This window comes from Flexivirga oryzae (genome assembly GCF_014190805.1).
GTDB classification, from domain to species: Bacteria; Actinomycetota; Actinomycetes; order Actinomycetales; family Dermatophilaceae; genus Flexivirga; species Flexivirga oryzae.
This window is the reverse complement of the sequence record NZ_JACHVQ010000001.1, coordinates 1,256,501-1,314,171: the sequence shown is the minus strand read 5'-3', so window position 1 is coordinate 1,314,171 and position 57,671 is coordinate 1,256,501. Positions and strand designations below refer to the sequence as shown.

General features: G+C 68.9%; 51 protein-coding genes, 1 tRNA gene and 1 other RNA gene. 10 read left to right on the top strand and 43 right to left on the bottom strand.

Annotated features, from left to right (window positions below; all coding sequences use genetic code 11):
* Positions 1-45 precede the first annotated feature (45 nt).
* From FHU39_RS06045 to FHU39_RS06025, 5 genes are all read right to left on the bottom strand, one after another.
* Positions 46-1,002 carry a hypothetical protein gene (locus FHU39_RS06045; protein ID WP_183319519.1) on the bottom strand — a complete coding sequence of 319 codons (957 nt, stop codon included), beginning with the start codon at positions 1,000-1,002 and terminating at the stop codon, positions 46-48.
* Between the two features lie 339 nt (positions 1,003-1,341).
* Complete coding sequence (locus tag FHU39_RS06040; RefSeq protein ID WP_183319518.1) at positions 1,342-2,829, bottom strand: mannitol dehydrogenase family protein; 1,488 nt, start codon at positions 2,827-2,829, stop codon at positions 1,342-1,344.
* Positions 2,830-2,834: 5 nt separating this feature from the next.
* A complete protein-coding gene (locus FHU39_RS06035) occupies positions 2,835-3,662 on the bottom strand; it encodes a carbohydrate ABC transporter permease (protein ID WP_425484782.1) in 828 nt (275 codons plus the stop codon).
* A 36-nt stretch (positions 3,663-3,698) separates the two neighbouring features.
* Complete coding sequence (locus FHU39_RS06030; RefSeq protein WP_246336380.1) at positions 3,699-4,619, bottom strand: carbohydrate ABC transporter permease; 921 nt, start codon at positions 4,617-4,619, stop codon at positions 3,699-3,701.
* A gap of 19 nt (positions 4,620-4,638) precedes the next feature.
* Complete coding sequence (locus FHU39_RS06025) at positions 4,639-6,015, bottom strand: ABC transporter substrate-binding protein (RefSeq protein ID WP_183319515.1); 1,377 nt, start codon at positions 6,013-6,015, stop codon at positions 4,639-4,641.
* Between the two features lie 113 nt (positions 6,016-6,128).
* Here FHU39_RS06025 and FHU39_RS06020 point away from each other — a divergent pair, with 113 nt between their 5' ends.
* On the top strand, positions 6,129-7,088 hold the full coding sequence (locus FHU39_RS06020; RefSeq protein WP_183319514.1) for a sugar-binding transcriptional regulator: 960 nt from the start codon (positions 6,129-6,131) through the stop codon (positions 7,086-7,088).
* Positions 7,089-7,103: 15 nt separating this feature from the next.
* The gene (lpdA, locus tag FHU39_RS06015; protein WP_183319513.1) at positions 7,104-8,507 is read left to right on the top strand and encodes a dihydrolipoyl dehydrogenase; all 1,404 of its coding nucleotides are present in this window, start codon (positions 7,104-7,106) and stop codon (positions 8,505-8,507) included.
* A gap of 164 nt (positions 8,508-8,671) precedes the next feature.
* Here lpdA and FHU39_RS06010 read toward each other — a convergent pair whose 3' ends face one another.
* The 7 genes from FHU39_RS06010 to hisD form a co-directional block, all read right to left on the bottom strand.
* The gene (locus FHU39_RS06010; protein WP_183319512.1) at positions 8,672-9,400 is read right to left on the bottom strand and encodes an SseB family protein; all 729 of its coding nucleotides are present in this window, start codon (positions 9,398-9,400) and stop codon (positions 8,672-8,674) included.
* Positions 9,397-10,146 carry a bifunctional 1-(5-phosphoribosyl)-5-((5-phosphoribosylamino)methylideneamino)imidazole-4-carboxamide isomerase/phosphoribosylanthranilate isomerase PriA gene (gene priA, locus FHU39_RS06005; RefSeq protein ID WP_183319511.1) on the bottom strand — a complete coding sequence of 250 codons (750 nt, stop codon included), beginning with the start codon at positions 10,144-10,146 and terminating at the stop codon, positions 9,397-9,399. The genes FHU39_RS06010 and priA overlap by 4 nt, the downstream gene beginning before the upstream one ends.
* Positions 10,147-10,284: 138 nt before the next feature.
* Entirely contained in the window at positions 10,285-10,917 is a 633-nt protein-coding gene (gene hisH, locus FHU39_RS24070; RefSeq protein ID WP_183319510.1) for an imidazole glycerol phosphate synthase subunit HisH, read from the bottom strand.
* A complete protein-coding gene (locus FHU39_RS24065; protein WP_183319509.1) occupies positions 10,914-11,537 on the bottom strand; it encodes a hypothetical protein in 624 nt (207 codons plus the stop codon). The genes hisH and FHU39_RS24065 overlap by 4 nt, the downstream gene beginning before the upstream one ends.
* 5 nt (positions 11,538-11,542) lie before the next feature.
* The gene (gene hisB, locus FHU39_RS05990) at positions 11,543-12,151 is read right to left on the bottom strand and encodes an imidazoleglycerol-phosphate dehydratase HisB (RefSeq protein ID WP_183319508.1); all 609 of its coding nucleotides are present in this window, start codon (positions 12,149-12,151) and stop codon (positions 11,543-11,545) included.
* The gene (locus FHU39_RS05985; protein WP_183319507.1) at positions 12,148-13,257 is read right to left on the bottom strand and encodes a histidinol-phosphate transaminase; all 1,110 of its coding nucleotides are present in this window, start codon (positions 13,255-13,257) and stop codon (positions 12,148-12,150) included. Before FHU39_RS05985 ends, hisB begins: the two co-directional genes overlap by 4 nt.
* Positions 13,254-14,600, bottom strand: coding sequence for a histidinol dehydrogenase (gene hisD / locus FHU39_RS05980; RefSeq protein ID WP_183319506.1), 1,347 nt, complete (start codon positions 14,598-14,600; stop codon positions 13,254-13,256). Before hisD ends, FHU39_RS05985 begins: the two co-directional genes overlap by 4 nt.
* A 110-nt stretch (positions 14,601-14,710) precedes the next feature.
* Here hisD and FHU39_RS05975 point away from each other — a divergent pair, with 110 nt between their 5' ends.
* Positions 14,711-15,508: an ABC transporter permease gene (locus FHU39_RS05975; protein ID WP_183319505.1), complete on the top strand. Its 798-nt coding sequence runs from the start codon at positions 14,711-14,713 to the stop codon at positions 15,506-15,508.
* Here the strand turns inward: FHU39_RS05975 and FHU39_RS05970 are convergent.
* The 3 genes from FHU39_RS05970 to FHU39_RS05960 all read right to left on the bottom strand — a co-directional run bounded on the left by FHU39_RS05970 (position 15,460) and on the right by FHU39_RS05960 (position 22,263).
* Positions 15,460-18,447: a bifunctional [glutamine synthetase] adenylyltransferase/[glutamine synthetase]-adenylyl-L-tyrosine phosphorylase gene (locus FHU39_RS05970; RefSeq protein ID WP_183319504.1), complete on the bottom strand. Its 2,988-nt coding sequence runs from the start codon at positions 18,445-18,447 to the stop codon at positions 15,460-15,462. The genes FHU39_RS05975 and FHU39_RS05970 overlap by 49 nt on opposite strands.
* Positions 18,444-19,781, bottom strand: a complete 1,338-nt coding sequence (locus FHU39_RS05965) for a glutamine synthetase family protein (protein ID WP_183319503.1) — start codon at positions 19,779-19,781, stop codon at positions 18,444-18,446. Before FHU39_RS05965 ends, FHU39_RS05970 begins: the two co-directional genes overlap by 4 nt.
* Before the next feature lie 160 nt (positions 19,782-19,941).
* Positions 19,942-22,263, bottom strand: a complete 2,322-nt coding sequence (locus FHU39_RS05960; protein WP_183319502.1) for an immune inhibitor A domain-containing protein — start codon at positions 22,261-22,263, stop codon at positions 19,942-19,944.
* 165 nt (positions 22,264-22,428) lie between these two features.
* On the opposite strand from FHU39_RS05960, the gene panB reads away from it, so the two are divergent.
* Entirely contained in the window at positions 22,429-23,289 is an 861-nt protein-coding gene (gene panB, locus FHU39_RS05955) for a 3-methyl-2-oxobutanoate hydroxymethyltransferase (protein WP_183319501.1), read from the top strand.
* Here panB and FHU39_RS05950 read toward each other — a convergent pair.
* From FHU39_RS05950 to FHU39_RS05920, 7 genes are all read right to left on the bottom strand, one after another.
* Entirely contained in the window at positions 23,229-24,479 is a 1,251-nt protein-coding gene (locus tag FHU39_RS05950; RefSeq protein WP_183319500.1) for an MFS transporter, read from the bottom strand. The genes panB and FHU39_RS05950 overlap by 61 nt on opposite strands.
* Positions 24,480-24,608: 129 nt before the next feature.
* Positions 24,609-26,852: a glycoside hydrolase family 3 C-terminal domain-containing protein gene (locus FHU39_RS05945; RefSeq protein WP_221185146.1), complete on the bottom strand. Its 2,244-nt coding sequence runs from the start codon at positions 26,850-26,852 to the stop codon at positions 24,609-24,611.
* A 9-nt stretch (positions 26,853-26,861) separates the two neighbouring features.
* Positions 26,862-28,043: a xylose isomerase gene (xylA, locus tag FHU39_RS05940; RefSeq protein ID WP_183319499.1), complete on the bottom strand. Its 1,182-nt coding sequence runs from the start codon at positions 28,041-28,043 to the stop codon at positions 26,862-26,864.
* A 54-nt stretch (positions 28,044-28,097) separates the two neighbouring features.
* A complete protein-coding gene (locus tag FHU39_RS05935) occupies positions 28,098-30,455 on the bottom strand; it encodes a beta-glucosidase (RefSeq protein WP_183319498.1) in 2,358 nt (785 codons plus the stop codon).
* A gap of 2 nt (positions 30,456-30,457) precedes the next feature.
* Positions 30,458-31,294: a carbohydrate ABC transporter permease gene (locus FHU39_RS05930; protein ID WP_183319497.1), complete on the bottom strand. Its 837-nt coding sequence runs from the start codon at positions 31,292-31,294 to the stop codon at positions 30,458-30,460.
* A complete protein-coding gene (locus tag FHU39_RS05925) occupies positions 31,294-32,214 on the bottom strand; it encodes a carbohydrate ABC transporter permease (protein ID WP_425484781.1) in 921 nt (306 codons plus the stop codon). Before FHU39_RS05925 ends, FHU39_RS05930 begins: the two co-directional genes overlap by 1 nt.
* A gap of 56 nt (positions 32,215-32,270) precedes the next feature.
* Positions 32,271-33,575 (bottom strand): extracellular solute-binding protein, encoded by a 1,305-nt coding sequence (locus tag FHU39_RS05920; RefSeq protein WP_183319496.1) that lies wholly within the window; start codon positions 33,573-33,575, stop codon positions 32,271-32,273.
* Positions 33,576-33,726: 151 nt separating this feature from the next.
* Here FHU39_RS05920 and FHU39_RS05915 point away from each other — a divergent pair, with 151 nt between their 5' ends.
* A complete protein-coding gene (locus FHU39_RS05915; RefSeq protein WP_183319495.1) occupies positions 33,727-34,761 on the top strand; it encodes a LacI family DNA-binding transcriptional regulator in 1,035 nt (344 codons plus the stop codon).
* Here FHU39_RS05915 and FHU39_RS05910 read toward each other — a convergent pair.
* The gene (locus FHU39_RS05910; RefSeq protein WP_183319494.1) at positions 34,731-35,939 is read right to left on the bottom strand and encodes an MFS transporter; all 1,209 of its coding nucleotides are present in this window, start codon (positions 35,937-35,939) and stop codon (positions 34,731-34,733) included. The genes FHU39_RS05915 and FHU39_RS05910 overlap by 31 nt on opposite strands.
* Before the next feature lie 40 nt (positions 35,940-35,979).
* On the opposite strand from FHU39_RS05910, the gene map reads away from it, so the two are divergent.
* Complete coding sequence (gene map, locus FHU39_RS05905) at positions 35,980-36,843, top strand: type I methionyl aminopeptidase (protein WP_183319493.1); 864 nt, start codon at positions 35,980-35,982, stop codon at positions 36,841-36,843.
* A 43-nt stretch (positions 36,844-36,886) separates the two neighbouring features.
* A complete protein-coding gene (gene ppgK / locus FHU39_RS05900) occupies positions 36,887-37,657 on the top strand; it encodes a polyphosphate--glucose phosphotransferase (protein WP_183319492.1) in 771 nt (256 codons plus the stop codon).
* Positions 37,658-37,752: 95 nt separating this feature from the next.
* Here the strand turns inward: ppgK and FHU39_RS05895 are convergent, their stop codons facing one another.
* From FHU39_RS05895 to FHU39_RS05885, 3 genes are read right to left on the bottom strand one after another with little or no spacing between them, the layout of a single operon-like run.
* Positions 37,753-38,895, bottom strand: coding sequence for a lipid II:glycine glycyltransferase FemX (locus FHU39_RS05895; protein WP_343065747.1), 1,143 nt, complete (start codon positions 38,893-38,895; stop codon positions 37,753-37,755).
* Positions 38,896-38,921: 26 nt separating this feature from the next.
* Positions 38,922-39,098 carry a hypothetical protein gene (locus FHU39_RS05890; protein ID WP_183321052.1) on the bottom strand — a complete coding sequence of 59 codons (177 nt, stop codon included), beginning with the start codon at positions 39,096-39,098 and terminating at the stop codon, positions 38,922-38,924.
* 55 nt (positions 39,099-39,153) lie between these two features.
* A complete protein-coding gene (locus FHU39_RS05885; RefSeq protein ID WP_183319491.1) occupies positions 39,154-39,807 on the bottom strand; it encodes an MBL fold metallo-hydrolase in 654 nt (217 codons plus the stop codon).
* A 69-nt stretch (positions 39,808-39,876) separates the two neighbouring features.
* On the opposite strand from FHU39_RS05885, the gene FHU39_RS05880 reads away from it, so the two are divergent.
* The gene (locus tag FHU39_RS05880; protein ID WP_183319490.1) at positions 39,877-41,337 is read left to right on the top strand and encodes a GuaB1 family IMP dehydrogenase-related protein; all 1,461 of its coding nucleotides are present in this window, start codon (positions 39,877-39,879) and stop codon (positions 41,335-41,337) included.
* A gap of 45 nt (positions 41,338-41,382) precedes the next feature.
* On the opposite strand, the gene FHU39_RS05875 is transcribed toward FHU39_RS05880, so the two are convergent.
* From FHU39_RS05875 to FHU39_RS05840, 8 genes are all read right to left on the bottom strand, one after another.
* Complete coding sequence (locus FHU39_RS05875) at positions 41,383-43,017, bottom strand: thiamine pyrophosphate-binding protein (RefSeq protein ID WP_183319489.1); 1,635 nt, start codon at positions 43,015-43,017, stop codon at positions 41,383-41,385.
* 10 nt (positions 43,018-43,027) lie between these two features.
* Positions 43,028-43,804: a cyclase family protein gene (locus tag FHU39_RS05870; RefSeq protein WP_183319488.1), complete on the bottom strand. Its 777-nt coding sequence runs from the start codon at positions 43,802-43,804 to the stop codon at positions 43,028-43,030.
* 85 nt (positions 43,805-43,889) lie between these two features.
* Complete coding sequence (locus FHU39_RS05865; RefSeq protein ID WP_425484761.1) at positions 43,890-45,032, bottom strand: HNH endonuclease family protein; 1,143 nt, start codon at positions 45,030-45,032, stop codon at positions 43,890-43,892.
* An 84-nt stretch (positions 45,033-45,116) separates the two neighbouring features.
* Positions 45,117-45,254: an Ltp family lipoprotein gene (locus FHU39_RS05860; RefSeq protein ID WP_343065865.1), complete on the bottom strand. Its 138-nt coding sequence runs from the start codon at positions 45,252-45,254 to the stop codon at positions 45,117-45,119.
* A gap of 315 nt (positions 45,255-45,569) precedes the next feature.
* Positions 45,570-45,821, bottom strand: coding sequence for a hypothetical protein (locus FHU39_RS05855; RefSeq protein WP_183319486.1), 252 nt, complete (start codon positions 45,819-45,821; stop codon positions 45,570-45,572).
* 21 nt (positions 45,822-45,842) lie between these two features.
* An RNA gene (gene rnpB, locus FHU39_RS05850) (RNase P RNA component class A) lies at positions 45,843-46,217 on the bottom strand.
* Between the two features lie 107 nt (positions 46,218-46,324).
* Positions 46,325-47,020, bottom strand: coding sequence for a YwaF family protein (locus FHU39_RS05845; protein WP_183319485.1), 696 nt, complete (start codon positions 47,018-47,020; stop codon positions 46,325-46,327).
* Between the two features lie 48 nt (positions 47,021-47,068).
* Complete coding sequence (locus FHU39_RS05840) at positions 47,069-48,505, bottom strand: RNB domain-containing ribonuclease (protein ID WP_183319484.1); 1,437 nt, start codon at positions 48,503-48,505, stop codon at positions 47,069-47,071.
* Positions 48,506-48,582: 77 nt separating this feature from the next.
* Between FHU39_RS05840 and FHU39_RS05835 the strand changes: the two genes are divergently transcribed.
* Both FHU39_RS05835 and FHU39_RS05830 read left to right on the top strand, forming a co-directional pair.
* Positions 48,583-49,329, top strand: a complete 747-nt coding sequence (locus FHU39_RS05835) for a peroxide stress protein YaaA (RefSeq protein ID WP_183319483.1) — start codon at positions 48,583-48,585, stop codon at positions 49,327-49,329.
* Positions 49,302-50,402 carry an SLC13 family permease gene (locus FHU39_RS05830; protein WP_343065746.1) on the top strand — a complete coding sequence of 367 codons (1,101 nt, stop codon included), beginning with the start codon at positions 49,302-49,304 and terminating at the stop codon, positions 50,400-50,402. The genes FHU39_RS05835 and FHU39_RS05830 overlap by 28 nt, the downstream gene beginning before the upstream one ends.
* On the opposite strand, the gene thiD is transcribed toward FHU39_RS05830, so the two are convergent.
* From thiD to FHU39_RS05785, 9 genes are all read right to left on the bottom strand, one after another.
* Positions 50,393-51,211, bottom strand: a complete 819-nt coding sequence (thiD, locus tag FHU39_RS05825; RefSeq protein WP_183319482.1) for a bifunctional hydroxymethylpyrimidine kinase/phosphomethylpyrimidine kinase — start codon at positions 51,209-51,211, stop codon at positions 50,393-50,395. The two genes, FHU39_RS05830 and thiD, sit on opposite strands and share 10 nt — an antisense overlap.
* Positions 51,208-51,855, bottom strand: coding sequence for a thiamine phosphate synthase (gene thiE / locus FHU39_RS05820; protein WP_183319481.1), 648 nt, complete (start codon positions 51,853-51,855; stop codon positions 51,208-51,210). The genes thiD and thiE overlap by 4 nt, the downstream gene beginning before the upstream one ends.
* On the bottom strand, positions 51,852-52,637 hold the full coding sequence (gene thiM, locus FHU39_RS05815) for a hydroxyethylthiazole kinase (RefSeq protein ID WP_343065745.1): 786 nt from the start codon (positions 52,635-52,637) through the stop codon (positions 51,852-51,854). The genes thiE and thiM overlap by 4 nt, the downstream gene beginning before the upstream one ends.
* Positions 52,631-53,308, bottom strand: coding sequence for a thiaminase II (tenA, locus tag FHU39_RS05810; protein ID WP_221185145.1), 678 nt, complete (start codon positions 53,306-53,308; stop codon positions 52,631-52,633). Before tenA ends, thiM begins: the two co-directional genes overlap by 7 nt.
* A gap of 211 nt (positions 53,309-53,519) precedes the next feature.
* Positions 53,520-54,701, bottom strand: a complete 1,182-nt coding sequence (locus FHU39_RS05805) for an O-succinylhomoserine sulfhydrylase (RefSeq protein WP_183319479.1) — start codon at positions 54,699-54,701, stop codon at positions 53,520-53,522.
* Between the two features lie 69 nt (positions 54,702-54,770).
* Positions 54,771-55,895 carry a bifunctional RNase H/acid phosphatase gene (locus FHU39_RS05800; RefSeq protein WP_183319478.1) on the bottom strand — a complete coding sequence of 375 codons (1,125 nt, stop codon included), beginning with the start codon at positions 55,893-55,895 and terminating at the stop codon, positions 54,771-54,773.
* A 4-nt stretch (positions 55,896-55,899) separates the two neighbouring features.
* Positions 55,900-56,640 carry a CT398-like coiled coil hairpin domain-containing protein gene (locus FHU39_RS05795; protein WP_183319477.1) on the bottom strand — a complete coding sequence of 247 codons (741 nt, stop codon included), beginning with the start codon at positions 56,638-56,640 and terminating at the stop codon, positions 55,900-55,902.
* 6 nt (positions 56,641-56,646) lie between these two features.
* Positions 56,647-57,507, bottom strand: coding sequence for a Nif3-like dinuclear metal center hexameric protein (locus tag FHU39_RS05790; RefSeq protein ID WP_183319476.1), 861 nt, complete (start codon positions 57,505-57,507; stop codon positions 56,647-56,649).
* A gap of 31 nt (positions 57,508-57,538) precedes the next feature.
* Positions 57,539-57,611, bottom strand: a tRNA-Val gene (locus FHU39_RS05785).
* Positions 57,612-57,671: the final 60 nt, after the last annotated feature.

Sequence of the window (57,671 nt, the reverse complement as noted above, 5' to 3'; positions counted from 1 at the left end):
CCTCCTCAGGCCCCGATAAGGGCGTATTGCTGAGCCCCTCGATCCTTAGGTGAGCCTGTCAGTTGGGAAGAACGCCCGTTTGGGGAGCGGGCCATCCGGCACGGGCCAACCACCGTCGAGCACCGCGCGCAGTCCGTATGCCGCAAGCACGGTGTGCAGCTTGCCGGGAGGCAGTGCTTCACCCCAGTCCCACCGCGCAACGTCATCGATCTCCGGGTGGCGGCGCAGGCGTTGCTCTCGCCTTTTCTCCGCGAGCAGGGCATCGACAGCACGTTGACCCGGATCTCCTTCTGCCACTCCGTATTTCAGGTCACCGTCGCTCTCGCCAACCAGCCCCAGCTGCGGCCAGTAGAAGTCGGTGCGGCCGACCTGGCCGTCGGTGTCGTCGAACCACTGCTGCAACTCCGGCATCGGCAGACTCGCTTGGAACATGCGGGTCCGGCTCAGGGACTCCAGTGGGGACTCCGCCCGGGCATCGGCCAGATGTATGGCGAGGTTCGCCATACTCCGGCCCCGTGCGCCCCTGGGCACCCGCTCCAGTTCGGCGAGAAGAGCCTCGCGTGTGGTGAGGCCCAGATGCAGTGCGCTGTCACACGCCGCAACGCCCGACTCGAGCCGTGCGTGCCGGGCGTGGTCGACGATCGTCCGCTCGTACGGCGTCACGCGCAGCGCACCGATCCCGACAAAGGCACTCGCCAACCCGGTTCGACGGCGCCGTACATGCGGCGTCCGACCACGCGTGCCCGGCGGCACGATGTACTCGACACGTGCAGGCGGCCGACCGATGGCCGGCAGGCCCCAGATGATCCGCGCAGTCTCGTGGGAGAGCGTCGGCGGCGCGCCAGCTGCGTCACTCACCGCGCACGCCATCAGGATGTGCGCGTCGTCGTCGCTGAGCCCATCGCACTCCGACGTGCAATATGCGTTGCGTCGCAGCTTGGCCGGCCGGATCCGCCCGGTGCCGCCGAGGTCGTTCAGAGCTCGCAACCGAAGCTCCGGCATCGAGTGCACCATCAAGTGGAGGCGTTCGACGTGTGCAGTTCGATCTTCGATGTGCCGGCTCAGTGCGGATGCCACGTCCGGGACTTCCGATACCAGGTTCATGAGCACTGACCGTGGCACGTGGCGCTCCGGGGCTGCAGAAGTTATCCACAAGGTCAGCGGCGACGGCTGAGCCGAGCGGCCCAGCAACGCTCGACAGGCTCAGCAACACGGCGGTTGCCCGCCGGATTTGCTAGGCCTGTCGAGCGTTTTCTGAGCCTTTCGGCAATGGATGGCCGACTGGGTGCCGCGTGTCGTGTGTCGAAGAGGTCAGCGGCGGCCGGCCGCGGAGCGTGTCAGTCAGTCGCCGAGGCGGGTGATCGTGTCCCGCAGCGTCTGCGCCGCGCCCTGGGCGTGCAGCGACTCCAGCGCCGCGATGTATGGCGCGGTGAACTCCTCCCGTTGCGCCAGGTCCCCGAACAGGCTCGGGTCGCGGATGAACGCCAGCCGGTCGTCGTCCTGCTGCGCTGCCGCGGCCATCACCTGCTCCTTGCGGTGATCGACGATCTCGATGGGTTCGCCGCGCTCGTCGACGCCCTCGGCATACCTCGCCCAGGATGCGACGACCAGCGCCGATCTGTCCACCGGACGGCCGGCCTCCAGGTCGGCCCGGATCACCGGAACCAGCCACTTCGGGATGCGGTCGCTGCTCTCGGCACACAGCCGCGCGAGCGTGTCGCGGATCTCCGGGTTGGCGAACCGTTCGATCAGCTCGTGCTCGTATGCCGTGAGGTCGACGCCCGGCACCGGCGGCAGCGTCGGCTCGCCCTCGTTCTTCATGTAACCGAACAGGAACCGGGCGAAGACGTCGTCCTGGGCGACCTCGTGGGCGTAGCGATGACCTGCGAGATAGCCGAGGTAGCACAGCGCCTGGTGACTGGCGTTGAGCAGCCGCAGCTTCATCAGCTCGTAGGGCATCACGTCGGGCACCACCTGGACGCCGGCGTCCTCCAACGGCGGTCTGCCGGTGGGGAATTCGTCCTCCAGCACCCACTGGGTGAACGGTTCGGTCACCACCGGCCAGCCGTCCTCGATGCCGAACTCGTCGGCCAGCCGCGCGATGTCCTCATCGGTGGTGACCGGGGTGATCCGGTCCACCATCGAGTTGGGGAAGGACACGTTGGCGTCGATCCAGTCGCCGAGGTCGGCGTCCTTCAGCCGGGCGAACGCGGTGATGGTGCGGCGTGCGACGTCCCCGTTGCCCGGGAGGTTGTCGCAGGTCATCACCGTGAACGGTGCGACACCGGCGGCCCGACGGCGCCGCAGTGCCTCGACGATGAAGCCGAAAGCCGTTGACGGCACGGCGCCGTCGACCAGATCGGGCTGGATCGACGGATGCTTCGGGTCGAACTCCCCCGTCACCTGGTCGATCAAGTAGCTGCCCTCGGTGATCGTCAACGACACGATGCGGGTCGCCGGGTCGGTCATCACCGCCAGCACCGCCTCGGGGTCGCTCGGTGCGTGCAGCAGCCGTTGGATCGAGCCGATGACCCGGGGTTCGAGCCGCCCGTCGGGATGCTTGACGACCAGGGTGTAGAGGCCGTCCTGCGCGTTCAGGACCTCCACGATCCGGTCATCCTTGGGCAGCACCCCGACACCGGTGAACGCCCAGTCGCCGGCGGCCCCTCCCGCCATCAGGTTGTCGACATACATCGCCTGATGCGCCCGGTGGAACCCGCCGACGCCCAGGTGGACGATGCCGGTGGTCATCGACGATCGGTCGTATGACGGCACCACCACCCGGGGATCGAGCGAATCGACCGTTGCGGCAGAGAGTTTCGTCGGCATCGACGTCACCGTACCGCGCCCATGGACAGACCCTGGACGAGCTTGTCCTGGGCAGCGAACCCAGCCGCGAGCACCGGCAGCGACACGACGAACGACGCTGCGCACACCTGGGCGAGGAACAGGCCCTGACTGGTCACGAACCCGGTCAGGAAGACCGGTGCCGTCTCCGCCCGGGTGCCGGTCAGCACCCGCGCGAAGAGCAGCTCGTTCCAGCTGAAGATGAAGCAGATCAGCGCCGCGGAGGCGATGCCGGGCATCACGACGGGTGCGATGATCTCGCGCAGCGTGCGGATCAGCCCGGCACCGTCGACCTGTGCGGCTTCCAGCATCTCCGCCGGGATCTCGGCGAGGAACGATCGCAACATCCAGACCGCGATCGGCAGATTCATCGACGTGTAGAGGATGATCAGCAGCCAGATGTTGTCCAGGAAGTGCACCTTCTCGGCGAACAGGTAGACCGGCAGCAGCGCTGCCACGACCGGCATGAACTTCGTCGACAGGAAGAAGAAGAGCACGTCGCTCCACTTCTTCACCGGCCGGATCGACAAGGCGTATGCCGCCGGCAGTGCCAGGCACAGCACCAGGATCGTCGAAATGACGCTCGCGGTCAGCGAGTTCAGGATCGGCGGCCACGGGTTACTCCCGAAAAATGACCGGTAGCCCTGAACGCTGAACGCCGACAACACTTTCGGTGGGTTGGCCGCTGCGTCCGTCTCCGAGTGGAAGGAGGTCCAGATCATCCAGACGACCGGGAAGACGAACAGCACCGAGATGATCCAGGTTGCCCCGGTGAGGAGCACTCCGGTGCGCTTCTTGCCGCCGGCTACCCGCATTTGTGGCCCGGCCTGAGCTGCTTTGACGGTAGTCATTTAGCGAGTCTCCTCACGGAAGAGGCTGAGCACGGTGCGCAGCGCGAAGGTCGCGATGATGATCGAACCGATCACCACGATCACACCGGCAGCGGACGCGGTGCCGTAATTGTGTGCGGAATAGAAGGTTTCGTAGATGTAGTACGGGAGGTTGGCGGTACCCAGACCACCGGAGGTGATGGTGAAGACCGCGTCGAAGTTCTGCACGATGTAGATCGCGCCGAGCAGTCCGGACAGCTCGATGTACTGCCGCAGGTGCGGGAGCGTCATGTTGGTGAAGATCTGCCAGCCGGAGGCGCCGTCGATCTTCGCCGCCTCCACCACGTCCATCGGGCGACTCTGCAGCCCTGCCAGCAGGATCAGCATCATGAACGGCGTCCACTGCCAGACCAGCGCGACGATGATCGAGATCAGCGGATGATCGCTGATCCAGTCCGGTTGGGGCGCACCGTCGCCGAAGACCCATTTCAGCACGCCGTTCAGCAGGCCGTACTGCGCGTTGTACAGCGCGTGCTTCCACAGCAGTGCTGCCGCTACCGGCACGATGAGGAAGGGCGTGATCATCAGCGTGCGCGCGACACTGCGGCCGCGGAACTTCCGGTCCAGCAGCAGGGCGATCGCGAGCCCGAGCACGAGGCTGACGACGACCACACCGACGGTGAGCAGGATCGTGACGATGATCGCCTCACGCGCGTCGACGTCGGTGAGCACCGTCTTGAAGTTGTCGATGCCTGCGAACCCACGGTTGTTCGGGTAGTAGGCGTTCCAGTTCATGAAGGAGATCACGACTGTCGCGAGGAACGGGATCTGCGTGACGATGATCATGAAGATCAAGGCGGGAAGCAGCGGCGCCCTGCGGGCCCACGCGCCGGCCTTCGCCAGCGACGAATTGCTCTGTGCGACTGCAGGTTCCGATGTCATGGTGGTGTCGGCACTCATGTCAGTCCTCCCCCGCTCGCTTGCGGTATTGCTTGGCCACGTCATCGGCTCGCTGCTGCCCGCTGCTCAGGGCGCTCTTGACCGACATCTTCCCGGCGATCGCCGAGCTGATGTCCTGACTCACCTCGGTGCCGAGGTTGGTGAACTCGGGTATGTCGACGAACTGCACACCGGGCGCCGGGCGTGCCTGGACGCCTGGGTTGTTCGGATCGACCGAGGAGATCGCGTTGAGCGTCGGCTCGGCGAACGCCTTGGCCTGGGCGACATACTTCGGGTTGGAGTAGAGCGATTTCCGGTAACCGGACGGCACCTGGGTCCAGCCCAGCTTCTGACCGACCAGCTGCTCGTACTGCTTGCTGCTCGCCCAGGAGATGAACTTCCAGGCGGCATCCTTCTTGGTGCTGGCCTGCTCGATCGCCCACGCCCAGGTGTAGAGCCAGCCGGAGTTCTTGGTCTTCACGACCGGCGCGGCGACGTAGCCGATCTTGCCCTTCACCGGCGAACCGGTGGCCTCCAACGACCCGGCTGCCGAGGTCGCGTCGTACCACATGGCGACGCTGCCTTGTGTCAGATCGTTGAGGCACTCGGTGAATCCGGCCTGGGCAGCGCCCTTCTCGCCATACTTGCGGACCAGGTCGACGTAGAACTGGGTGGCGTCGGTGAAGCCCTTGCCGTCGACCTGCGCCTGCCAGTCCTTGGTGAACCAGGTGCCGCCGAAGGTGTTGACCACGGTGGTGAGCGGCGCCATCACCTGGCCCCAGCCGGGCTGACCGCGCAGGCAGATGCCCGCCATCCCCGGCTTGGCACCGTTGACCTTCTTGGCGATGTCGGCGACCTGCTGCCAGGTCGGGTGCTTCGGCATCGTGATGCCCTTGGCCTTCAGGATGTCCTTGCGGTACATCAGGAAGGACGACTCCCCGTAGAACGGCTCTGCGTAGACCTTGCCGTTGACAGTGAGTGCCTGGCGCATCGGTTTCAGGATGTCCTGCTGGTCGAAGCCGGGGTCCTTGGCGATGTAGCCCGACAGTGGTGCGACCCAACCGGTCTTGGCGTAGATCGGGATCTCGAAGTTGGACAGGCTCGCCACGTCGTACTGACCGGCCTGCGCCGAGAACTCCTGGCTCGCCTTGTCACGCAGGTCGTCCTCCGGCAGCACCGTGTAGTTGACCTTGATCCCGGTCTTCGCGGTGAAGTACTTGTCGGTCAGCTTCTGCAGATCGACCATCTGCGGGTTGTTGACCATCAGCACGTTGATGGTGTTACCGCCGCCGCCGCCGACGCCACCACCCCATCCCGCAGCCGCACCGCAGCCGGTCACCGTCGTCATGGCGACAGCGCCCGCAGCGAGCACGGCGATCCGTCTCCTACGAACAGTCATGCGTCCTCCTGGTTTGCTCATATGAGCGTTATGGTGCGCAGATGAGTACAGTGTGGCATAAGCCACACTGTCGTGGGGACAAACCGGAGGACCACGTTGACGGAGGAAGCAGGATGAGCGACGACCCACAGCCCGGCGGCAGCACCGCGGCATCGGGACGAGCGCTGCTCGTCGACGTCGCCCGGCGCTTCTACCTGCAGGACCAGTCGAAGGTCGAGATCGCGGGGCACCTCGGGCTGTCCAGGTTCAAGGTCGCGCGGCTGCTGGAGACCGCGCGCTCGACCGGCGTGGTGCGGATCGAGATCGTCGGAGAACCGACCATCGACTACGCCCTGTCGACCCGCCTGTCCGAGGCACTCGGCCTCGACGGAGCGCTCGTGGTGCGCAGCCACGAGGGCCAGACCGCTGCGGAGACGCGACGTGACATCGGCGCCGTCGCGGCCGGCGAACTGACCCGCCTGCTCGGTCCGTCGGACGTCCTGGGCCTGCCGTGGTCACGTAGCGTCGCGGCAACCGTCGGCGCGCTGCGCAGCCTGCCGCCGGTGCCGATCGTGCAACTGTCGGGCGCGCTGGCCATCCCCGACCTGCAGTCGCCGGTCGATCTTGTGCGCTCCGCCGCCAACCTGAGCGGCGGTGAGGCCCATCACTTCTACGCGCCCCTGGTGGCGACCGACCCGGCGAGTGCGGACATGCTGCGCCGGCAGCCGGGCACCAGCGAAGCACTCGCGCACGTCGCGGACGTCACGGTCGCGGTGGTGGGTGTCGGCGGCTGGGCGGCCGGTGAGTCCACCCTGTTCGACCTCGCCACGACCGACGAGCGCGTCGCCATGCGCAACGCCGGCGCCATCGGGGAGATCAGCGGTGTCTTCATCGACGACGCGGGAGATGCGGTCGACGGAGGGCTCGCGGACCGCATCATCACGCTGTCCGACGAGCAGCTGGTCGGCATACCGACCGTCATCGGCCTGGTGAGTGGCGCGCCGCGCGCACCGGTCGTGCGCGCTGCGATCGCCGGCGGCAAGGTCAACCGCCTGGTGATCGATGAGACGCTTGCGCAGGCGCTGCTGGGATAGCGATATCGTCATACCGTGGCACAACACTTTGACGTCGTCGTCCTCGGTGCAGGCCCTGGTGGGTATGTCGCAGCGATCCGCGCGAGCCAGCTCGGCCTCAAGACCGCCATCATCGAGAAGAAGTACTGGGGTGGTGTCTGTCTCAACGTCGGTTGCATCCCGTCCAAAGCGCTGCTGCGCAATGCGGAGATCTCGCACATCCTGACCAAGGAGGCCAAGACCTTCGGCATCTCCGGGGAGGTGTCGATGGACTTCGGTGCCGCCTGGAAGCGCAGCCGCGGCGTGGCCGACGCCAGCGCCAAGGGCGTGCACTACCTGATGAAGAAGAACTCCATCACCGAGCTCGAGGGCACCGGCACGTTCACCGACGCGCACACGATCCAGGTGCAGCTCACCTCGGGCAGCACCGAGACGGTGACCGCCGACAACGTCATCATCGCGACCGGCGCGACAACCCGCCTCATCCCGGGCACCGAGCTCTCCGACCGGGTCGTCACCTACGAGGAGCAGATCCTCACCGAGGAGCTCCCGGGGTCGATCATCATCGCCGGGTCGGGAGCCATCGGCGTCGAGTTCGCTTACGTCCTCTCCAATTACGGCGTCGACGTGACGATCGTGGAGTTCCTGGACCGCATGGTGCCGACCGAGGATGCGGACGTGTCCAAGGAGCTGCTGCGGCACTACAAGAAGCTCGGCGTCAAGGTGATGCTCTCGACCAAGGTCGAGAAGATCGAGGACTCCGGCTCCGGTCCGGTCAAGGTCACCGTCTCCCCTGCCGGCGGTGGCGACTCCACCGTGTTGGAGGCCGACAAGGTGCTGCAGGCCATCGGGTTCGCGCCGCGACTGGACGGCTACGGTCTGGAGGCGACCGGTGTCGGCACGAGCGACCGGGGTGCGATCGCCGTCGACGAGCGCGGCCGCACCAACGTCGCCGGCGTCTACGCGATCGGTGACGTGACCGGCAAGCTGATGCTGGCGCACACGGCCGAGGCGATGGGTGTCGTCGCGGCCGAGACGATCGGCAACGCCGAGACCGTCGAGATCGACTTCGACATGATCCCGCGGGCGACGTTCTGCCAGCCGCAGATCGCGTCCTTCGGCTACTCCGAGCAGCAGGCGAAGGACAAGGGGTATGACGTCAAGACCGCGTCGTTCCCCTTCTCGGCCAACGGCAAGGCCCGCGGTATGGCGGAGACGGCCGGCTTCGTGAAGATCGTGGCGGACGCCAAGCACAACGAGCTGCTCGGCGCCCACCTGATCGGCCCGGAGGCCACCGAGCTGCTGCCTGCGCTGACCCTGGCCCAGAAGTGGGACCTGACCGCCGACGAGATCGCGCGCAACGTCTTCGCCCACCCGACGCTGTCCGAGGCGATGAAGGAAGCCGTCGAGGGCATCGTCGGCCACATGATCAACCTCTGACGCGCAAGCGGGGTCTCGCGGACGGGAGGCCCCCCCACCTGCCGAAAGGCTCAGAATCACCCCGAAAGGCCCAGCAAACCGCCACGATCTGCGGCGGTTTGCTGGGCCTTTCGGCAGTTTGTGGGCCTGTCGGTAGTCTGTTTGGGGCCGGTCGTCGAAGTGGGTCAGCCTGCCGAGACGACGGAGAACGCGAGGCCGTCGATGCGGGCGCGGGTCTCGCCGTCGGTCGCGATCTGCTCGCCCACCCGCTGTGCCAGCGCCTGCAGCTCCTGCTGGGTGAGTCCGGGCCGCACCGCGAGCACGACGCGCAGCTCCCCGGGGGCGCTGCCGGCCTCGCACCTGGCCTCGGCAATGTCGGGTTCGTCGGCAACGGCCTTCGAAACCGCCTGTCGGACATGGTCATCCAGGTGTGGCGGCCGCCAGCTGGCTCGCTGGGCCAGTGCCCACACCATGCTCGGCCGCAACACCAGCGACCGGGTGGCGACATCCAGCACCATCACGTCGCACTGCTCGGCGATCGCGGCCTGAGCCGCCAGCTCGGCTCGCACCGGCGATGGGCGAGCTTCTGGATCCCAGGCTGCGAGCGATGCCGTGTCGGTGAAGACCGGCAGCGCCCGCTCGCCCGACGGCGCGGTCAGCGTGACCACCGCCATGTCGGTGCTCTTCTCGACGACGTGCTCCCCCGACTCGTCCGCCTCCGCCAGCGTGGCGACGATCGGCACGAGCAACCGTGCCTGCGCCAGCGCGGCCATCAGACCCCCCTCGTCGCCCGCATCCTGCAGCGCGATGGCGAGCTGGGGGTCGATCGACCCGTCGTCGTTGTCGAACCCGGTGCCGGTCACCGCCCTCCCGGAGAAGGTCTGACCCGCGGAGTCGAAATGCTCGTGCGTCATGCGGTCGCCGGACGGCCGGCGAGGTCGAGGGCGTCCCCGAGCTCGAAGGCTCCCTTGTAGAGCGCCGAGCCGATGATCGCGCCCTCGACGCCGACCGGCACGAGCTCACGCAACGCGCGGATGTCGTCCAGGGTGGACACCCCGCCGGAGGCGACGACCGGTCGATCGGTGCGCGCGCAAACGTCTTGCAGGAGCGTGACATTGGGCCCCTGCAGCATGCCGTCCTTGGCGACGTCCGTGACGACGTAGCGGGCACAGCCCTCTCCGTCGAGACGCTCGAGGGTCTCCCACAGGTCACCACCCTCCCTGGTCCAGCCGCGCGCCGCGAGGGTAGTGCCGCGCACGTCGAGACCGACCGCGATGCGATCCCCGTGGGTCGCGATGGCCCGCGCCGTCCACTCCGGGTCCTCCAGCGCAGCGGTGCCGAGGTTCACGCGCCGGCACCCCGTCGCCAGTGCCGCGGTCAAGGACGCCTCGTCGCGTATGCCGCCCGACAGCTCGACCTTCAGGTCCAGCCGGCCGATGATGCTCGCCAGGAGCTCGGCGTTGCTGCCCCGACCGAACGCCGCGTCGAGGTCGACCAGGTGCAGCCACTCGGCCCCCGCGTCCTGCCACGCCGTGGCGGCCGCGAGAGGGTCTCCGAACTGGCCCCCGGTGCCGGCGACACCCTGGACGAGCTGGACGGCCTGGCCGTCGGCCACGTCCACGGCGGGCAAGAGCTCGAGTCTCGGCGCCTCGTCAACCATCGAAATCTCCTTGTGTTGTGACGTTTTCGATTGTGCAGGTGGTGGTCTCGATACGCCCTCCGCTAGCGCTCCGGGCTACTCGACCCGCGTGGGGGAACCCGCCGCTAGCGCTCCGGGCTACTCGACGGGCTCGGGCGATCACAGTGTGCGCAGCCAGTTCTGCACCAGGTGGGCGCCGGCATCGCCCGACTTCTCCGGGTGGAACTGGGTGCCCGTCAGCGGCCCGTCCTCGACCGCCGCGACGAAGCTCGCACCGTGCTGCGCGGTCGTCACCAGCGGGTTCCCCGCAACCCGGCTGTCGAGCAGCTGCGCGGCGGCATACGAGTGGACGAAGTAGAAACGTTGGTCCTCGACCCCCGCGAGCAGGCGCGAACCGGCGGCGGGCGAGAGCAGACTCCACCCCATGTGCGGCACGACGGGTGCGTCGAGGCGTTCGACGGTCCCAGAGAAGTACCCGAGGCCACTGGTTACGGGCCGGATGGACGTGGGTTCGGTCGACCCGTCGAAGAGCACCTGGAAACCGACACACACCCCGAGGACCGGTCTCCCGACTCGCAGCCGCTCGGCGATGATCTGCGGTCCACCGGCGTCCCGCAGCCCGACCATGCACGCGTGGAACGCACCGACACCCGGCACGTAGAGGCCGTCGGCATCCAGCGCGGCCTGCCGATCGGCGGTCAGCGTGACGTCCGCGCCGACCCGCTCGAGCATGCGGACCACGGAGCGGACGTTGCCGCTGCCGTAGTCGAAAACGACGATCCGACTGCTCACAGCTGCTCCAACTCGGTGCGGATTTCTTTGTCTTCCTTGGTGACTCGGGAGAATCGCTCGACGGCGCGCGCCGCTGGTTCGACCAGCACAGCACCCTCGGCGTCCTTGACCTGCCCATTGATGAGGCGTTCCCCCGGCAGCGCGAGCACCCCCATCAGGTCGGCGAGCACGTCGTCGATCAGTGCGGTGGGGTCGGTGAGGATCTCCCGGATCGCTCGCACGGACTCGGGTACGACTCCGGCAGCCATCGCCATGTCGCCTGGCCGGGCGGCCGGATGGCCCGGCAGCCCGGAGACCCCGTCGCCGCGCTCCCAGACCAGCCACCGCGGTAGCGCACGCCAGCCGCGCGGGTGTACGACCACGACACCCCTGTCGTCCAGCCGGAACAGTCCGAGCGCCGCGCGCATCCGGCTCGGCACGCGGCGGGCGAGCAGCAGGTGCACCGCATCGTCGTACGGCTTGCCGGCCTGCGACGGGCCGCCGGGCACGACGGCGGTCCAACCCGCCAGGGGTACGACGTAGGAAGGGACGACCCCCTGGCGCACCCATGCGGACACGGTCTTGACGTCGCCGTGCAACAGGAGCACGCCGGATCGTCGGGAGCGGACGGCGCGGGGCATGCGACCTACAGTGCACCCTTGGCGCTCGGGATGCCGACGACACGCGGATCCCGCGCGATCGCGGCGCGCAACGCCCTGGCGACCGCCTTGAACTGTGCCTCGACGATGTGGTGCGGGTCGCGGCCGGACAGGACACGCACGTGCAACGCGATCGCAGCGTGATGGCCGAAGCTCTCCAGCACGTGCTGGGTCAGCGAACCCGCATAGTTGCCACCGATGACCGCGTAGATCTGGCCTTCGGGCTCCCCGGTGTGCACGACATACGGACGCCCCGCGACATCGACGACAGCGTGCACCAGCGCCTCGTCCAACGGCACTGTGGCGTCACCGAAGCGGGAGATGCCGCTCTTGTCGCCCAGCGCCTCCCGCACGGCCTGGCCGAGCACGATCGCGGTGTCCTCCACCGTGTGGTGTGCGTCGACGTCGAGGTCGCCGGTCGCCTTGACCCGCAGGTCGATCAGGCTGTGCTTGGCGAAGCTCTCCAGCATGTGGTCGTAGAACCGCACCCCCGTGGACACCTCGCTCGCACCGGTGCCGTCCAGGTCGACCGACAGCTCGATCTGGCTCTCCTTGGTCGCGCGCTCGATCTGTGCCACCCGGTGATCGGTCGTCATGCGTATTCTCCTTCGAGCACCGCGCGCAGAGCGCGCAGGGCTGTGTCGTTCTCCTCCGGCGTCCCCGCGGTGATGCGCAGGTGGTGCGGGATCCCCACGTCGCGCACCAGAACACCCCGGTCCAGCAGAGCCTGCCAGGTCGCTGCGGCGTCGTCGAATCCGCCGACCAGCACGAAGTTCGCATCGCTGGGCACCGGCTGCAGACCGAGCGCGGCGCAGCCCTCGAGCAGATCGTCACGCGTCGTCTTGATCTTGTCGACCATCGCGAGCATCGTGTCGGTGTGCTCCAGCGCCGCGCACGCAACGGCCTGGGTCACCGTCGACAGGTGGTAGGGCAATCGCACGAGGCGCAGGAGATCGCTGAATTCCGTTGCTGCCGCGAGATATCCGAGCCGTGCGCCGGCGAAAGCGAATGCCTTGGACATGGTGCGGCTGACGACCAGCCGATCCCGCCCCGGCAACAGTGAGACGGCGCTTGGCGTGCCCTCCCGGGAGAACTCGGTGTAGGCCTCGTCGACGACGACGATCGCGCGCTCGGTGGCGTCGTAGACCCGGCGCACGATGTCGAGGTCGAGCGCGGTGCCCGTCGGGTTGTTGGGCGAGCACAGGAAGATCAACTCCGGATCGTGCCTACGCGTCTGATCCACCGCGAGGTCGCCGTCCAGGTCGAACTTCGACGGGTCCGCGTCGCGCAGCCCGTCGACCCAGGTGGTGCCGTTGCGCTCACTGATCAGCGGGTGCATGGAGTATGACGGGGTGAAGCCGAGCGCGGTCCGGCCCGCACCGCCGAAGGCCTGCACGATGTGCTGCAGCACTTCGTTGGAGCCGTTGGCCGCCCACACCTGCTGGGCGGTGACCGGCTCCCCCGTGGTGCGCCGCAGGTAACCGGCCAACAGCTCACGCAGCCGGGTGAATTCGCGATCCGGGTAGCGGTTGAGCGAGACGGCCACCTCGGCGACGTCGCGGGCGATCTGGTCGACCACCACCTGCGGCACCGGGTAGGAGGACTCGTTGGTGTTGAGCGCGACCGGCACGTCCAGCTGCGGCGCGCCGTACGGGGTCTGGCCACGCAGCTCCGGTCGGACCAGCTCCTGCAGCGAGCTCACTGCTTCTCTTCGAATCGCGCGGTCACGGCGTCACCGTGCGCCGGCAGGTCCTCCGCCGTGGCCAGGGTGACCACCGTGTCGGCGATGTCGGCCAGTGCGTCGCGCGAGTAGTCGATGACGTGGATGCCGCGCAGGAACGACTGCACGGACAGCCCGCCGCTGTGGCAGGCACACCCGCCGGTCGGCAGCACGTGGTTGGAGCCCGCCGCGTAGTCGCCGAGGCTGACCGGTGCGTAGTCGCCGACGAAGATCGCGCCGGCGTTACGGATCCGGGCGGCGACCGCCGAGGCGTCCCGGGTCTGGATCTCCAGGTGCTCCGCGGCGTAGGCGTCGACGACCCGAACGCCTTCGTCGAGACCGTCGACCAGCACGATGCCGGACTGCGGTCCGGCGAGCGCGATGCGGACCCGTTCGACGTGCTTGGTGAGCGCGACCCGCTCCTCCAGGGCTTCCTCCACCGCAGCCGCGAGCTCTGCGCTGTCGGTGACGAGCACGGATGCCGCCAGCTCGTCGTGCTCGGCCTGGCTGATCAGGTCCGCGGCCACCAGCTGCGCGTTGGCGGTCTCGTCGGCGAGGATCGCGATCTCGGTCGGGCCGGCTTCCGCGTCGATGCCGATCACACCGAGCAGCAGCCGCTTCGCCGCCGCGACATAGACGTTGCCCGGGCCGGTCACGAGGTTGACCGGCTCACAGACGGTTTCGCCCGACGTGTCGAGGGCGCCGTAGGCGAACATGGCGACCGCCTGTGCCCCGCCGACCGCGTAGACCTCGTCGACCCCGAGCAGCCCGCAGGCCGCCAGGATCGTCGGATCGGGGTAACCCACGAACTCGCCCGCGTTGGAACGCTGCGGCGGGCTGGCAACGGCCAGCGACCCGACGCCGGCGATCTGCGCCGGCACGACATTCATCACCACGCTGCTGGGGTAGACCGCCTGGCCGCCCGGCACGTAGAGGCCCACCCGCTCGACCGGCACGTGTCGCTCGGTCACCGTGCCGCCGGGCACCACCTGGGTCACGATCTCGGTGCGGCTCTGTGCCTCGTGCACGATGCGTGCCCGGCGGATCGACTCCTCCAGCGCGTCGCGCAGGGCCGGGTCGAGCCCGGCCACCGCCGCCTCGATCACCGAGTCCGGCACCCGCAGGGACGGCGGCCGCACCCCGTCGAACCGCTCGTCCAGGTCGAGCACCGCCTGCGCGCCGCCGGCATGAACCTGCTCGCAGATGGGACGCACGATGTCGAGTGCGGCCTCCACGTCGAGCTCGGCTCGGGGCAGCGTGTTGCGCAGCGCGAGGGCGTCGAGGTCACGAAGCGCCGCGCCACGCAGGTCAAGGCGATTGATCACGGCCCGATTCTAGTTGGCGTCGACACCGGTCCCGGCGCCCCGTCCGATCCCCGGAATCGCGGCCTCGCCGTGCGCACGTCGCGCCGGCCGCCTCCGGGATACTCCTTCTCATGACCCTGGTGCAGCTGCACGGCCTGCAGGACGACGTCGTCGTGCTCGCCTTCGCGGTGGTCGCGACCCTGCTGGCGGCGGCGGTCGTGCGGTGGGGGCGGCTCGGCAGCGGCGTCGGACAGGTCACCGCGGGGCTGCGTGCCTGTGTCCAACTGGCGGCCGTCGGCCTGGTGGTTGGTGTGGTGCTGCGGTCCTGGCCGCTCTCGTTGCTGTTCTGCGCGCTGATGCTGTCGGTGGCGGCATACACCAGCGCCCACCGGATCCTGGGCCGGGCCACCTGGTGGACGCTCGTGCCGATCTGCGGGGGCGCGGTGCCCGCGGTTCTCGGGATCCTGGCCACCGGCCTGGTGCCGATCCGCCCGATCGCCGTCATCCCCGTGCTGGGCATCGTCGGGGGCAATTCGATGGTGGCCACGTCGTTGTCCGGCAAGCGGATCCACGATGCGTTGCACACCCGGTACGGCGAGTACGAGGCCGGGCTCTCGCTCGGTCTCACCCCTTCCCAGGCCGCCGACGTGGTCGCCCGCGACGACGCCGCGCTCGCGCTGATCCCCGGCATGGACCAGACCCGTACGGTGGGCCTGGTCACCCTCCCCGGCGCCTTCGTCGGTGCGCTGCTGGGCGGCGCCAGCCCGTGGGAGGCAGCCGCCGTGCAGCTACTGGTGCTGGTGGCACTCCTGCTGGCCCAGGCCGTTTCGGTGCTGCTGACGACGGAGCTGACGATCCATGGGCGGCTCGGCGCGATCGGTCAGCGCGTCGGGTCGACGTCCCGGTCGCCGTCCGGGTCGGTGCCGTAGAACTCGCGCTCGACGACCTCACGTGCGCGGCGCGACACCCGCAGGTACCGCTCGGACAGCTCGTGACCGGCTCCGACGGGCGAGCCGAGGATCCGTGCGATGCCGTCGGCGTCGGCGAGGGAACCCGGCAGTGAATCGACCGGCCGGCCCCGCCAGAGCACCGACGCGTTGCGCAGCCTGCTCGCGAGGGTCCAGGACTCACGCAGTTTCGCGGCGTCACGCACGTCGAGCAGCCCGTGCTGGGCCATCACCCGCAGCGGCGTGGTGGTACCGGGGTGGCGCAGCTCCGAGATCTCGTGAGCGTGCTGCAACTGGGCGAGCTGGACGGTCCACTCGACGTCGGACAGTCCCCCGCGGCCCAGCTTGAAGTGGGTGCGGATGTCGGCTCCGCGCGGCAGTCGCTCCGCCTCCATTCGCGCTTTCAGCATCCGGATCGAGCGCACCGCCGCCGCGTCGATGCCGCCCTCGGGCCAGCGCAACGGGTCGATCAGCTCGGTGAACCGGCGCGCCAGGTCCTGGTCCCCGGCGATCGGGGTGGCCCGCAGCAGCGCCTGCGCCTCCCAGCCCTCCGACCATCGCTCGTAGTACGCGGCGTAGGACGCGAGGGTGCGCACGATCGGCCCGGCCTTGCCCTCCGGGCGCAGGTCGGCATCGACCACGAGCGCCGGGTCCGGGCCGGCGGCGCTCAGCCCGGTGCTGAGGAACGTCACGACCTCCTCCGCCTGGCTCTGGGCGAGTTGCGGGTCCGCGTCGGACAACGGATCGTGCACGAACATCACGTCGGCGTCCGAGGAGTAGCCCATCTCCCGGCCGCCCAGACGGCCCATACCGATGATGCTGATCACCGTCGAAAGTGTTGTGTCGCTTGCTTTTTCGACGTGTCGTATGGCGAGCTCCAGCGCGCCCTGGAGTGTCGCGGCTGCCAGGTCGGTGAGCGCCCGCTCGACGGCGTCCAGGTCGAGCGCACCGGTCAGGTCGGCGACCGCGATGCGGATGAGCTCGTTGCGGCGGGCCGACCGGACCGCGAGCAGTGCCGCATCGTCGTCGTCCGGTTGCCGGTCGACCGCGGCACGCACCACCGTGAGCAGTTGCTCCCGGGTGAGCGGCACCAGCGCCTGGTGGGACCCGAAGACGCGCACCGCCGAGGGGGCGTTCTCCAGCAGCTGACCGACATACCGGCTGCCGGCGAGCGCGCGCGCAAGGGTCTCCGCCGCGCGGCCCTCGTCGCGCAGCATCTTGAGGAACCAGTGGGTCGACCCCAACGCGTCGCTGAGCTTGCGGAAGGCGAGCAGCCCCAGGTCCGGGTCGACCTCCTCGGAGAACCACTGCAGCATCACCGGGAGCAGGGTGCGCTGGATCGCGGCTCGCCGGCTCACCCCCGCGGTCAGCGCCTCCAGATGGCGCACCGCGCCCTTGGCGTCCCGGAAACCCAGTGCGGCGAAACGGTCTTCGGCGTTCTCCCGGGTCAGCCGCGCGTCGTCGCCGGACAGGTTGGCGACGGCGGTGAGGAGCGGCCGGTAGAAGATCCGCTCGTGCAGCCGGCGCACGTTGGCGGCGCGTTCACGCCACTGCTTGACCACCTCGGTCTCGGGGTCCACCCGAAGTCCCATGGAGCGGCCGAGCGCCCGCAGTTCCGCCGGGTTGTTGGGGATCAGGTGGGTGCGCCGCATCCGGGACAGCTGGATCCGGTGCTCCAGCACCCGCAACTGCCGGTACGCCTGGTCCAGCTCGTGTGCGTCGACCCGCCCGATGTAGCCGCCCCGGGACAGCGACTCCATGGCCGCCAGGGTGCCGCGGTTGCGCAGCCGCTCGTCGGTCCGGCCGTGCACCAGCTGCAGCAGCTGCATGCTGAACTCGATGTCCCGCAACCCACCGGGTCCGAGCTTGAGCTGCCGGCCGACCTCTGCCGCGGGGACGTGGTCCTCCACCCGCCGCCGCATCGCCTGGACGTCCTCGACGAAGTGGTCCCGGTCGGCCGCCCGCCATACCAGGGGCTGGATCGCCGACAGGTATGCCGCGCCCACCTCCTCGTCCCCCGCGATCGGCCGTGCCTTCAGCAGTGCTTGGAACTCCCAGGTCTTCGCCCAGCGGTCGTAGTACGCACGGTGGGAGTCGACGGTCCGGACGAGCGGGCCCTGCTTGCCCTCCGGCCGCAACGCCGGATCGACCTGCCACAGCGACCCTTCCCCCGTCGCGACCGAGCAGGCCCGCATGATCTCGGTGGCCAGCCTGGCACCGACCTCCATCGCGTCGGCTTCGGCGACCCCGTCGGCGGGCTCGGCGACGAAGATGACGTCGACGTCGCTGATGTAGTTCAGCTCGCGGCCACCGCACTTGCCCATGCCGATCACGCTGAGCCGGCAGGTGTCGGCGCCTTCGACGGTGTTGCGCGCGATCTGCAGCGCCGCCGCGACCGCGGCGCCGGCGAGTTCGGCGAGCGCCTCGGAGATCTCCGGGAACTGCTCGACGGCATCGCCTGTCAGGTCGACGGCCGCGATCTGCAGCAACTCCCGGTAGTAGGCGACGCGCAGCGCGTCATACCCGTCCGTGCCGGTGGCGGCGCCCACCGCCTCCGCCAGCCTGGTGTAGAGCGCGTCCCTGTCGCGCACCCGTGCGTCGACCACGTCATGCCAGTGCTGCGGGTGACGGACCAGGTGGTCGGTGAGCGCCGTGGACGCGCCCAGCAGGACCACGAGGCGATTCCACGCGTCCTTGTTCTCGGCGAAAAGCGTTGCCAGCTGGGTGTTCTCGCCCTCGGACAGGACCTCGCCCAGGCGGACCAGACCGAGCAGTGCGTGATCCGGCGACGCCGCCTGCGACAACGAACCGATGCCTGCCTCGAACGTGTCCGGCGGCAGCTTCAGCGCCGCGATCATGCCGAGCGCACGCTCCGGCTCGGTGAAACCGGCCCGCGCCAGCAGGCTGCGCGAAACGCTCACAACCGGCCCAGGTACTGATCCAACTCGTACTGCGTGACCTGGTCACGGTAGGCCGCCCACTCGGCGCGCTTGTTGCGCAGGAAGAAGTCGAAGACGTGCTCACCCAGCGTCTCTGCAACCAGTTCGCTGTGCTCCATCAGGTGGATGGCGTGATCCAGCGATGCGGGCAGCGGGTCGATCCCCATCGCCCGCAGCTCACGGTCGGTGAGCGTCCAGACGTTGTCCTCGGCCTCGGGCGGCAGGTCGTAGCCCTCGTCGACGCCCTTCATGCCCGCAGCGAGGACCACGGCATACGCGAGGTAGGGGTTGGCGGCGGCGTCCAGGGAGCGCACCTCGATCCGGGAGCTCTGCCCCTTGGACGGCTTGTACATGGGAACCCGCACCATCGCGCTGCGGTTGTTGTGTCCCCAGCACACGTAGGGCGGCGCCTCCGCACCGCTCCAGATGCGCTTGTAGGAGTTGACCCACTGGTTGGTCACCGCGCTGATCTCGCCGGCGTGCCGCAGGATGCCGGCGATGAACCGCCGTGCCGTCACCGAGAGCTGGTATGGCGCCCCGGCCTCGAAGAAGGCGTTGCGATCGCCTTCGAACAGCGAGACGTGGGTGTGCATCCCGGAGCCGGGCGCGTCGGCCAGCGGCTTGGGCATGAACGACGCGAACACGCCCTGCTCCAGCGCGACCTCCTTGATGACGGTGCGGAAGGTCATGATGTTGTCCGCGGTGGACAGCGCATCGGCGTAGCGCAGGTCGATCTCGTTCTGGCCGGGTCCGCCCTCGTGGTGGGAGAACTCGACGGAGATGCCCATCTGCTCCAGCAGGGTGATCGCCGAGCGCCGGAAGTCGTGGCCGGTGCCGTGCGGGACGTGGTCGAAGAACCCGGCCTGGTCCACCGGCACCGGCGGCTGCCCCGGCTTGATGTCCTTCTCGAACAGGTAGAACTCGATCTCCGGGTGCGTGTAGAAGGTCAGCCCCTTCTCCGCAGCCTTACCCAGCGCCCGCTGCAGCACGTAGCGGGGGTCGGCCATGCTCGCCGAGCCGTCGGGGAGCCGGATGTCGCAGAACATTCGTGCGGTGCCGGGGTTCTCCCCCCGCCACGGCAGCACCTGGAACGTGTCCGCGTCCGGGAGCACCAACATGTCCGACTCGTAGACCCGTGCCAGGCCCTCGATGGCGCTGCCGTCGAAGCCGATGCCCTCGGCGAAGGCGCCCTCCAACTCGGCCGGTGCCACGGCCACCGACTTCAAGGTGCCGAGCACGTCGGTGAACCACAGCCGGATGAACCGGATGTCGCGTTCCTCGATGGTGCGGAGCACGTATTCCTGTTGGCGATCCATACCCGAATCCTGCCCTACCCGACCGCGTCGCGGATCGACGGCCGACCCATTTGTCCGCCCGTTCGGTGCGCGGGTGCCGCACAACGGACGACGCCGGCCCGGGAACACTCGCTCCGGGCCGGCGCCGGCCACCCGGCCGGACGGCCGGGGTCGGTCCGAACTACTTCCTGAAGTGCACCTGCAGTGCGAGTCCGTCACCCTGCTTGTGCTTGACGATGATCTGCGTGCCGCTGCCCGCGACCTTCACCGACCCGGTCGGGTTCTGGGCCGACCAGTAGGCGTCCGTGCGCGAGTCGTCGAACATCCGGTTGCCCGGCTTGCTCCACATCCGCAGCGTGGTGCCCTTGCGGTGCAAGGTGAAGCGGTCGGTGCGCTGCTGGCCGAATGTCGAGTCGTAGGACTGGATCCGGTTGGATGCGACCTCGCCGGTCTTCCAGATCACCGGCACCGGGTGCGCGTCGACCGGGAGCACCAGGCCGTGGCCGGGGTGCTGCGTCGTGTTGTTGTCCTCGTACTCGTTGTCGACGTACCAGATCAGCAGGCCGTCCTGGTAGGGGTAGTGCTCCACCCAGTTCGCCTTGGTGTCGGTGAACCCGAAGTTGTACGGGCCGTTGCGCAGCGTCGTGTCGTAGCCGTGGTAGCGGCGGTACTCGGCCAGGTAGTACTGCGTCTTGGTGACCGTGTTGCTGCCCGTCATACGAGTGAATCCGTCTGCGGTCCAGGACGATTCGGTGGACTCGACATCGTCGGTGGTCGTGCTGCCGTCCACCGTGACCGCCAGGTCGTCGAGGAACGCACCGTCGTAGTGCACGCCGCCGTCCGTCTGGTAGGCGAAACGGAACACGACCTGCTGACCCGCGTACGGCGTCAGGTCGAAGCTGATCGTGCTCCACGCCTCGTTGGTGCCGGTCACCCCGTCACCGAGCGTCGTCCAGGTGGCACCGCCGTCCGTCGACACCTGCCCGTAGAGGTAGTCGTAGCCCTCTTCGATGTCGTACCAGGCGGCGGCCGAGACCGACGCCGAGGTGGCGCCGGTCAGGTCGAGCTCGCGCGACAGCGAGTTGTTCAGGTTGTCGGCGCTGCCGCTCCACCACTCGTAGGAGCCGGACTTCGGCGTGTTGTAGTCGGTGGTGATGTGCTTGTCCGGCAGGCTCACCGCGACCGCCTGCGGCTCCCGGCGGTTGTCCTCGTCCGCCGGGCCGAGGTTGATGTTCGCCCGGTGACCGAACTGCACGGTCTGTAGGTCGCTCCAACCGAGCTGCACCTTGGACCAGCCGTCCATGTAACCCGGCGTGGTGCCGATCGCGTCACCGCCGTGGTTCAACCACGACCCGCTGCTCATCAGGCTCCAGAAGCCGACCGTGTTGTCGCCGGCACCCGTCGTGTCATAGAGGTCGGGCAAACCGAGGTCGTGGCCGAATTCGTGGGCGAACACACCCAATCCGCCGTTCTCCGGCTCGGTGGTGTAGTCCTGCACCCAGATGCCGGTGTTGCCGATCTGCACACCACCGGACTTGTTGCCGTCCGGGCCGGTCGTGCCGATGCCGGACAACACCGCCCACCGGTGCGACCAGATGGCGTCGTCGCCCTGCGCGCCACCACCGGCCTCCTCGCCCTCACCGGCGTGGAGGGCCTCGTAGTGGTCGATGTAGCCGTCGGGCTCGTTGAAGTCGCCGTCACCGTCGTAGTCGTACCGGTCCCACGTGTCGAACTGCTGCAGGTCCTGCTTGATCTCGGCGTCGCTCTTGCCCGACTGGATCTGCTTGTTGTACCAGGCGGTGAGCGAGTCGTTCACGAACGACCAGTAACCCTCGGCCTCGCTGGTGCCGTCACCGTCGACCGGGTTGTGGCCGTAGCGCGCCTCGTTGTAGGGCACCTGCACCCAGTCGTCGACCTCGGTCGTGACGTCGAACCGGCCCAGCGACTGGTCCTTGTAGAAGTTGCGGAACGACTCACCCTTGCCGTTGAACAGCTCGTTGTAGTGCGCCTGGTTGAAGTCGTCCACCCAGTAGGTGGAGTTGTCCTGTGTCCGGTCGGGTTCGGCGATCGTGTTGTGCAACGGTCCCGCCGTGCCGCCCTGCGCCGGCTTGGTCTGGGTGCCGAACTCGGCGAGCGTCGTGAAGATCTTCGTCGACTGGTTGACGTCGTACTGGACGTACCGGCCCTTGCGCTTCTTGGTGCCCTTGCCCCGCTTGTTGTGGTGCTTGTTGCTCTCGGGTGCCTGCAGCTCGATGACCTTGCTGCCGTGGATGGTCTTCACCGTCGCCTGGCCCTTGACGAGCTTGTCGACCGCGGCCTGACGCTCCGCCGCCTGTTGCTCGGCGCGCGGGTTGGGCAGGTTGTCCGCGCGGTGCACGGTGCTGGGCGATGCCGGCTGGGTGGGCTGGGCATCGGCGGGTTGGGCGACGCCGGCGAGCGTGAACGCCGCGGTTGCGGCGCACGCCGTCACACCGGCGGCTGTCTTGTAGACGCGTCTTGTCACAGTTCCTCCATATACGGACGGCCGCCTCGAACGGGGTGTGAGGCGGCGCAGAAGTAGGATTCCGTTCTCTGGGTGAGATCGCGGCTGTTTCCCAGCATTCTTTAAGGTTTGTATGCCGCGGCTTTACGGCTCGCTTACTTATCGGCCGCCGATAGGCTCTGGCACATGACGGAGAAGACCCCAGAGACCACCGCTCCCTACGGCACCGGGGCGCAGGCCGCCCCGCAACGCCGGGTTCGCGTGCCGCACCTGCAGGCCAAGAAGACCAAGGGCGAGAAGTGGGCAATGCTCACGGCATACGACATGTATGCCGCGGAGATCTTCGACCAGGCCGGCATCCCGGTGCTGCTCGTCGGCGACTCGGCAGGCAACAACGTCTTCGGCTTCGAGACGACCGTGCCGGTGACCGTCGAGCACCTGCTGCCGTTGGTGCGTGCGGTGAGCACGGCGACCTCGCACGCCATGGTCGTGGCCGATCTGCCGTTCGGGTCGTACCAGGCCAGCCCCCAGCAGGCGCTCGAGACCGCCGCCCGCTTCATGAAGGAAGGTCTGGCGCACGCGGTCAAGCTCGAGGGCGGCAAGCCGATGGTGCCCGAGATCGAGTTGCTGGTCCGCGCCGGCATCCCGGTGATGGGGCACATCGGCTTCACACCGCAGAGCGAGCACGTGCTCGGCGGCTACCGGGTCCAGGGCCGCGGCGACGGTGCCGAGCGACTCCTGGAGGATGCGCTGGCGCTGCAGGAAGCGGGTTGCTTCTCCGTGGTGATGGAGATGGTGCCCGCGCCGGTTGCGCGCAAGGTGACCGAGGCGCTCGCCATACCGACGATCGGCATCGGTGCCGGGCCGGACTGTGACGCCCAGGTGCTCGTCTGGCAGGACATGGCCGGTCTGCGGGGTGGCAAGGCGCCCCGCTTCGTGCGCAAGTTTGCCGACCTCCGCGGCGAGCTCAGCAAGGCCGCCCAGGACTACGCACGAGAGGTCGCGTCCGGCGAATTTCCTTCGGCAGCGGAGAGTTTCGAGTCCTGACCGCGGCGCCGGCCACCTTTGGTCGGCACCGAGAACCACATGACCGCGGCGGCCAGCAGGCCGAAGGCTCCCGAGGTGACGATGCCAGCAGCGAGTGCGGTCGCCGCGGTCACGGCGGACAGGACGGCGGGGCCGACCGAGGAGCCCGCATCCGTCAGCTCGCGCCAGATGCCGAGGAACTGCGCGCGACCGACGTCCGGTGAGTAGTCGGCCCCCAGGGTCATCACCATTCCGGAGCCGATGCCGTTGCCGAAACCGAGCACGCACGCGACGACGCACAGCAGCACGGCTCCGTGCGTGAGCGGGATCGCCATCATCGACAGCCCCATGATGAGCATCGACGGCACCGTCACCCAGCGGCGGCCGAAGATGTCCATCACCTTGCCCGCGGGGTAGAACACGAGCATGTCGATACCGCCGGCGATGCCGACGATGACCGAGGTTGCCTGGGCGGACAGGCCGAGGTGTTCGGCCCACAGCGGCACCACCGCCTGCCGGGTTGCGCGGATCATCGCGACCAGCAGGATGCCGAACCCGACGGTCAGGAAGATCCGCTTGTAGTCGCGTGCGACGGAACGCACCGTCGCAGCGCTGGATTCGGCACCGTTCGTCGCAGTGTGGGTCGGCAGGTCCTGCAGAGTCCCGCCCGCGACGCCGGCGATCGCGAGGGCGACGACGCAGACGGCATAGGCACCGTGCAGGTGCCACACCCCCATCGCGCCCGCGCCGACGAACGGTCCGAGGAACATGCCGACGCGCATCACTCCCCCGAGCGTCGACAGTGCTCGCGCCCGGTATGCCGCGGGCACTGCCTCGGTCAGGTAGCTCTGCCGGGCGAGCATGAACACCGAGCCGCTGATGCCCATCACGAACGCGCCGGTGCCGAACACGGCCAGCGAGTTGGCGACCATGCACAGTGCCGCGGCGACGGCTCCGATGACGGATGCGCCGATGATCGCGTGTCGCTCGCCGTATTTCGCCGTGATCATCGAGCTCGGCACGTTGAAGAGCAACGAGCCGACGTTGAGCAGCGTCACCATCAGCGCCGCCGTCGCGACCGACCCACCGAGATGGCGCGCGGACAGCGGCACGACGGGGAGCATCGCGCCCTCGGCCAGGCCGAACAGCAGTGACGGAGCGTATGCCGGGATCGCGAGGCGTCTCAGGTCGAAGTCCGGCGTTCCACTCATTGTTAGTCAGTCTAACGATCTCGGCAGCACGTCGCGTCCGGTGTCCACCCAGCGTCCTGCTGCCCAGCCCACGCCGCTCCCACCTCGCGGACCACAGGGGCGCCGCTCAACCCCGCGGCGCGGCAGCGCTCAACCCGCGGAGCCGGCCGATCGAGCGACCAACTCGTCCAGGGCCGGCAACGCGTCGGCGAGGCCGAACATCCGCATCGCCTTCTCGGCCTCCATCGACCCCATGATCCGAAGAACCGCCGGGTCGCTGCGGATGAGCGCACCCTGATCCTCCGGGAGGTACCGACCGAGTGCCTCCACCAGGACCGGCCCGCCGATGAGCGGATGATTGAGCCACTCGTCGATCGATGACGTGCGCGACAACGCGCGCACCGGTGCGTTACCGGTGAGCGAAACCGTCTGCGCCGCAACGACGTCATGTGCGCTCGCGCCGATCTCGATCCGGTAGTCGCCGGCCGGCACCACCCACGCATGATCGGTGACGTCCCAATAGGAGAACGCGCGATCGTCGAGGTCGAACTCGACCTCTCGTGTCTCCTCCGGCTCCAGCCACACCGACCGGAAAGCTCGCAACTCACGGACGGGACGGTGGACGGGCCCGGCGTCGGAGCCGACATACAGCTGCACCACGTGGCGTCCTGCACATGGCCCGGTGTTCGCGACCGTCACCCGCACCGCTGCGGTCGCCGCACCGGTCGCGTCCACCCGCAGGCGCGACGTCTCGAAAGTCGTGTAACTCAGGCCGTGGCCGAACGGATACCGCACCGGTGCCCCGGTCGTCTCGTAACCGCGGTAGCCGACGAAAACCCCTTCGCCATAACGTACTTCGAGGTGGTCGCCCGGGAAGTTCAGGAACGACGTCGTATGACGCAGCTCCAACGGCACCGACTCGGCCAGGTGACCCGACGGATTCGCGACCCCGAAGAGCAGATCGGCGGTCGCGCTGCCTCCGGCCTGGCCGAGCAGGAAGCAGTCGAGGACGGCGTCGACCTGTTCGTGCCATTCCTCCATCGTGACGACGCCTCCGTGCGACAGCACCACCACGGTGCGCGGAGCAACCTCCGCGACAGCGTTGATGACGGCGATCTGGTCGTCCGGCAACGACAACTCGGCGCGGTCGAAGCCCTCGGACTCGGCAGCGTCGGGGAGCCCGGCGAACACGACCGCTACGTCACTGGCCCCCGCAACTCCCACCGCCTCGTCACGCAACTGCACAGCGTCACCGGTCCCGTCAAGTGCGAAACCCGCTGCGAATTCGACGTTCCCGGCGAGCGAGCGGATCGAGTCCAATGCTGCATCGATGCGTGTCGCATTGATGTGTGAGCTACCGGCACCCTGGTACCGCGGTGTCCGGGCGAACTGCCCGATCACAGCGATGCGGGCATCCGTGCTCAGCGGCAACACCGACTCGTCGTTCTTGAGCAGGACCGCGCACGACGCCGCCGCCTCCCGCGCCAGTCGGTGGTGCGCATCCACGTCGAACGGCTCGGCCCGCTCCGCAACCCAGGCGCGAAGTCCGAGCACGCTGGCCGCGGCCCTGTCGAGGTCCGCCTCGGACAGGTGCCCGTCCTCGACTGCAGCGGCGATGGCGTCCACCGCTTCCTCCGACCGGCCCGGCATCTGCAGGTCGAGCCCGGCCGCGACCGAAGCGACCGGATCACCCGTCGCACCCCAGTCGGAAACCGTCACGCCCTCGAAACCCCACTCCTCACGCAACAACGTCGTGAGCAGCCACGGATGCTCCGTCGCGTGCAGCCCGCCGAGGAGGTTGTATGACGCCATCACGGTCGCCGGGGCCGAACGTTTCACCACCGCCTCGAACGCCGGCAGGTAGATCTCCCGCAACGTCCGGTCGTCGACGATCACGTCGACGCGCATCCGCTCGGTCTCCTGGTTGTTGGCGGCGAAGTGCTTCACCGACGCCCCGACACCGGCGCCCTGCTGGCCGTCCACGTGTGCGACGCCGAGTTCCCCGGCGAGATGCGGGTCCTCGGAGTAGTACTCGAAGTTGCGACCGCACAACGGTGTCCGCTTGATGTTGATGCCAGGACCGAGAACGATGTCGATCCCGAGCGAACGCGCTTCTCGTGCAACGCTTTCCCCGATTCGCCGCGCCACTTCCGGATCCCAACTGCATCCCACCGCGACGGCAGGGGGAAAGCAGGTCGCGGGCGACGCGTCGTTGAGACCGAGCTCGTCACCGGTCGCGTGCCGAACCCCGTGCGGACCGTCCGACATCTGCACACTGCCGACGCCGTGATCCGGCGCGTCCATGGTCGACCAGAAGTCCTTCCCGACCAGCAGACCGGCCTTGACCCGGACCGGGAGGGTGCTGACATCGGGGACGGGCTGCTCCGGAGTCACGCGAGCCCCTCAGCGGCCGGTCAGGTGCTCGACGGCCAGCTGGTTCAGCTTCACGAAACCGTAGTCGCGCTCGGCCGCCTGCTGCACGTCGAAACCGTCGTCGCCCGCGAGGAAGTCCGCCAGCGTCTCGCCCTCGGCCAGGGTCGGCTCCTGCAACGAGGTGACGCCTGCGTACTCCATCGCCTCGGTCACCCGCGGATCGGCCCGGAACGCCCGCGCCTTCTCCGCCAGGTGCAGGTACGTCGACATGCACGCGCGCGCCGAATCCCACACTCCCGCCATGTTCTCCGTACGGGAGGGCTTGTAGTCGAAGTGCCGCGGACCGGTGTACCGCGGCGCGTCGGGCTGGCCGGGGAAGCCGTTCTCCAGCAGGTCGACGGTGAAGAACGCGGACAGCAGGTCACCGTGCCCGAAGACCAGGTCCTGGTCGTACTTCAGGCCCCGCTGACCGTTGAGGTCGAGGTGGAAGAGCTTGCCGCTCCACAGCGCCTGGCCCAGCTGGTGGCTGAAGTTCAGGTTCGCCATCTGTTCGTGCCCGGTCTCCGGATTCAAGCCGACGATGTCACCGTTGTCCAGCTCGGCGATGAACGCCAGCGCATGTCCGACAGTGGGCAGGAAGATGTCTCCTCGCGGCTCGTTCGGCTTGGGCTCCAACCCGATCCGCAGGTCGTAAGCCTTGTCCTTGATGTATGCCGCAACGGTGTCGACGCCCTCCTTGTACCGCTCGAGGGCGGCATACACGTTCTTGCTGCCGTCGTATTCCGCGCCCTCGCGGCCACCCCACATCACGAAAGTCGTCGCACCGCATTCGGCCGCGATGTCGACCGCACCGAGCACCTTGCGCAGTCCGAACCGCCGCACCCCGCGGTCGTTGCTGGTGAAGCCGCCGTCCTTGAACACCGGGTGGGTGAAGGTGTTGGTCGTGACCATCTCGATGGTGATCCCCGAGTCGTCACACACCTTCTTCAGTTTGTCGATGCGCGACCGCTTGGTCGCCTCGTCGGCGTCGAACGCGAAGACGTCGTTGTCGTGGAAGGTGATGCCCCATGCGCCGAGGTCGGCCAGTTCCCTCACGTAGTCCCACGGCTCGAGCGGCTCACGCGAAGCCGTGCCGAAAGGATCGACGCCGAGCCAGCCGACGGTCCAGAGGCCGAAGGAGAACTTGTCGTCCGGAGTCGGTGAGAGCGCCATGGTGGGAATGCCTGCTTCCTGGGTTGTGATCGAACAAGAGTTGCTGTGTCAAAGTTACTGCGCCGCAACGGATACCGGAGTGACGAGGACCCTTCCCTCGTCCACCATCCGGACCGCTCCCTCGATGCGGAACCGCGCGCTCAGCGACAAGTCTTCACTCGACGTCCCGACGGCGACGTCGAAGTCGCCCGGCTCCACGATGCGCCTGCCGTCCAGGCCGCTGAAGGATGTCCGGTCGGCGTGCACGTCGAAGCTCACCCGGGCCACTGCACCCGGCTCGAGGTCGAGCTTGGCGAAACCGCACAGCCACCGGGTCGGCCGGACCACCTGGGCCACCGGATCGGACAGGTACAGCTGCACCACCGTTGCTCCGGCCCGGTCGCCGGTGTTGCGCACGAGCACGCTCACCCGGACCGTGCCGTCCGGCGCGATCGAGTCGGCCGACAGCTGCAACCCGCTCACCTCGAACGTCGTGTAGCTGAGTCCGTGTCCGAAGGCGTATGCCGGCCGCGGGTCCAGGTTGGACACACCGTCGTCGCTCACGGCGAGCGGCGGCCCGAGGTAGGTGCCCGGCTGACCGCCGCGCAGCGCCGGCAGGCCGACCGGGAGTTTGCCGCTCGGGTTCACCCGCCCCGAGATGACGCCGGCGAGTGCCGGACCGGCCTCCTCCCCCGGCATGAACGCCTGCACGATCGCGGCCGTCCGGTCGACGAATTCGCCGACCGCGTACGGCCGTCCGGTGATCAGCACGAGCACGACCGGCACGTCGAGTTCACCGGCGACCGTGAGCACCTCGTCGACGAGGATCGCCTGCGCGCCGGGCAGCGCCAGGTCCACCACGTCGCATCCCTCGCCCGAGGTGCCGCGGCCGAAGAGGCCCGCGAGGTCACCGACGGTGAGTACCACGAGGTCGCTTCCCCGAACCACCTCCAGTGCCTCGGGGATGCCGCTCACATCGGGGTCGGTGAAGTCGACGCCGCGGGCATGGCGCAGCTCGGCGGAGGGCAACTCCGTGCCGAGCGCGTCGAGCAGCGGCTGCAGGTCGATGCCGGCGCCGTGCTCCTCGAAACGGGACAGCACGTGGTTCGGGAAGGTGTAACACCCGAGGTACGTCCGGGGCTGCGTCGCCGACGGTCCGATCACCCCGATCCGCTGCGGGCGATCGGCGATCGGCAGGACGTGGTTCTCGTTGCGCACCAGAACGATCGAGCGTTCGGCCATCCTCCGCGCATGCGCTCGATTGTCCGCACTGTCCAGCGTGGCCGGCACGTCACCGGTCGGTGCCGGCTCCGTGTCCGGGTCGAGCAGACCCAGCTGCACCTTCTGCCGCAGCACCCGGCGGGCCGCCCGGTCCAGCACGGCTTCGGCGACCCGCCCGGCCTCGACGGCATCGGCGAGCCCGAAGAACGCACTGGTCTCCGGCAACTCCACGTCCATCCCCGCGGCGAGCGACAGCTCGCCCGCCTGCTCCAGGGTGGCCGCGACCCGGTGCATGCCGTGCAGGAACGTCACCGCCCAGTAGTCGGAGACCACCGTGCCCTCGAATCCCCAGCGTTCGCGCAGGATCTCGGTCAGCAGCCGGTATGACGCAGCCGGCGGCTCCCCGTCCAGGTCGGCATACGAGTTCATCACCGACCCGACCTCGCCCAGCCGGACCGCCATCTCGAACGGCACCAGGACGACGTCCTCGAACTCCCGGCGACCGATCGACACGGGTGCATGGTTGCGACCGGCCCGCGAGCCGGCATACCCGGCGAAGTGCTTCAGGGTGGCGATGACGCCGCTGCTCTGCAGCCCGCGCACGTAGTCGACGCCGAGTGTGCCGGTGAGGTACGGGTCCTCGCCCATGGTCTCCTCGACCCGGCCCCAACGGTAGTCCCGGACCACGTCGAGCACCGGGGACAGACCCTGGTGAACCCCAACGGCCCTCATGTCGTTGCCGATCCGGCGAGCCATCTCGTGGACGAGTGCGGGTTCGAAGGACGCGCCCCAGGCGATCGCCGCCGGGTAGCACGTCGCGCCGAGGGTGGTGAATCCGGTCAGGCACTCCTCGTGTGCGATGGCGGGTATGCCGAGGCGCTGGCGATCGACGACGATCTGCTGCATCGTGCGCAACCGCTCGACACCGGTCGCAGGATCGACCGGCCCGGAGCCGAACACCCGCGTCAGGTGACCCAGCCCGTCGGCGGCGGTCGCCTCCAGGTCCCGGCGACCGTCCTCGAACGCGGACTGCATCGGCGCCACGTCGCCGTCCGACGAGTGCTCCTCGGTGCGAGGCCAGTACGACCCCAACTGGGCGGCCTTCTCGCCGATCGTCAGCGCACCGAGCAGGGCGTCCACCCGCTCGTCCACGCCGAGGGTGTTGTCGGTCCACGGTGCGGACGATGTCCGCACCTCTTCTTCTGCAGTCATCGCTACTTTCCGAAACCAGCGGTCAGGCCGGCGACCAGCTGCCGTCGCCCGACGATGTATGCCGCCAGGATCGGCAGGCAGGACAGGACGATCGCCGCCAGCACCGCGGGGATGTCCGAGTTGAACTCGCCCTGGTAGCTCCACAGCGACAGCGGCAGGGTGCGGACGTTCTCGCTCTGCGTCAGGATCAGCGGGAAGAGGAAGCCGTTCCAGCAGTTGAGCGCGTCGTAGATCGCAACCGTGGTGATCGCGGGCTTGGAGAGTGGCAGCACCAGGCTGAGGAAGATGCGCCAGTCACTGGCGCCGTCCGCATGCATCGAGTCGTACAGTTCGGCGGGTATGTCGCGCAGATAGTTGACCAGGATCAGCACCGTGATCGGGATGGCGAAGGCGATGCCCGGCAGCATCAACGCCGGCAACGTGTCGTAGAGGCCCAGCTGCACGATCAGGTAGTAGACCGGCACGATCGTCGCCTGGATCGGGATCGCGATGCCGAGCAGGAAGACCCGCTGCGACAGGCGTGCGATCGCCGACGACCGGCGGACGATGACATAGCTCGCCATCAGCGAGATGGCGACGACCACGACGACCGTGACGACCGCGACGAGCAGGCTGTTGAAGAAGTACCGCAGGAAGTCGTTCTGCAGCACGGTCCGGTAGGCACGCAGTGTCGGATTCGACGGAATCCCAAGGGGGTTGGAGCTGTAGTAGTCGGCCTGTGACTTCAGGCTGGTGACCACCACGTAGTAGATCGGCCCGATGGTGAGGATCAGCCAGACGAAGCCGAGGGCGCCGCCCAGCGCGTTCGGTCGTTGCCGGGCCGCGGCTGCGCGCGCCATCACATGCCCTCCATCTGGCTCTCCATGCGGTCCGAGCCGCTCAGCCGGTTGAGGACCAGCGAGAAACTGAGGCCGAGAACGATGAGGATCACCGCGATCACACTGGCGACACCCATGTCGTTGCTCTTGAAACCCTGCAGGTACATGTCCACCGGCAGGATCCGCGTCGCGTCGCCCGGGCCACCGTTGGTCATGACGTAGATCAGGTCGAAGGCGGTCAGCGTGCCCACGATCATCAGCGTCGTACTCGTCACGATCGTGTACTTCAGCTGCGGCAGGGTGATGCTGAAGAAGCAGCGCACCCGGCCGGCGCCGTCCAGTTGCGCCGCCTCGTAGAGGGACTGCGGGATCTGCCGGGCACCGGCCTGGTAGAGCAGCGAGTGGAACGGTATGAAGCACCACGACACGACCGCGATCACGACCCAGAAGGCCAGCGTCGGAGACCCCAGCCAGTCCTGCTGGAGTATGTCGAGGTGCAACGCGCTGGACAGCCCGAAGTTCGGGTCCAGCAGGTTCTTGAACGCGATGCCGATCGCGGTGGCGGAGAACAGCAGCGGCAGGAAGTAGAGCACCGCGAGCACGGCGCGGTAGCGCTGCCGACCGGCCATGAACACACCCAGCAGCAGACTGAGCGGGAACTGCACCACGAAGGTCGCCAGGCACATCAGGATCGTCAGCCAGAGCGCGTGATACATCGAGCTCTGCTGCAGCACCGACGTCCAGTTGTCCAGCCCGGAGAAGGTCGGACTGCCCAGCCCGTTCCAGTCGCAGAACGACAGGATGAACGTCCCGACGAGCGGCACCAGCCCGAAGAACGCGAAGAACGCCATGGCCGGTGCCATCATCCACAGGCTCGGCCCCTTGCGACTGGCCTTGCCGCTGCCGGTCGGCCGCGGCCGGTCGTCGGACTTGGCGAGCAGTGCATCCACTGCCGACGTCGGACGGTCCGCCGCGTCTGCAGCAGTCCCGTCCGAAGTCACTTGATGGTGCCGTTCATCGCCGTGACGAAGTCCTTGGCCGTTGCCTGGCCGAGGAAGAAGGCCGACAGCTTGGTCAGCACCGTCTGCGCCTGGGCGTCCGAAAGCGCCTGGTCCCAGGACAGCTGGAAGCTCTTGGCGTTCTTGGTCTGGTTGTAGGTGAAGAGCAGGAAATCCTTGTCCTTGCTCGCCTTGAGCTTGCTCTCGATGTTCTGCACCGCGGGGATCAGGCCCATGTCGATGAGTTCCTGACAGGCCTTGTCGTTGAGGTTGTACTGGTCGAGGAACTTGGCGGCCTCGTCCTGGTTCTCCTTGGACGCCTTCGCGGACACCGAGAAGTAGTTGGCCGGGTTGCCGTAGACGTTGCTCGGGTCACCCTTGCCGCCCTCGACCGACGGGAACGCGAACCAGCCGAGGTTGCCCTCGTCGACCCACTTCTTGGCGTCGGTGGTGAACGTCGTGTAGACCCAGTTGCCCTGCAGCAACATGGCCGCCTTGTCCGTGTAGACCAGGGCCGCGTCGGCGTTGTTGTCGGCGACCACCGAACCGAACTTGTCGCCGAAGCCGCCCGCGTCGATGAGCTGCTTCAGTTTGGCGAACGCCTGCGTGAACGCCGGGTCGGACCAGGCGCCCTTCTCCTGCTTGAAGGCCTTGTTGAACGGCTCCGGGCCGCCGACCCGGTCGACCAGGAACTCGATCCACATCAACTCCGGCCACTGGCTCTGGCCGGCGAGGGCGATCGGCAGGATGCCCTTGGCCTTGAACGTCTTCACGGCCGCCAGCAGGTCGTCGAAGGTCTTCGGGACCGAGACACCGGCCTGCTTGAAGAGCTTCTTGTTGTAGTAGATCAGCTCCGGCTGCGAGTTGTTGATCGGGACGGCATACACCTTCCCGTCGACCTTGCCGACGTCGAGCACCGACGGGATGGCCCGCTTGGTGAGGTTCGGGATCTCGTCGGTGAGGTCGACGACCTCCTTGCTCGCGACGTAGTCCTTCAGTGTGCCGCCGGCCCACGAATAGATCAGGGTCGGCCCGTTGCCGGAGCCGACCGAGGTGCGGATCTTCTGCTTGTAGGAGTCGTTGGCGAAGTACTGCACGGTGAACTTGTGATCCGGGTTCGCCTTGTTCCACGCGGCGAAGCTGTCCCGGAAGACCTGCTCCGGGCCACCGGTCAGCGCCCACGCCGACAGACCCGACGATCCCCCGCCGCCCTTCTTGCCCCCACCGCTGCCGCAGGCGGTCAGGGCGAACAGTGGTGCGGAAGCCAACGCACCCACCAGCACTTGACGACGAGACACGGACATGGACCGCTCCTTCGCGAGTGTGCGAAACTTTCGGAAAGTTTTCGGTTCGGTTAATCTAGGTCCGGCTCGGCCACTCGGTCAAGCAATTCGACGAGATCGGGACACTCGTGTGACCCCGGCCGGGCGGGGAAGAACAGGAGGGGCGGGTCCCATGAGCGCAACGTTGCGAGAGGTCGCCGAGGACGCCGGCGTGTCGATGTCGACGGCCTCCAAGGTGCTGAACGGGCGCCCCGATGTGAGCCCCAGGACCCAGGAGCGGGTGCTCCGCTCGGCCGCCGATCTGGGCTACCACGCACGGCATCGGGCCCGTCGCCGGACCAACTCGGTGCTGATCCTGTTCGACGACCTGATCAGCCCCTATTCGCTCTCGGTGCTGAGTGGCGCCACCGAGGCCGCCATGCGCCTGCGGCAGTCGCTGATCGTGGAGCGGATGCTGTCCGACGAGCAGCCGCGTGGTCTCACCAAGCAGTGGTTCGACGCCGTCGCCGCGCGTGGCATCAACGCGCTGGTCGCGGTGACGACACCACTGTCCGACCGTGAGCTCGGCTGGTGCGCCGACGCCGGAATCGCGCTCGTCATCGTCGACCCGATCGGCACGACGACGCGGTCGACGGTCTCCATCTCGGCCACCAACTGGGCCGGGGGTCGCGCCGCCACCCAGCACCTGCTCGACCTCGGACACCGCAGGATCGGGTTCCTCAACGGGCCGCCGGAGTCCCAGCCCGCCCGCGAACGCCTGCACGGGTACACCAGCGCGCTCACCGACGCCGGCATCGAGTTCGATCCGGAGCTGGTCGCGGGTGACGTGTATGCCGTCGAGCCCAGCGTCGGCAGCGCCCACACGTTGCTCGCGCTACCCGACCCGCCGACGGCGGTGTTCGCCTCGAGCGATGCGAGCGCACTGGGCACCCTGCGCGCTGCGATGGAGCGTGGCCTCGTCGTACCCGACGACCTGTCGGTGGTCGGCTTCGACGACACGCTCATGGCGCGGTGGGCACCGATCCCGTTGACGACCGTGCACCAGCCGCTCGTCGAGATGGGCAAGGTCGCGGTCGAGCGGGCGCTCACGCTCGCCGACGACGCCGACGCGTTCTCCCATCCGTTCCAGCTCGAGACCCACCTGATCGTGCGCGAGACCACCGCCCCGCCGAGGACTCACTCCGACGAGGGCACGACAGCCGGCTGACTTCGGCGCAGCAGCCGAAAAGCCAGCGCTGCCAGCACGATCGCTCCCGCCCCGGACAGCACCGGGACGGCATACGCGGTGTGTGCGTCCCAGCGTTCCACGACCGATCCGCTCACCGCCGAACCCGCTGCGACACCGACGATCAGGCCGGTGAAGACCACACCCATCGACTCGTTGACCTGCCCGGGCCGCACGAGGACCTGGGCCAGCTTCATGGTCGTGATCAGGGTGGGCGCGGTCGCCGCCCCGGCGATCAGCAGCACCACGGCCAGCGCCGTCAGGTTGTCGACGAACAGCACCGGCACTTCGAGCACGCACATCGCGATCGTCCCGAGGAGCAGGGCGCGCGACATCCGGCCGCTGGTCTCGCGCGCACCGAAAACTACTGCGGCAGTGCCCGATCCGAGTGCGAACAGCGCCAGGATGATGCCCGCCAGATCGGCGTGGCCGTGCTCCGCGGCGAACGCCAGCGTCACCACGTCGTTCGCACCGAGCAGGCCGCCGGTCAGGACCATGATCAGCGCCACGACGATCACCGCGGCGTTCCCGACCACGCTGGAGGCCGCCTCACCACCCTTGGGCTGCACGGGTGGCTCACTGGACCGCGCACTGACGAAGAGCACCGTGCCCAGGGCGTTCAGCACGGAGGCGGCGATGAAGCCCGCCTCGGGCGTGACGGTCGTCGCCAGCATCACCGCCACCGCCGGCCCGACGACGAACGCGAACTCGTCGAGCACCTGCTCCAGGGACATGGCGGTGTGCAGCCGCTCGGGTTGCCCATCCAGCAGATGGATCCAGCGGGCCCGGCTCATCGCATCGGGCGCGGGCACGATGGCCGACATCGCATAGGCCAGGAACAGCGTCCAGGCGGGTGCGCCCGCGATGGACGAGATCACCAGTGCGGCGTTCCAGCACACGTCCCAGAGCACCAGCGGCAGGGTCACCCGGCGTTGCCCGAAACGGTCCACCAGCCGGCCGATCACGGCCGCCGTGGCCGCGAGCACGACCAGACCCGTCGCCGACACGGCGCCCGCCAGCGAGTAGGAGCCGCGGCGCTCGGCGACCATGGCGACGATGGCGACCCCGAACATCGCACCGCCCAGCCGGGCGACGAGCGAACCCGACAGGAAACGGGCGGCTTCCGGGGTTGCGAGGACGGAACGGTACGGGGCCAGCACGAGACCCGAGGCTATCCCGCACTCTCCTAGACTGCGCGACATGTCCGAGAGCAGCTCCCAGATCCGCCCGGGCCGCGTCGGCCCCCTCCGTAGCGTGCCGTCGACCATCGAACGGCCGGAGTACGTCGGGCGGCCGGCGCCGGCACAGTTCACCGGCTCCGAGGTGCGCGACCCGGAGCTGATCGACCGCATCCGTGTCGCGTCCCGCATCGCGGCGCAGGCGCTTCAGGTGACCGGCGCGGCGGTGCGCCCCGGCATCACCACCGACGAGCTCGACCGCATCGGCCACGAGTTCATGCTCGACCAGGGTGCGTACCCGTCGACGCTCGGTTATCGCGGGTTCCCGAAATCCCTGTGCACCAGCGTCAACGAGATCATCTGCCACGGCATACCCGACGATCGGCCGCTGGCCGACGGCGACATCGTCAAGATCGACATCACGGCGTACAAGGACGGAGCACACGGCGACAACTGCGCGACGTTCCTCGTCGGGGACGTCGACGAGGAGTCCCGGCTGCTGGTCGAACGCACCGAGGAGGCGATGCTGCGCGGCATCCGGGCCGCGAAACCGGGTCGCGAGGTCAACGTCATCGGGCGGGTCATCGAGATGTACGCCAAGCGCTTCGGGTATGGCGTGGTCCGCGACTACACCGGACACGGAGTGGGACCGGTCTTCCACTCCGGGCTGGTGATCCCCCACTACGACGCGGCTCCTGCACACAACGACGTCATCGAGCCGGGTATGACGTTCACCGTCGAGCCGATGCTCAACCTGGGCACACCGGACTGGACGCTCTGGGACGACGGATGGACCGTCGCGACGCGTGATCTGCGCCGGTCCGCACAGTTCGAACACACCATCCTGATCACCGGTGGCGAGCCGGAGATCCTCACGGTGGCTTAGAGTTCTGGGGCACGAAGTCGACCGCGAAGGAGCCAGTAACGTCATGAGCACCACCTATCCGCTCGGCATCGATGTGGGGGGCACGGGCATCAAGGGAGCGCCGGTCGACCTCGACAAGGGTGCTTTCGCCAAGGACCGGGTGCGCATCGACACCCCGAAGGAGTCCACTCCTGACGCGGTCGCCGAGGTCATCGAGCAGATCGCCGACAAGTTCGCCGAGGACACCGACGGACAGCCGATCGGCATCACGCTGCCCTGTGTCGTCACCCACGGCATCGTGAGAACCGCTGCGAACATTGACACCTCGTGGATCGGCACCAACGTCGAGGAACTACTCAGCAAGCGCCTCGGCCGTCCGGTGACCGTGGTGAACGACGCGGATGCGGCCGGCGTCGGCGAGCTGCACTTCGGCGCGGCACGCAACACCGACGGCACGGTCCTGGTCTCCACCCTCGGCACCGGGATCGGGTCCGCGCTGCTGATCGACGGGGAGTTGTTGCCCAACTCCGAGCTGGGTCACCTGGAGATCGACGGTCACGACGCCGAGAGCAAGGCCGCGGAGAGCGCGCACGTCGAGGAGGACCTGTCCTGGGAGGACTGGGCCAAGCGACTGCAGCGCTACTACAGCCACATCGAGGACCTGCTCTGGCCCGACCTCATCGTCGTCGGCGGCGGCGTCTCGAAGAAGGCGGACAAGTTCCTGCCGCTGCTGCACCTGAGGGCGCCGATCGTCGCCGCCCAGCTGCGCAACGCGGCGGGCATCGTCGGGGTCGCCTGGCTGGCCGACCGTGCCGCGAAGGCACCGGCCCGCTGACCGACAGGCCCAGCAACGCTCCACAGGCTCAGTAATCCGGCCCTGATCACGGCCGGATTACTGAGCCTGTCGGTCGTTGCTGAGCCGCTCGGTGATCAGGAGTTGGTGCCGACCCGCTTGGGGAGGCGGGCGCGCACGTCGGCCAGTGCCGCCTTGGGGTCGCGCAGCGTCGCCCTGGCGGCCGGCAGCCCGCGCTTGAGGGTGTGCCGCACCTTCGGCAACGCGGTCGCGAACACCGGGTAGAGCGGCGACAGCGGCTTGTCCCAGGTGCCGATGAGCAGGTCCTCGTGCTTGCTGAACTGCCGCTTGAAGTCCGAGATGCCGTCATTGAGCAACCCGTTGAAGTCGTAACGTGAAACACCTTGTGCCTTCACGTGTTTCATCGCGTGGAACTTCAAACCGTAGTTGAGGCGCAACTTCATCCCGCGCGGCGACACTCCGCCATACAGCTCGAAGGCGGTGGTGTCGGAGACCACGAGCCAGACGAAGGCGACGACCTCGTCGCCCTCCCAGGCCGCGATCAGCTGGGACCGCTCACCCATCAGGTCGCGGATGGCGCGGTGGTAGCCGTCGTCGTGCACGGCGAATCCGGCGCGCAGCCCGGTCTCCTTGTTGATCGCCAGCACCTGCTCCAGGTCTGCGTCGGTGGTGACCTCACCGAAGCGGACGTTCTCGGCACGGAACGACTTGCGCACGTTCTGCCGGGTCGAGGAGCTGAATGCCTTCAGGATGGCGTCCTCGTCCGGCGTCACGTCGACGATCAGGGTCCGCGGGATCAGGCCGGTGTTGGCGCTGCGCCGGAAACCGGCCGCTGCCACGTCGGCGAGCCAGCCGGTCGGCGCGGTCTGCTGCAGCTGCCGGACCTCCTCGTCCGTCACGCCCTTGGCGAGTGGCGAGTGCGGGTCGGCCCAGTCCGGCTCGATCGACAACGCGACCGACGTGCCGTGGCCGACGTGATCGGCCAGCGCAGCGAGCACGGCGGCCCGGTCGGACTCCTGCGCGACAGGGCCGCGGGGCACGTAGGCCAACGACCTGAACGGCGGGGGCAACCGGCGATGGAGCACCTGTGCGGCACCGACGGTGCGGCCGTCGCCCTGGACCAGCAGGCGTTCGGCGGTCCAGGCGTAACGGGATTTCAGCTCGCCCCAGCCCCACAGTTGCAGCGGATGGCCGCCGGCACCGAGCACGGTGCGATCCCATTCCGCACGGTCTGAACAGGTGGTCACTCGCAGCTTCACGGCCACCACGCTACCGGCGGGCCGGATCAGCGAACGCGGGCGGCCTTGCGCACCTTGCCGGGCACTTTGCCCGCCACGTCGTACTCGCGGCGGCTGAGCCGTTCGGCGTAGCCGGCCTTGCGCAGGCGCTCGAGGGTCACCGGACACTTCTTGCAGCGAGGCTTGTCCTCGCAGCACTTCTTCTTCGCGGTGATCATCGGCACACGGGAACTATAGGTGAGGCTTACCTATATTGCCAAGACTAAGGTTTGCCTCAGCTCACATGCTGGTCGCTCCAGCGCCGCGCAGGTCCCGCACCGGTACGCCGCCATCGCGACCGAAATCCCCGATATGGCGCAGATAGATCCCCCTGCCGGCCTCGGTGACCAGGGCGTCGTGGATCGGCACCACCACGGACGGCGCGAGCCGGCGCACGAACTCCACCGACTCCTTGACCGCACACCACGGCGCGTTGACCTGGGTCGCCAGGATGTCGACGTCGCCGGGCACGTGCGCGTCGAGGGCATCACCAGGGTGGAACAGGGACGCCTCACCCGGTGCGGTGAGGTAGAGCCCGACATTGGCGATGCCCGGGACGTAGTCGGTGATGACCGCGTGCCGGGCGCCCGCAGGGGTGATCTCGAGGTCGCCCAGCGCGAACGTCTGACCCGCGACCGTTGCCGTCGCCGGGATCTCCTTGTGCCGCAGGATCTCCACGCTCTCGGGATCGGCATGGATCGCGGCGCCGGGGTTGCGCTGCAGCAGGGCCGGCAACCGCTCGAGGTCGAGGTGGTCGAAGTGCTGGTGCGTCACCAGGATCGCGTCCAGGTCGGTGACGTCGTCGAAGGTGGAGAAGGTGCCCGGGTCGATCAGCACGCGCTGCCCGGCGATCTCGACGAGCAGGCAGGAATGTCCGAGGTGAGTCAGCTGCATGGACCCACGGTATGACGCATGCCGACCGCCGGAGGCGGAAGTGGCACATTCCCCGTACCATAGCCGAACGTGAAGTTCCTCGGCGACCGCCCGGCATACGACCTGACCTACAGCGACGTCTTCATGGCGCCCTCCCGTTCCTCGGTGAGCAGCCGCCTCGACGTCGATCTGACGACACCGGACGGGGTGGGCACGACAGTCCCGCTGGTGGTCGCCAACATGACCGCCATCTCCGGGCGGCGGATGGCCGAGACGGTGGCCCGGCGAGGCGCGATCGCCATACTCCCCCAGGACATTCCGGAGCACGCGATGCGCGAGACGGTTGCCGCGGTGAAGGCGAGTCACGCCGTCTACGAGACACCGGTGACCGTCCGCGCGCAGGAGCCGGTCAGCAATGTCCTCGCCCTCATCGGCAAGCGGGCGCATCGCACGGCGGTCGTCGTCGACGACGCCGACGCACCGATCGGCCTGGTCACCGAGCGCCAGTCGCGGCAGGTGGACCGCTTCGCCACCATCGGCGAGGTGATGACGCGCGACCTGTTCACGGTCAAGGACGGCGACGATCTGAGCTCGGTCTTCGATGCTTTGACCGAACACCACTTCGAGCTGGCGCCGGTCGTCGGCTCCGGCGGCGAACTGGCCGGTGTCCTGACCCGCCAGGGCATCCTGCGCTCGGCGATCTACCAGCCGGCGCTGGACGCGGCCGGGCGGCTGCGGATCGGGGTGGCCATCGGCATCAACGGTGACGTGCGGGCCAAGGCTGTCGCGGCACTGGCCGCGGGCGCCGACGTGCTCGTCGTGGACACCGCACACGGGCACCAGGACAAGATGATCGACGCACTGGGTGTCGTGCAGGCGGTGCGTGACGAGGCCGCCACCGGGTCCGGCGTGCGCATCCCGATCGCGGCCGGCAACGTCGTCACCGCCGCCGGTGCTCGTGACCTCGCCGGTGCAGGCGCGGACATCATCAAGGTCGGTGTCGGCCCGGGTGCGATGTGCACGACCCGGATGATGACCGGCGTCGGTCGCCCGCAGTTCTCCGCCGTCCTCGAATGCGCAGCTGCCGCAACCGAATCCGGTGCTGTCGTGTGGGCGGACGGCGGCGTGAAGTATCCGCGGGACGTCGCGCTCGCACTGGCTGCCGGTGCCGCGTCGGTGATGATCGGCTCCTGGTTCGCTGGCACCTGGGAGAGTCCGGGCGACCTGAACCAGGCACCCGACGGCCGGCTCTACAAGGAGTCGTTCGGTATGGCGAGCGCGCGTGCGGTGAGTGGCCGCACGCAGGCCCGCAGCGCGTTCGAGCGCGCCCGGTCCGCGCTGTTCGAGGAGGGCATCTCGTCGTCCCGGATGTTCCTGGACGAGAACCGCCCGGGCGTTGAGGACCTGATCGACTCGATCGTCGCCGGGGTGCGTTCCAGCTTCACCTATGCCGGTGCGCGCAACATCGCCGAGTTCCGCGAGCGCGCCCTGGTCGGTGTGCAGAGCGCCAGCGGGTATGACGAGGGGCGCCCCCGCGACACCTCCTGGTGACACGCGGGTCGTGTCCGCCGCCGCGATCCGGCGCGCCGTCGGCCCTCAGTGCCCGAAGGCCTCGGCCAGCCACCAGGACGGATGATCGGAGACGACCTTCGCGTCGATGAGCAGCGGCCGGGACCGGTCGCGCAGCCAGTCCGCGACCGGCCGCAGATCCTCACGGGACCGGACCGTCAGCGCGTCGAAGCCGTAGCCCCTGCCGATCGCGGCGAAGTCGGTGTCCGGGAAGGTGACCGTGTCGAGTGGGGCGCCGGACTCGCCGAAGTGGTGAACCTCCGCGCCATACGCCTGATCGTTGAAGATGACCACCATCATCGGGATGCCTAGTCGCACAACGGTTTCCAGCTCCGCGGCGGACATCAGCGCACCGCCGTCGCCGAGCGCGGCGATCGGCAGCCGGTCGGGCCTGGCCAGTGCCGCTCCGATCGCGGTGGCGAGGCCGAGACCCACGCACTGGTAGGCCTGGGTGAAGCAGAAACCGAATTCGTCGGGCACGCGCAGGAACATGCTCGGGTAGCCCATGAAGTTGCCCGAGTCGACGCCGACGATGCGCTCGGTGGGCAGCATTTCGTCCAGCGTCAGGCACAGCGTGCGGGGATCGATGCGCCCGTTGCCGCCGGCGTCCTCGTACCGCACGTCGCGCCAGGCGACCCGGCCCGCGATCTCGTCCCGCACCTGCGGCGTCCGATAGCCGGTGCGGGTCTCCCCCAGCCGCGCCAGGGTGGCCTCGGCGACCCGGGCCGCGTCGCCGAGCACACCGAACGAGACGTCGCGGTGGACTCCGACCGCGTCGTGGTCGAGGTCCACCTGGACGACAGTGGCGTCGTCGGCGATGAGGCGTCCGTGCCGCATGGTCCACATGTTCAGCGCGCAACCCCACCCGACGATCAGGTCCGCGCCGTGGATCAGCTCTGCGGCAACAGGGGATGAGAATCCGCCGGAAACGTCCAGGTTCCAAGGGTTTCCGTGGAAGAGTCCTTTCGCCACCGCGGAGGTGGCGAGCAGCGCGCCGGACCGCTCGGCCAGTGCCTCCAGTGCCGATCGCGCGGCGCGCCCGCCGCGTCCGGCGACGAAGACCGGGCGCTGCGCACGATCCAGTGCGTCCACCAGCCGGGAGATGTCGTGTGGCTCGATCGCCGCAGTCTCGGCGTGGCCGCCCCACTCCGAGTGCCCGCCCGTGGCCTCGGGCTGCGGTGCATCCGCACCCTGGACCTCCAGCGGCAGGTTGAGCAGCACGACCCGGCGCTCGGCCCGGGCCAGGTGCGCGGCCTGTTGTGCCGTCGACCGCGCCGTCGCCGGATCGTCGACCCGCAACGGGACGGCGCCGATCGCGCGCGCCAACGCGGGCTGGTCGACGTAGAAGTTGGACACCGGGTTGGTGGCCTCGGCGGCGAGCACCACCAACGGGGTACGGCTCTTGGCCGCCTCGGTCACCCCGGTGAGTGCGTTGGTCAGCCCGCAGCCCTGGTGCACGGTGACAGCCGGGACGCGACCGCTCATCCGCGAGTACGCGTCGGCCATCGTGGCGGCCCCCGCCTCGTGGCGCGCGGCGACATACTGCGCGCCGGCGGCGATCATCGCGTTCGTGACCTCGAAGTTGCCCGATCCGACCACCCCGAAGACGTGGTCGATGCCCTCGGCGACGAGTTCGTGGCCGACCGCTTCGGCGACATTCATTGTCGGGCGGTCAGTTTCGCTCGACCAGGGCGAGGACGCGTGCCGGGCTGCCGGTGCCGCCGAGGATCGGCAACGGCGCGACGACGATCACCGCGCCGGTGGTCGGCAGCTGGGCGAGGTTCTGCAGCGAGGTGAGCCCGTACTTGTCGTGCCCGAGCAGGTGGTAGTGCGCGGCGAACGGGGGATCCAGCTCGGCGCCGCGACCGGCATCGATGCCGACGGTCTCCACGCCGTACCCGGAGATGGGTCGCTGGGTCGCCAGCCACTCGGCCGCCTGCGCCGTGATGCCGGGGGTGTGCGAGCCGGTGTCGTCGGCGTTGAGGAACGCCTCCTTGTCGTCGGCGAACCGGTCCCATCCGGTGCGCAGCAGCAACCAGCCGTTCTCCGGGAGCGTGCCGTGCTCGCTCTCCCAGCGCTCGATGTCGGGTATGTCGACCAGGAAGTCCGGATCCTGCTCGACCTGCGCCGTCACGTCGAGCACGACCGCCGGCCCGATCAGCCGCGCCGGCGAGATGGTCGACACGTCGTGGCCGTCCTTGCCGCTGACCCAGTGCACCGGTGCGTCCAGGTGCGTGCCGATGTGCTCGCCGGTGTGGATGTTGTGGTGCTTCCAGAAGGGACCCGGCTCGTCATACGCACTGACCTGCTCGAGACTGAAGTCGATCAGGTTCGCGAACGGGTCCGGCAGCCGCAGTGTCGGGGTGTCGGCGGACAGGGTGTTGGTGAGGTCGACGACCTCGATCGACCGGTCGGCGAGGGCGGATGCGAGCTGCTCCAGGAGTGGCATGGTGGACCTTTCGGGCGCGATGTCCGACCATCACACCACCACCGCACGGTCACGGCCACCCGGGGCCGGACCAGGACCGGTGCGCCTACACGGGCTCCCAGCGCCAGCCGTTGTTGTCCCTGCAGACCATCCGCTCCCCGTCGGCGGAGACGCCTGCGGTGCCGCGGTACCGCTTGGCACAGAACTCCCGCAGCTTGTAGCAGTGCCCGCCGTTCGAGAGCGGGGTGCAGCCGGCGGAGAGCGGAGCGGTCTGCGCCGGTGCCGCAGGCAGGGGCGCGCGCGTCGTACTCGCAGCCGGTGACGGCGTCATGGCCCGGGTTGTCGCGGGCGTGATCGACGGAGTCGTCGCAGCCGCCGCGGTACCACCGCAGGTGCGCAGGACGCGGGCGATCGCGTCGTGCTCGGCCGGGGTGACCCACAGGTGGTACTTCGTTTTCACTTCCACCTGCCGAGTGACGTACGTGCACCGGTAGGCCTTGTTCGGCGGCAGCCAGGTCGCGGCGTCGCCGGCGCCCTTCGACTCGTTCGTCGGACCGTCGACCGCCTGCAGGTTGAGGGGGTCGTTGGCGAAGTTCTGCCGCTGGGCGGCCGACAGTTGCTGGGCGCCGGTCTGCCACGCGTCGGAGAGTGCGACGACGTGATCGATCTGCACGGCATCGCTGCTGCCGATGCCGCGGTGGAACACGATGGTCTTCCCGGTGTACGGATCGTGCAACGTGCCCGTCAGCACGGCGCAGTCGCGCGTGCCCGGTTTGAACGTGATCGCCGTCAGGTCGCGCGCAAGGATGTCGTTGCGGGTGTCGCAGCCGTTGTGCCCGCCGGCCACGGTCACGTCGTCGGTCCAGGCCGGCCCGAACTGCCCACGGGTGTACGCGGTTTTCGGCGCCCGGCCCTTCACCCGCAGCGCCGCGAGCTCGGCGAGCGCAGCCGACGGCTTCCTGGTGTGCGTCGACTTCGCGATCTGCGACTTCGCGGCGGCGGGATCGACGGTCGGGGTGGTGTTCGACGAGCGGGCGGAGGCACCGGCCGGCACCGCGGTGGATGTCCTGCTGGGGCCTGAGGACGGTGCCGCACCGGCTGCGGTGACACCAACGGTCCCCGACCGCCCGTTGCCGGCGTCACCCCGCAGCGCATCGCTCACCGCGCTCGCGACACCGAGAACCACGAACACCGCGACGAAGGCACCGACCACGCGCGGCCACAGTCGCTTCTTGGGGGTAGGCGGCACAGGAGGCCAGCTCTGGTAGCGGTTCGCCATATCGTCCTTGCTGTCGAGTGCCGGTGGTCGGAGCGCTCACGGGCTCACCGCCGGCTAGCACGCTCCCGCATGCTGCGCACCGTAGGTGGCCTGCCCGAGCGTGAACTTGTCGGCGTACGCCGAGTCGAGCTGGTCGATCAGGCCCTGGCACGAGAACCCCTGGAAGCTCAGGTGGCTCTGCACCGACGACACCGCGTACTTCACTATGATCGGCCCCTTCCCCGAGCTGATGACAGCAGGGTGCGCCCAGCGGTCACGTCACGTCCGCTGATCGGCGAAACTCGGGCGGATCATGCGGTCCGGTCGAGATCTTGCAAGATGCCGGACCCGACATGCCCGTACCGGAGTCCCCCCAGTGGCGACCTACGCGCGGACCCTGGCCCCCCGACGTACCGGACTCCCCCCAGTGGCGAGCTATGCACGCAAATCCGGCCCCCCGACGTACCGGAGTCCCCCCAGTGGCGACCTACGCCCGGAATCCGGCCCCGGGCGTCTCCCGAAAGCCGCTCAGTCCTCGTCCTCGTCCTCGTCGTCGTCCTCGACGACCTCGAAGTCGACGTACTGGGCGGCCTGGTCGAAGGCCCACTTCTGCAGCAGCGAGGGATCGAACTCCTCGTCCTCGTGGATCGCAACCGACGAATACGCGTCCGCGAGAGCGCTCAGCTCGGCCGCATTCGCGTCCGGCGCGAGTTCGGGGATCCGGCGCAGAATCGCTTCCGCGGCATCCGTCTGGAGTTGCCTGCTCGATGACTCGGTCATGACGTGTTCCTCCTGGCTAAAGGGATGAGCCGGCCTGTAAGCCGGATTTTGTATGGCGCCGCCGCAAGCGGCGGACACGTGGCGACCATCCATCTAGGACCACCGTTACCGGCGGCCTCCAGCGATCTACCCGTGTGCTCGGACGGGCAGCCCTCGAACGCACACTGTCTGATCTTGCTCCAGGTGGGGTTTACCGAGCCACACCAGTCGCCTGGCGTGCTGGTGGTCTCTTACACCGCCGTTTCACCCTTACCGCCGGCCGGAGCCGACGGCGGTCTGTTTTCTGTGGCACTGTCCCGCGGGTCACCCCGGGTGGCCGTTAGCCACCACCTTGCCCTTCGGAGTCCGGACTTTCCTCGACCCGATTGCTCGTGCCGCGGCCGCCCGGCCGACTCATCCGCGGGACAGCCTAACGGTCGCGCCGGGTGTGGGCGTCGCGAGAGTGCACATGTGGTCGTTCCGACCGCGTCATACCGACCGGAACTGCACTCTCGAGCCACCCCTCACACCGGCCGTGACCGGTTCCACGGCCACGTCATCAGCGCCCAGACGCCGATCACGAGCACGACCTCGACCAACACGTACCACGGCCAGGGACCGAGCAGGTCGAGGGCCGAGTGCACGGACGGCTTGCCGTTCAGGTAGCCGTAGTTGCTGCCGATGACGAAATTGAGACCCATCACGCCGACCGCCCAGACCGTCGTCACCAGCACGGTGAACCGGAAGCCATGCCACGTCGGCCCGATCCGTGCGCCGACCAGGAGGACCGCCGCCCACACGGGGGCGATGTGCCGCACCCAGAAGCCGAAGAACTGCAGCTGGGGGAAGACGTCGTCCAGGTCAGGCGTGATGACCCCCTGGATGCACAGCGTCAAACCCCAGAAATACAGCAGCGCGCACAGCCGCCGGCTGCCGGTCAGCAGCGCGACACAGGCGACCAGCCAGCCGAGATCGCACAGCTGCAGCGGCAGCCCGGTCAGCGGGTGTCGCACCCCCACGATGACGTCGTCCAGCTCGAACGGACCGCAGAGCACGAGGACCACCACGCCGGCCACCCGCATGACCCGCGCCTGCCGTTCGGGTCGCGCACGCAGCCGCGCGCCCAGCACCAGCAGCACCGCGCAGCCGGCCAGGAAGACCGTCAGCACGAGCAGATGCTGCGGGCCGAACACGACGAACCGCCGAGCCGCGGTGTGCATGCCTCAAGTATGGGCTCCCGGCCCTGGAGGACTGAGTGCCGTGGCCGCTCAGGCCAGTTCGAACTTCACCGTGTGCGTGGCGATGTCGGCCTCGGTGAGCTTGACCTGCACCTGGTCGCCTTCGGTGGCCTGCCCGGCGGCCTTGGCCGTCACCGCCAGATCGACCAGTTGCACGGTGACGCCCTTCTCGTCCGTGTCGACCACGTATGCCGGGAAGGTCTCGCCCACCCGGTGCGCCAGGATCGCCGCTTCGACGGCGTCGGTGCACGCGTGGTCGACCTGGCTGGCCTTCTGATCGGTGCTGCGCATGATGTCGGGCAGCGTCGGCAGCGCCTCACGCACCCAGCCGGGGACGTCCTGCCCCTGGCTGGTCGCCTCGCACACCACCAGGCCGAACCGGTCCACCAGCCGCCGCAGCGGCGCGGTCACGTGCGCGTATGGCGCCGCCACCGCCGACTGGATCGTGTCGTCCGGGACGGCACCGTCGAACGGGGTGTAGCCGGCGCCCCGGAACAGGCTGGTCGCGTCGTGGATCAGCGCCAGGTGCTTCGGGTTCGACCGGTCCAGCCCGCGGATGAAGTCGCCGTAGTGCTGGTCCGCCGGCCACTCCACCCCCAGCGCCTTCGCCTGCCGGCGGAACCGGTCGATCGAACGCTGCTCGGGGACCGGCATCGTGCGCAGGATGCCGACCTTCGCATGCAACATCAGCTCGGCCGCCGCCATCCCGGTGAGCAGCGAGATCTGCGCGTTCCACTCCTCCGCCGGCAACTGCGGCCGGAACGTGAGGTGGTAGTTGCCGTCGTCGCCCTTGGTGACCTCCTGCTCCGGCATCGGGAGGTTCGCGCCGCCGCGTTTGGCCTCCAGGCCGATCCGCAGCTCACCGATCTCCTTGAGCAACTGCAGCCCCTCGCCGGCGGACCCGTCGTCGATCTGCTGCTGCACGGTCTCGTAGTCCAACCGTGCGACGCTCTTCACCTGCGCCCGGTAGACCTCGCTCGAGACCGCCTCGCCGGCAGCGGAAGGGGCGATGTCCCAGACGAACGCCGGCCGGACTTCGCCGGCCAGCAGGCTCGCGGCGGCCTCGCTGAGGATCTTGGGGTGCAGCGGCACCCGGATGTCCGGCAGGTAGATGGTCTGACCTCTCTTGCGGGTCTCGGCGTCGAGCGGACCACCCGGGGCGACATACGCCGGGACGTCCGCGATGGCGTAGCGCACCCGGTAACCGCCGTCCGCCCGCTCCAGGAACATCGCCTGGTCCAGGTCCATGGAGCCGACCGGGTCGATGGTGAAGAACGGCACCGCTGTCTCGTCGCGGTCCGGCAACTGCACGTCCGCCACCGCCGGCTTCGCCTCGGCCAGCGCATCTTCCGGGTAGTCGTGCTCCAGGCCCATCTGCTCCCGGAGCGCGGCGAAGGCGCGTTCCAGCGGTCCTGCGTCCGCGCCGTCGGCGGGGTGAACGTGAGGGATGATGTGCCGTAGGTCCATGGGCCCACCATAGGGAAACGACGCCCGCCACGCGGTCGCCGCAACACGCCGGACGGCACACGTCGTAGTCTTCCGCCGTGCTGATCCTCCTGCCGCCGTCCGAGACCAAGACCCCCCGGCGCCGCGGAAGACCGCTGGATCTGGACGCCCTGTCCTTCCCCGAGCTGACCGCGGCACGCGACAAGCTGCTCGACGTGCTCGCGGCCGTCAGCGCGCGCCCGGACGCGCTCGACGTGCTCGGCGTCGGGCAGAGCCTCGCGGGTGACGTCGCCCGCAACCTGGCCCTGCGCACCGCACCGGCCGGTCCGGTCGAGACGCTCTACACCGGTGTCCTGTATGACGCCCTCGACCTGCCCACTCTCGACAGCGCGGCGCTGCGCCGTGCCCGGCGCTGGATCGTCGTGCAGTCGGCACTGTTCGGTGCGCTGCGGCTGGCGGACAAGGTCCCGGCCTACCGCCTGTCGATGGGCACCAATCTGCCTGGCGTGGGCCCGCTCGCGGCGCACTGGCGCAGCGAGGTCGGTGGTCCGCTCACCGAGTTCGCCGGCAGCGGCGTCGTCGTCGACTGCCGGTCGAGCACGTATGCCGCAGCCTGGTCACCCACCGGGTCCGTGGCCGGCCGGTGGGTGCGGATCCAGGTGCCGGGGGCGACCCACAACGCCAAGCACACCCGCGGTCTGGTCACCCGCCACCTGGCCGTCGCGGGGGCCAGCCCGAGAACCCCGCAGGCACTGCGCGACGTGGTCGGTGACGCGTTCACGGTCGAGTTGCACGAGCCGAAGCGCACCGGCACGCCGTGGGATCTGTCCGTGACAGCGCCGTGACCCTGCTGGTCGACCGGGTCGGTCCGGTCCTGGCGTTTCTCGTCTGCATCACGGTGGTCGCCGAAGTCGCCGATCATGCAAGGGTTTTCGAGGTTGCTGGACACTGGGCCGCACGTCTGGCGCGCGGCCGGACGATGGTACTGTGGGCGGTGGTCGTCGGCCTTTCCTGCCTGTGCACGACGGTCCTCAGCCTGGACACCACGGCTGTCCTGCTGACCCCGGTCGTCATCACCACGGCGCGTCAGGCGGGGGTACCGCCCCTACCGTTCGCGTTCACGACCGTGTGGCTGGCCAACACGGCTTCCCTGCTGCTGCCGGTGTCCAACCTGAGCAACCTGCTGGCGTTGCACGAGTTCCAGCGGTGGGGTGGCCTGTCGGCATACCTGCACGTCGCCTGGGCACCCGCGATCGTGGCGATGGCGGCCACCGCGATCGTGGTCCTGCTGCTGCACGGGAGACAGTTGACGGGACGGTATGACGTCCCCACCGTTCCCGCCCCGCCCGACCCCGTCCTGTTCCGCATCGCAGCGAGCGTCTGTGTGTTGCTCGGACCGGCGTTCGTCAGCGGAGTGATCCCCGCGATCCCAGCTGCCGTGGGCGCGGGAGTCCTGGTGGTGGCGCTGGCGATCCGCAACCGGAGTGCGGTGCGGACGATCGCCGTCCCCTGGCTGATGGTCGTCGTGGTGACCGTCCTCTTCGCGATCGTGGACTTCCTGCGTTCCCACGGCCTGGACACCCTGATGGCGCACATCGCCGGGACCGGCGACTCGTTCGCCGACCTGCTCCGGGTCGCCGCGACCGGAGGCATCGGCGCCAACCTGGTCAACAACCTGCCCGCCTACCTGGCGGCGGAGGGTGCCGCGAACGGCTCCGCACACCGGCTGATGGCGCTGCTGGTCGGTGTCAACGCCGGCCCGATCGTCACCGTGTGGGGTTCCCTGGCGACCATGCTGTGGTTCGGCCGCTGCAAGCGCGCCCACCTGACGATCCCCTTGCGGCGCTTCACGATCGAGAGCTTCCTCGTCGCGGTCGTCACCGTCGTGGCGGCCACCGCCGCCCTGGCTCAGGTGTGAGGGTCGTCCCACATCCGCCAGAAATGATGAACCGGGCCGTGCCCACTGCCGATCGACAGGTCGTCCGCCGCGCGCAGTGCACCGGTGAGGTACTCCTTCGCCTCGCGTACCGCCACGACCCACGAATCCCGTTGCGGCCGTAGCGCCGCGATCGCCGACGACAGTGTGCACCCGGTGCCGTGCGTGTTGCGCGTGACGACCCGCGGAGCGTCGAACTCGGTTACCCGGCCGTCGACGACCAGCAGGTCGGTGCTGTCCGCACCACTCAAATGGCCGCCCTTGAGCAGGACCCCGGACGCCAGATCGGCCAATGCATTCGCCTGACGTGCCATGTCGCAGACACTGGTCGCCTCGCCGACGCCCAGCAGGTCCGCGGCCTCGGGCAGATTGGGGGTGATCAGGTCGACCAGCGGGATGAGCTGCTCCCGCATCGCAGCCACGGCATCCGGGGCGAGCAACCGGTGGCCGCTCTTGGCCACCATCACCGGGTCGAGCACCACAGGAGCGGGCGCGCGCTCCCGCAGCACGGCGGCCACCGACTCGATCACCTCGACGGTGCCGAGCATGCCGATCTTCACGGCGTCGACATGGACGTCGTCAAGCAGGTTGTTCAGTTGTCCCGCAACGGTTTCGCCGTCCAGTTGGTGGATCCCGGCGACGCCCCGGGTGTTCTGGGTGACCACCGCCGTGATCACCGCGGTCCCGAAGGCGCCGAGCGCGGAGAAGGTCTTCAGGTCGGCGCTGATCCCCGCGCCGCCGCTCGGGTCGGTGCCTGCGATGGTCAGCACGGTGGGGATGTATGCCGTCACGACGGCACCTCCGCGGCGAGCAGCTCCCGGGCCGCCGCGGCGGGATCCGGTGCGGCACAGACCGCCGACACGACCGCCACTCCTGCGGCACCCGCAGCGCGCAACGGCGCCACGTGGCTCCCCTTGATCCCACCGATCGCGACCGCGGGCAGCTCACAACCGACCAGCACCTCGCGCACCCCGTCGATCCCTAGCGGGGCCGCGGCGTTCGGCTTGGTCGGTGTCGCGAAGACCGGCCCGACCCCGAGGTGGTCGACCGTGCCTTCCGGCCACTCCCCAACGGCCTCGATCTCCTCGATGCAGGACACCGAGTGACCGATGACCAGGCCGGGCCCGGCCACCCGCCGCGCGTCGACCGGGTGGAGGTCGGACTGGCCGAGATGCACGCCGTCGGCACCCACCGCCAGTGCGATGTCGAGTCGGTCGTCAACGATGAACGGGACGCCCGCGTCACGGGTGAGCGCACGCAATTGCCTTGCCGTCTCATGCAGTTCACGGGTGGTCGCGTCGTGGTCGCGCAGCTGCACGGTGGTCACGCCGCCGGCCAGTGCTCGGCGCACGGTGTCGACGACCCCGCGCTCGCCACACAGCGTGCGGTCGGTGACCAGGTAGAGGCGCAGGGATGCCGGATCGAATCTGCTCACCTCCGTAGCCTTTCGAGATCTGCCGGCTCGAGCGCGTACAACGCGTCGAGCAGCTGCACGGCGAAGCTGCCGGGCCCGGACGCCCGCTCCATCGCGATCTCGGCCGCGATCGTCCAGACGGCGGTGGCCGCGAATGCGGCGTCCGGCGCGGGCGCGCACGCCGCGAAGGCGGCCGTGATGGCGCCCAGCGCGCAGCCGACTCCGGTCACCTTCGTCATCATCGGGTCACCGTTGGACACCGTCGACGTCGCGTCCGCCGACACGATGTGGTCGGTCGGTCCACTGACCGCGACGACGCCGCCGGTCCGCTCACAGAGCGACCGGGCCGCGTCCAGCGCCTGGTCCGTGCCGGCGGTGCTGTCGACCCCGCGACCGCCACCGTCCGCGCCCGACAGGCTGATGACCTCCGAGGCGTTGCCGCGGATCACGGTGGGGCGCAACGGCACCAGCTCGGCAGCAACCCGGTCGCGCAGCGGCAGGCCGCCGACCGCCACCGGGTCCAGCACCCACGGGGTCCCCGCGCTACCCGCCGCACGGGCCGTGGCGACCATCGTCTCGCCCAGTGCCGGCGTCAGCGTCCCCACATTGATCAGCACCCCGTCTGCGACACCGGCGAAAACCGTTGCCTCTTCGAGGTTGTCGACCATCGCTGGTGCCGCACCCAGGGCGAGGAGGGCGTTCGCGGTGAAGCCGGTGACCACCGAGTTGGTGATGCACTGCACCAACGGCGCGCGACCGCGAAGTTCGGCGAGCAGCGCGGCGACGTCCGCCCCGGTCACCACGGCCACTGCTCCCCGCGCACCGCCGCGTCCCAGAACATCCATTCGTAACGCGTCGTGGTCTCGATGTGCCGGGCCATGTCCTCCAGCTCCGGCCCCGACAGCCGGGTCGCGACAGCGTCCACCACGCCGAGTGTTTCGGCGACGCTCTGGGCGAAGCCGGGCGCGGCATACGCCTCGATCCAGGCGGCGTACACCGGGTCGCTCGAACCCTCCGCCTGCAGCGCGCGACCGACCTGCTCGTAGATCCAGTAGCACGGCAGCACCGCTGCCAGGCCCTCGTGGAACGGTCGCTGATGACACACGGCCAGCAGGTAGCTCGTATAGGCAGTGGTGGCAGGCGATTTCGGGGTGCTGTGCAACAGTCCCGGGTCGAGCCCGGCCGCTCGGAGCAGCGACGGGTGCAGCTCGAGCTCGGTGGCGACCGCGGCGCCGGCGTGCGCCGCCAGGGTCGCCGCGGATCCCACCGGTGCCTTCGCCGCCAGCAGCGAGAGCGCTCGGGCGTAGTCGCTGAGGTACAGCGTGTCCTGAATGATGAAGTAGCCGAAGGCCTCTCGCGGCAACGTGCCGCTGGGCAGGCCCTGCAAGAAGTCGTGTGCGAGCACCCGCTTCAGGCCGTCCTCCATCGGTGCTCCCAGCACCGGCCACCAGGTGTATGACGACGTCGCTGACATCGCAGATCCCTTCCTCCGCCGGCACTGGCACCCCACGAAGTTTCTCCTCCGCTGCGCTCCCCCGAATACTTCGCGGGGACCCCGCCTCCGGCTCAGGTCGTAGCGGTCGGCGACAGATCGGTCGCCCTCTCAGCCCGGTTTCTCCGAGCTCCCGCGGGTTGTCCGCACCACCGTAACGCGTCTGCGCCGGCGTCCTCCGGAGGGGCCCGGATCAGCCGAGCGCGCGCGTCAGATCACGCAGCAGGTCGTCGGGGTCCTCCAGCCCGATCGAGATGCGCAGCACCCCGTCGGTGATGCCGACGGCCAGGCGGGCCTCCTCGCCCATCCGGCGGTGCGTCGTCGTCGCCGGGTGCGTGATCAACGACTTCGAGTCGCCCAGGTTGTTCGAGATATCAACGATTTCAAGGGCGTTCATCAGAGCGAACGCTTCGTCCTTACCGCCGTCGAGTTCGAACGTGATGACGGTGCCCCCACCCGTCATCTGCCGCTGGGCGAGCTCGAACTGCGGGTGCGACTCCAGGAACGGATACCAGACCTGGCGGATGGCGGAGTGGCCCTCCAACGCGCCGGCGATCCGCAGGGCGGCCTCGGCCTGGGCCTCGACCCGCAGCCGGAGGGTTTCCAGGCCCTTGACGAGCAGCCACGCGTTGAACGGGGACATCGACGGGCCGGTGTGCCGCAGCAGGTTCTTCACCGGGCCCTGGATGTAGTCCTCCGGGCCGAGGATGGCACCGCCGAGCACCCGGCCCTGTCCGTCGATGTGCTTCGTCGCCGAATAGACCACGATGTCCGCGCCGTACTGCAGCGGAGCGGAGAAGACGGGGGTGCCGAAGACGTTGTCGACCACGACCTGCGCACCCGCGGCGTGCGCCTTCTCGGTGACGAACTCGATGTCGACCAGCTCCTGCATCGGGTTGCTGGGCGTCTCGAAGAACACCGCGGTGGTCGGCTCCGACAGCGCCGCCTCCCACTGCGCGTTGTCCGGCCCGTCGACGAACACCGTGGTGACACCCCACCGGGGCAGGATCTCGTCGAGGATCACGAAGCACGAGCCGAACAGCCCGCGAGACGCGACGACCCGGTCCCCCGCCCCGAGCAACGCCGCGAGGGCCGTGAAGACCGCTCCCATACCGGACCCGGTGGCGTAGCAGGCCTCGGCGCCCTCCAGTTGCCGCAGGCGCTCCTCGAACACCGCAACCGTCGGGTTGCCGTAGCGGCTGTAGACGAAACGATCGACGTCGCCGGTGAACGCCGCCTCGGCGTCCTCCGCGGTCTGGTAGACGAAGCCGGACGTCAGGTAGAGGGCCTCGGAGGTCTCCTCGAACGCACTGCGTGCCAGGCCGCCACGCACCGCGACCGTGTCCGGTGCCCACTTATCGGAAGGTGTCGTCATGGGTCGCAGCTTTCCACACGATCCCGCGCCCTGCGGCGGGGGTCCGGCTGACGAACGGCGCGCCGGATGTCAGCGCAGGTGATGCGTGTCGTTGGTGAATGCGATACAGGCGAAACCGTCGGCATACACGTCGATCTCGGTGATCGATGCCGGGTCGGCGGCGAGCAGCCACGCGTGCGCGAAGCTCATCCCGAGCAGCGTCTGCAGCACGACCAGGATCGGCAGCCGGTGGGTGGCGACGACAACGGTCCCGCCGCGGGCGACGGCCCGCTCCCGTGCCGCGTTGACCCGCTCGATCAGCTCCAGGTGGGTCTCCCCGCCCTCGATCCGGAAGTCGTCCTCGCTGCGCATCCTGGCGGGATCGCCCGGGTAGCGTTCCCCGATCTCGGCGTAGCTCAGACCGTCCCAGACCCCGAAGGCCTGCTCGTCCCAGTCCTGGTCGACGACGGGTTCAACGCCCAGCGCCCGTGCGGCGGCGGCCCCGGTCTGCCGGGCGCGGGTCAGCGACGAGGTCACCACGGTCGCGGGACCACTGATCAGCTCGGCGAGGGCCTTGGCCGCGCGGTCGGCCTGGTCCAGGCCCGCCTCGTTGAGACTCGGGTCGGCGCCGCCGCGGCCGTCGAGCCGCCCGCCCTGCGTGAAGTCGGTGACACCGTGCCGCAGCAGGATCAGCCGCGCCGCAACGGTGCGTGTCGGCGGCGCCGGTCGCGACTCGTCGGTCGTCGCCGGTGCAGGGTCGGCCGCGTCCCGCCACAGGTCACGCTCGACGCGCTTGCCGTCCATGCCGTCGTTGGACAACTTGTCGGCGGCCTTGTTCTGGGCGCGCGGGATCCAGGTCCACTCGACGACCCCGCCGCCGGCGGCACGCAACTCCCGGACGATCTCCTGCGCCTCACCGGCGAGACGGCGCATGTCCTCGTGCTTGATCTTCCAGCGACCCGCCATCTGCTCGATGACCAACCGGGAGTCCATCCGGACGGAGATCTCGGCGCCGGCGTCGATCTGTTGCGCCGCACGCAGGCCGGCGATCAGGCCTTGGTACTCGGCGACGTTGTTGCTCGCCTTGCCCAACGGTGCTGCCCGCTCGGCCAGCAGCGAGCGGTCCTGCGCGTCACGCACCAGCGCGCCGTAGCCCGCGACACCCGGATTGCCCCGGGAGCCGCCGTCCGCCTCGATGATCAGGGAACGGGCCATCGAGCTACAGCCCCGACTCGGCGGTGCGGATGAGGATGCGGCGGCACTCCTCGCAGCGCAGCACCTCATCCTCCGGTGCCGACCGGATGCGGGACAGCTCGGCCTGCCCGAGCTCCAATCCGCAGCCGCTGCAACGCTTCTGCTGCAGGGCTGCTGCCGCGACGCCACCCATCTGCTCGCGCAGCTTCTCGTACAGCGGGAGCAGGTCGGGACCGACGCCCGCGGCCACGTCGGCTCGCTCCCGTTGCACACCCTCCCGCTCGGACCCGATCTCGGCGAGCGCGGTGTCACGCTCCTCCGTCAGCCGTTCGACCGCCTGTGCCGCGTCCTGCTGGGCCTTCTCCTTGGCGGTGAGATCGGTTTGCAGGCTCTCGGCCCGCTCCATGACCTCCAGCTCGATGTCCTCGAGCTCGGCTTGGCGCCGTGCGAGGGTCTCCAGCTCGTGCTGGAGGTTCTGCAGGTCCTTCGCGGTCCCGGTGCCGGCGTCCAGCCGTTTGCGGTCCCGCTCGGCCCGGTCCCGTACGAGTTGCACGTCGGCATCCGCCTTGCTGACCGCACGTTCGTTGTCCTGCAGGGCGGTGCGGGCCAGCACCACGTCCTCCTGCAGGGTGTTCGCGCTCGCGGCCGCGTCGGCGAGCTGGCCCTGCACGGGCAGGGTCCGCTCACGGTGCGCGAGCTGGTCGAGGCGGGTGTCGAGCTTCTGCAGGTCCAGCAGTCGCCACTGCTTGGTCAGGTCAGCCTTCACGTCAGCTCACTGTTCCTTCGGTTCGGTCGGTCCGGGGCGCCCGGTGGGCACCACGAGATCCCACGGGTCCGTGCGCACCTGCGAGACGGTGGTCTGCACGTCATACCCCTGTTCGCGTAGCGCCTCCCGGAACCGGTCGGCGCAGCCGGCCAGCCACAGCCACTCGGTCGCCCAGTGCCCCGCGTCGATCAGGTATGGCGGGCCGCCGCGTGCTTCTTCGCGTGCTTCCAGCGCCGGGTGGTGTCGCAGGTCCGCCGTGACGTAGACGTCCGCGCCGCTGCGGCGCACCGCGTCGAAGCGGGTGTCGCCGGCCCCGCCCTGCACGGCGACGCGACGGACGGTGGCGTCCGGGTCCCCGCTCACCCGCAGCCCGGCCGGTGCGGCGGGCAACACCTCGGCCAGCGCCGCCGCGTAGTCGCCGAGCAGCACCGGTGCGGGCAGGTCGCCGACCTTGCCCAGCGGTGCGCCGTCCTCGTCACCGAGCGAGTCGGCATCCGCGGGCAGCCCGCACGCTGCGGCGAGCGCGTCGTTGACGCCGGGCGTCGCGACATCGGCGTTGGTGTGCGCGCAGTAGAGCGCGATGTCCGCGACGACCAGGGTGGTCACGGCGGCGCCCTTGGCGGTGGTGGTGGCGACCGAGTGCACGCCGCGCAGCAGCAGCGGGTGATGGGTCACCAGCAGGTCGGCGCCGGCGTCCCGTGCCTCCTCGATCACCGAGAGCGTCGGGTCGACGGCGAAATGCACCAGCTGGACGGACTGTTCGAGGTCACCGGTCACCAGGCCGACCCGGTCCCATTCGGCGGCCGTGTGGCTCGGGTAGAAGCCCTCGAGCACGCGGACGGCATCCGCCAGAGTGGGACTGCTCACGTGGTGCCTCTCTCGTTGTTCAGGTGTGCGGTGGGCCCGGCCGGGATCGAACCGACGACAGCCGCGGTGTAAACGCGGTGCTCTACCAACTGAGCTACAGGCCCGCGGGCGGCTGGGCCACCGCGGCGCCCGTCATTCTGCCAGTCGGCACCCGCCGGGCAAAC

Coding starts and splice junctions, on each gene's coding strand:
- FHU39_RS06045 (WP_183319519.1), bottom strand. CDS start 1,002: ATGCCGGAGCTTCGGTTGCGAGCTCTGAACGACCTCGGCGGCACCGGG.
- FHU39_RS06040 (WP_183319518.1), bottom strand. CDS start 2,829: ATGCCGACGAAACTCTCTGCCGCAACGGTCGATTCGCTCGATCCCCGG.
- FHU39_RS06035 (WP_425484782.1), bottom strand. CDS start 3,662: ATGCGGGTAGCCGGCGGCAAGAAGCGCACCGGAGTGCTCCTCACCGGG.
- FHU39_RS06030 (WP_246336380.1), bottom strand. CDS start 4,619: ATGACATCGGAACCTGCAGTCGCACAGAGCAATTCGTCGCTGGCGAAG.
- FHU39_RS06025 (WP_183319515.1), bottom strand. CDS start 6,015: ATGACTGTTCGTAGGAGACGGATCGCCGTGCTCGCTGCGGGCGCTGTC.
- FHU39_RS06020 (WP_183319514.1), top strand. CDS start 6,129: ATGAGCGACGACCCACAGCCCGGCGGCAGCACCGCGGCATCGGGACGA.
- FHU39_RS06010 (WP_183319512.1), bottom strand. CDS start 9,400: ATGACGCACGAGCATTTCGACTCCGCGGGTCAGACCTTCTCCGGGAGG.
- priA (WP_183319511.1), bottom strand. CDS start 10,146: ATGGTTGACGAGGCGCCGAGACTCGAGCTCTTGCCCGCCGTGGACGTG.
- FHU39_RS24065 (WP_183319509.1), bottom strand. CDS start 11,537: ATGCCCCGCGCCGTCCGCTCCCGACGATCCGGCGTGCTCCTGTTGCAC.
- hisB (WP_183319508.1), bottom strand. CDS start 12,151: ATGACGACCGATCACCGGGTGGCACAGATCGAGCGCGCGACCAAGGAG.
- FHU39_RS05975 (WP_183319505.1), top strand. CDS start 14,711: ATGACCCTGGTGCAGCTGCACGGCCTGCAGGACGACGTCGTCGTGCTC.
- FHU39_RS05965 (WP_183319503.1), bottom strand. CDS start 19,781: ATGGATCGCCAACAGGAATACGTGCTCCGCACCATCGAGGAACGCGAC.
- panB (WP_183319501.1), top strand. CDS start 22,429: ATGACGGAGAAGACCCCAGAGACCACCGCTCCCTACGGCACCGGGGCG.
- FHU39_RS05950 (WP_183319500.1), bottom strand. CDS start 24,479: ATGAGTGGAACGCCGGACTTCGACCTGAGACGCCTCGCGATCCCGGCA.
- xylA (WP_183319499.1), bottom strand. CDS start 28,043: ATGGCGCTCTCACCGACTCCGGACGACAAGTTCTCCTTCGGCCTCTGG.
- FHU39_RS05935 (WP_183319498.1), bottom strand. CDS start 30,455: ATGACTGCAGAAGAAGAGGTGCGGACATCGTCCGCACCGTGGACCGAC.
- FHU39_RS05930 (WP_183319497.1), bottom strand. CDS start 31,294: ATGGCGCGCGCAGCCGCGGCCCGGCAACGACCGAACGCGCTGGGCGGC.
- FHU39_RS05920 (WP_183319496.1), bottom strand. CDS start 33,575: ATGTCCGTGTCTCGTCGTCAAGTGCTGGTGGGTGCGTTGGCTTCCGCA.
- FHU39_RS05915 (WP_183319495.1), top strand. CDS start 33,727: ATGAGCGCAACGTTGCGAGAGGTCGCCGAGGACGCCGGCGTGTCGATG.
- map (WP_183319493.1), top strand. CDS start 35,980: ATGTCCGAGAGCAGCTCCCAGATCCGCCCGGGCCGCGTCGGCCCCCTC.
- ppgK (WP_183319492.1), top strand. CDS start 36,887: ATGAGCACCACCTATCCGCTCGGCATCGATGTGGGGGGCACGGGCATC.
- FHU39_RS05885 (WP_183319491.1), bottom strand. CDS start 39,807: ATGCAGCTGACTCACCTCGGACATTCCTGCCTGCTCGTCGAGATCGCC.
- FHU39_RS05875 (WP_183319489.1), bottom strand. CDS start 43,017: ATGAATGTCGCCGAAGCGGTCGGCCACGAACTCGTCGCCGAGGGCATC.
- FHU39_RS05870 (WP_183319488.1), bottom strand. CDS start 43,804: ATGCCACTCCTGGAGCAGCTCGCATCCGCCCTCGCCGACCGGTCGATC.
- FHU39_RS05855 (WP_183319486.1), bottom strand. CDS start 45,821: ATGACCGAGTCATCGAGCAGGCAACTCCAGACGGATGCCGCGGAAGCG.
- FHU39_RS05845 (WP_183319485.1), bottom strand. CDS start 47,020: ATGCACACCGCGGCTCGGCGGTTCGTCGTGTTCGGCCCGCAGCATCTG.
- FHU39_RS05840 (WP_183319484.1), bottom strand. CDS start 48,505: ATGGACCTACGGCACATCATCCCTCACGTTCACCCCGCCGACGGCGCG.
- tenA (WP_221185145.1), bottom strand. CDS start 53,308: ATGTCAGCGACGTCGTCATACACCTGGTGGCCGGTGCTGGGAGCACCG.
- FHU39_RS05805 (WP_183319479.1), bottom strand. CDS start 54,701: ATGACGACACCTTCCGATAAGTGGGCACCGGACACGGTCGCGGTGCGT.
- FHU39_RS05800 (WP_183319478.1), bottom strand. CDS start 55,895: ATGGCCCGTTCCCTGATCATCGAGGCGGACGGCGGCTCCCGGGGCAAT.